Consider the following 55,103-nt stretch of genomic DNA (forward strand, 5'->3'; position numbering starts at 1 on the left):
TCCGGCACTGATCCTCTTCACGCCAACGACGACGACGCTCAGGCCCGGTCAATAACGTCACATGGCTCATGCTGTGCTGCTAACTTCGCTCGTAAGGGCGACCTTAAGAGCGCAGCCTCGCTACCGTGCCGTCCTCTCGCAAGGCGGCCTTCGCCGGAGGGTATCGCTTGGGCGAACGCCGACGAGCTTCTTCCGTTCGTCGGCGAAGCTCAGCGAGCGAGGCGAGCGAGCGCATCTATACAACCACGCATAGGGCACCAGCGAGCGCGGCTAAATCTTCGAGATCGAGCCGTCGCCGCGTTTCGGCCTAACAAGGGACGAAAGATGAAGCAATGCCTATCCCTGCTTGACTTCGAGATATGAGTTCCAGGACGCGAGCTGCGCAACAGCCAGATGTTCGGCCCGGTAGACGAGGCGGGGCTTGTCCTCCCTCAGCGCAATAAGGGAAACTTTATTGCCGTTGCGGCCCGCAACCATTCGAACAATCCAGTCCTGGGCTGTTCGATGGAACGCGATGTCGCCGGCTTCCGCATTCTCTCCCTGTCGCAGTGCCGGTACATTCCCGCGATGCGTAGCGCAGTCGTCGCTCAATCGCTGGATATCCTTTAGCCAATCCAGTTCGATTGAGGTTAGGCCTCCGATGCTCTGACGTGCTTCATCGATCACCGCTTCGTCTGAAAGGATGATCTGTGCGAGCGCAAGAATCATCGCATTCTGTTTCAGCCTCTGCTCGCCTGCTTCAGGGTTCTCCCTGAAAGGCTTCTGCAAATTCAATGTCAGTCCGCAGTCCCAAGCCAGCCAAAGCAGCAAGCCCTTGAGCCGCGCCACGTCGTCGCTATCCCGAAAATCCTCTCCAAGTGGTTCGAGGCTGAGCAGCGACGTATTGGACATTGAGGAGTCTCGTTCGAAGAGATTCAACATGACTGCCTCCAGGAGACGCAGCCGCTGATCCCGCGGAACTGTGGTTGTGCCTTTTGCGACCCAGGCGACACGCCCATCGCACGTTCGCAGTTCTCGAAGAACGGCCAGCACGCCCAACAAGCGTACCAATACTTTTGTAAGGGGTTGCGTTCCTGCGGAGAGGGCTTTCAACTGCGATACCATCCTGTTGATGATAGTGCGTACCTTCGAATGACAAATGCGAAGCAGATCAGCTTGTTTTGCGGACGTAAGATTCGTGATCTGGCCATCGGGATCGTCGTCAGCGCCAATCTGCTCTTCTTCAGTGCGGCCAAACCGATCGGTCTCTTCGTGCGACCTTTCCTCCTGCATGCGTAAGTGGAAGATCAAGGCATCGAGCAGATAGGCAAAGTCGCTAGAATGTTCCAAGCGCCGCTTTTTGCCGCGCTTCTTCATCTCGCTCACATCGATGACCAGCGTCTCAGGAACATCGGATTCGTTTGGCTCATCCGTACTGCGCGAGCCTGATTTCCTTAGCTGCTGGGTCGGGTCGGGGGCGTTCTCTTCGTCAAATATGATTTTATCAATGCACTGAATGAGTAGTGCGATGTCAGGAGTATCGCTGTCCAGGCTGAGCAGAGCTTCCTTGAAGCGCCGCTGCGTTCCGCTTCGGGCCTGCTCCTCTACCATGCCAGCATGATGGAGGATAAGTTTCAACACGACGCCGCCTGCAATGATGCCGTGGAGTGTAGTGGCCTTATCGATGTCACGGGCCGCAAAATCCAGAACCGCAAAACCGTCTTCGACGGTGAGCCTACCCGCCTGGCAGATTTCGCTCCCATCAGGAGCGTTCAACGTGAAAGCCAGGTTCTCAAGAGCCTTCAGCAGGCTTATGTCGAAGAGGACGCGCGTATCTTCGGCTAGCGCAACGCCGCTGCGAACGCCTGCGGACGAGGTGTCCTTTTCCTGCGCCTGGTTGATCTGGATGGCGTCCCAGTCCTCCGTGGTAAGCGCCGGTAGGTTGCGAATGTCCCCGCATCCGAGTGCATTTGCCGTCAGCAGAGCATCATCGCCAACGCGGGCGAGCACCAGCTCGACGTTGCCGCTGTCTTTGTCGGCGAGCCATGCGGGTCGACTGGGGTTCGCGCTACCCGATGCAAAGACGGAGGCACCGCCGGTCTGCTCTGCCAGAACGAATTTGGCGTGGAGATACCGGCTTTCCGAGTTCTCATCACAACCAAGTCCGTCAGCCCGGACAAAGGATACCCCTTCAAGATTATGAGCGCGAACGGGCATCTGCACGGTTCCGGGATCGACGGCTACAGTCATCCTTCCCGGTTGCAGCTCCTCCTTCACGCGACGGAGGAAGTTCAGCTTTTGATCGAAGAAAGCCCCGCCGATCGAAATCTGGGCAGTTTCTCCCCCCAGCAGCGCGGTGAACTGTTGCCATAGGGATTCCCCTCCCGGACGAGAGGCAAGAAGCCTCTATCAGGAAGCGCCGCCGCATTCATCCAAGGGGCGAACTCCTTCACACGTCGAGTCATAGCCCGGACATGATCGGGGATGCCATCCGTGAATGCGTCCAGCCAGTATTCGATTTCCGTCCAGACTGCTTGAGCAAGCGCTATCCCTGAACCGTCATCGTCCCCTTGGATGCGCACAAGATTTGTCATCTCGCGATTAAACCCGAAGCCGGCAAGGGTCATATTGTGACTGCCGATCAGGATCGCTCCCTTGGTCTTGCCCGTCAGAAAAACCAGCTTTGGATGAAAAGCGCCCGGAACCCTCACCGGTAGAAGGCTGTACTGACGGCCGGCAAGTCGGGGCGGGTGGACCGTCAAAGAGGCCGCATATTGCTGAGCATCCATTAGAAGGACGTTGTGCCGTACGCCGGCATTGACCAACCGGCGCAGCACCACCTCTTCATAGAAGGGCAAATACGCATTGTAGGTCGTCGTCAGCGAAGCTTCGTAACCCCCCTTCTTCAATTCCTCCATCAGCGAGATTTTAGGGAGCATCCGTAAGCTCCAGCTGCGCGCGCCCCAGCATGCTGGGCTGCCAACCCGACGCGGTTCTCTCAAGCGCGCCAATGTCCTTGAGCACCCGGACAGCCTGATTGAAACGAGGCCGTGTGTGAACAGCCGGCGGGATTGCAATGACCTCCATCCCGCGATCAGAAGGGCGTATTCTGAATGTAGATTGCGACTGGCTGCGAAGTTTTCTTAGGGCCACGCGTAGGTGCATCTCCAGGCCCCAGTTGATCAAGAGCCACCGGAGCACATCGTGAATTGTCGTTGAGGCCCAAATGCCCGTGGCATTGCGGGCAAACGACTCCAGATTAATCGGGTAATAGCGGAAGTAGTCCGGCTCAAACACCAGGTCGGCGTAATGCCGATCGGTAGGATCGGCCCTGCTTGCGAGTGCAATCAGCGTTCGCAGCGCAGCCAAAACTATCTCTCTGCGGTTCTGGGGCGACTTGCTGGCCCGTGAGAGCGACGTGATGCGCTCGGTCAGCTGCACTTCATGCATTTGCTCGTTCCAGCGCGTAAGGTCGGGCAGCCACGCCTTGCTGTCCGCGACACACTCCGAAAATGACTTCTGCGGTCCCAGAGCCTCCAACGCTTCAAGAACTTCAAATTGCTGCGTGAACCAGTCTGCGATGTCTGCGCTCGCATCGAAGCGAAGAGTCGATGCTTCGTAGGCATCTAGCAAGGCGTAAAATAGCCCCTGCACCGCAACCGAGAGCAGCTCGTTGCGAGCGTAGACCGCCCATTTCTCATGGGTACCGGATAATTCGGGAGAGATAGTCCACGGCTCGCCTCCGGGCAGGCTGCACGCATAAGTACAAGCACGAAACGCCGTCTCGGAGAGCTGTTGACCGTGGGCACAAAGAAGGTCGGCAAGCTGCAATATCAATTGCAGCGACCGGCGGCGCGGCAGCGCCTCGCTGTCGTGGAAACGATCCCTAACAAAGAACAGCTCGCCGAGGAGCTTCTGCTCACCCGGACTGTTGCAAAGCTGGCAGGGGCAGAAGCCATGTAGAGCATCCAGCTCCGACGCGGTAACCAAGTCGGCATCGACCGCTTTCATGAAAAGCGGTCGATTGACGCTGGCATCCATTCGTTCAGCGATGACAGCCCCCACTTGCCTAGTATAGCGGACCCCAGCGGACGCATCGCCGTCGATAATCGAAAGCTCTCTTAAGACTCCGAGATAATACTGTCCGAGCCCACCCAGATCACTCGCGAAATATCGCTTCTTGGCCCCCGACCGCAGTGAGAAGTCGGACAGATGGATTGTGCCGTCGGCCCCCAGCGACCGCACGACGCTTGCCAGAGTATCACTACCCACCATTGCTGCAGCATGATCGTCAGCATCGCCGCCGCATACAGCGGCATGGCGATGCGCGATAAGACAGAACAAACAGTCAGCCCGGCGAAAACGCTCGATGAAGGCGTCATTGAATTCCCGGTGGCCGGCCTTGTCGAGAGCCCATATAAGCCAAGGGTAGAAAGAATAGTATCGCGCTCTGTCCGTAACGTTAGTGATGCCAGGGAGCAGCCGTCCATATATGCTTATGCAGGGCGCCTGGACAGCTAGATGATCAAGCCCTCCAATCTGTAGTGGTGGCTTAACCCACGCCGTCTCTATCTGCATAAATCATGCCCCCCGCAATCATTGCCATATCCACCCTGATATTCAAATCAGCTTATCAATTAATCAACGCACTACAAATCCAAGAAGCGTCGCGGATTGGCAAGGGGCAAACCGCTGCCAAGAAACGATCCCTGCCGCCTGTCTGTCCATAGGCGGGGATTTTCCGGGTGGCGCGAATCCTCTGGCCGGGCAGGACCCTCTCGCTCTCGGGGATGGCCGAGTGCTGCCGCCCCATTCGTCGTCTCCAAATCAATTGCGTAACGTATCAAAAAATAATACTTTATGCATATGAAATCAGAATCGCGCCTGCATGCTCGTGATTATATTTCCCGCTTGGCCGCCGGCGGTCACTATCATTTCAGCTCTGCCGATGCCCAGTCCGCTTTGGGCGTGTCTGCCGATGCCGCCAAGCTGGCCCTGAACCGGCTTGCGAAGCAAGGCTTGATCGCTTCCCCAGCCCGGGGGTTCTACGTCATCGTTCCTCCGGAATATAACTCTCTCGGCTGTCTGCCCGCCGAGCAGTTTATTCCCGCGCTGATGAAACGGCTGGGCCTGTCTTACTATACGGGCCTACTGTCGGCTGCCCAGTTTCACGGCGCGGCCCATCACCGCCCGCAGGAATACCAGGTGATGGTGGCCAAAAGCCGCCGCCCGATCACCTGCGGCGCGGTACGCGTCGCCTTCGTCATGCGCAAGAACATCAGCGCGATTCCCCTGCAGAGCTTCAATACGCCGCGCGGCACGGTTCTCGTGTCGACGCCCGAGGCGACGGCCGTCGATCTTGTCGGCTACTACAACCATGTCGGCGGCCTTGATCAGGTCGCGACCATTCTCGGCGAACTCGCCGACAATCTTGACCCCGACAAGCTTGTAGCCGCGGCACAGACAGCGCCTGTCCCGTGGGCGCAGCGGCTGGGATATCTGCTGGAGCGGGTCGAGGCCGGCGCTCCCGTGCAGGCACTGAAATCCTATGTCCGCAAACATGCCCGGCAGGCGACGGTCCTGCTGCCTACAGCGGAGGCCAAGGGCGCTGAACGGGATGAAGACTGGAAGCTCGACATCAACGCCGACGTGGAGGCCGAGCTGTGATCCCGCGCGACTACATAACCGAGTGGCGGTCACAGGCCCCTTGGGTTCAGGACATCCAGGTCGAGCAGGACCTCGTTATCTGCCGGGCGCTGGTCGAGATATTTTCCCATCCCGTGCTATCGGAAGCGCTGGCGTTTCGCGGCGGCACAGCGCTTTACAAACTCTACCTCAAACCGGCCGCGCGCTATTCCGAGGACATCGACCTCGTGCAGATGCGTGCCGAGCCGGCGGGGCCGGTCATGGAGGCCCTCCGGTCGGTGCTTGACCCTTGGCTCGGCACGCCGCGCTGGAAGCAGACCGAAGGCCGCGTAACCTTCGTTTACCGATTTTCGTCGGAGGATGCGCCGCCGATCAAGATGAGACTGAAGGTCGAAATCAATTCGCGCGAACACTTCGCCGTTCACGGCTTCAAGCAGATGCCGTTCGGCGTCTCGTCGCGCTGGTTCGAAGGCGCGTGCGAGATACCGACCTACGAGTTGGACGAGCTTCTCGGCACCAAGCTGCGCGCGCTCTATCAGCGCAAGAAAGGCCGCGATCTGTTCGACCTGGCGGTCGCCCTTGCGCATGACGGGGTCGATCCCGGCCGCATCGTCGAGACCTTTGCGGCCTACATGGACTATGGCGGGCACACCATAACGCGCGCCCTGTTCGAGCAGAATATGCATCAGAAGCTCATTGATCCGCAGTTTACCGCCGATATCAGTCCGCTCCTCGCGACCGGATATTCCTGGGATTTACGGGCGGCGGCCGATGCCGTCGGCGCCGCGTTGATTGAGCGGCTTGCTGGTGAGCCGTGGAAGGGCGCTTCGTAACTATGCCAAGCGAGATTGGCGACAAGGAATGCATCGCCTCGGGGTGCGCCCCACGACGAGATCAACACTGTGATCGCGATGCAGAGCATATCTGCGAAAGTGCACCCTTTCGGCGCGGCACGGCCTCCCTCCTACTCGATGTTCGGAACCGACCGGACAATTACAGACATCAGTCTTTCGATAATTCCATCCGCCGTCGACGACGAGCAGGAACAATGCGTGGCTTTGGGGTGTCGTAAGCTATACCTCGGAGATCAATTTCCGCGAAGAAACCACGCCCGACTGCACTGGCTTCTACCTGTTCGTGCGCCCAGACAGATTTGCACGGTATGCGGAGATGGTCGCCAGCTCTGCCTTGGAGGAGGTGTTATTCTTTGTGGGTCGGGTGCCCGGCTTCTATTCCGATTGGTCGCCATCGACCTCAGCAAACCGGATCAAGATACTGGCCGACAAAAACGCCCAGAAGATCGAGATTCCGCCCGAGTGCGAGATCGATCCTCCGCGCCTCGGTCGAGCGCAATACGCACAGCTCAACATTCGCCATGCGGCCGATCTTTCGAAGGCGACACCGAGAACGCCGGAGGGGACAGCGGGCGAAATACACGGCACGGGCAACGCCGAGGGGCAGGCCGACGGTGGCCACGTCGCGGCTGCGGAAGACACGGAGGAGTGGACTGATAGGGATGCAAGTCCGAAAGACTTGGCTGACCCGATTGTTCAGGCTCAACCCGATCACCGACCGTCAGCCGCGGACCCTCAAACGGTTGGCCTCCCGTCCTCCATACGGATTGCAGCGTGGGTCTTTGCCGGCCTCTTGCTATTGTTACTGATCAACTTGCGGCTATAGCTCTTAGGAAATGGCACACGCTATATGGCGATTGAAGAACGCAAATATCCCGGTGAGCTGGCATCCACGCAGCAGGTTCACGAGCTGGCGGAGGAATACCGCAAGGCGGCAAACCACCTGCTTCAACTCGGCCGACCCGGAAAGCCGCTTACCAGAGCGCCGTTCCGATTGGCGGCGATCCATGCGATCGAACTCTACCTGACCGCGCTTTTGCTGCACCGTGGGCACAATGCCAATCAGGTCCGAAAACTGCAGCACGACCTGTCGAGACGCACGGAGCACGCCCTAGAAGCGGGCCTGCGCCTTCGCGCGAAAACAGCCAAGCATCTCCAGTCCCTGAGCCAGAACCGGGAATATCTCGTCACCCGCTACGGCCCGGAACTGGCCGCCACCGCCTCGCAGATAAACCGCCTCACCGCCACCCTTGAAGAGGTGGCGGCAAAGGTCACGGCATTGCTCGCGCTACCCGCCAGATCACAGCAGGCAGACCCAGCTGCCTCCGGCGAGGTTCAAGGCCAGGATTCAACGGCCTCCTCGTCTGCTGCGACAGCTAATCCAATGACATGATGCACCAGGAACACGTCGACGAGGTACGCAGCCTCGTCCCGTGAAATCGGCAACATGTCTGCGGTGATTTCATTATCGACATAAGACTCGGCATCCCAAAGGGTGCGAGTTAGCTCCTCGTTGGCCGGCTCGATCCGCTCAATAATCCTTTCGAACGCGGCATTTGCGGTCTCAATTAGCACAGCCCGGTCGGCCCCGGCGACTGGCAGGGACGCAATAACGGCATGGGTATCCATGACGAATGTTTCCTTTTTGGAATGGCGGTCTCTTGCCTCAGCACTTTCGGTCGCCATGCCGACGCTGGTTCTTGAAGGGGTGGCTCGTCGAAGCGCCAGGCGCCACCTTGTGCTCACATGCGCAGCCGCAGAATACGCGAGAATTCGGCAGATGCAATCGAAGGTTCCTGCCGAAGAATTTGCTGCCGGATGCAGATCACGGCGCATAGCCTGTACAACCACGCAGTTTGCCAGTGCACGCGGTGATTGATAATAAGACGGGAGGCACGTGAGGAGAGACCCTCAAAATGGCAGACAGGCGACTCATGAAGGCAAGCGACATTCCTGCCTTCGTAGACAGAGTGATCAAGGCCGGCTGTGACATCTGTGCCATCGGTCATTTCAACTATTGCCTAGGCGACATCGAGGAAATGGTGGCGGCGGAGGATGAACTCCAGCGCATAGGTGAAGAATTTGGCGATCGCGATTTTCTGCTGACTGAGATCGTCGCCTACTTGCGAACCATCGGGCGGTACATTGACCCCGGCTCGGGGTCTCGCATTGGTCGGAGAACGGAAGCGCCCAGTAAGCGCTTTTCGACCTTGACCTTCCCTAATCGGGCCTATGATCGCCTTCGCAGCAATGATCCCGCCAGTTTCCCGCCGAGGCGGGTCTGTAACCCAAGCCTGATCCCCGGAGCCGCCGTCGCGCGTCCCGTCAAGCGCTGGCGCGCGCAGTCCGCAAGGGCTTGAGCGGAGCGTCCCTTGAGGACGAGCACGACTGCGCTAGGGACAAAGCAGCGTCGGCCGCTCCGGGGACTTCGGGCTGGCTGATCCCTGGTGGGTCCAGAGCATCATCTTTCGTCGGCCGCTCAGGAACTGGGATCACGAACAGCGGAACTCGGCTTCGGCCACACGCGTTGTCTTGGCCGGCGGATAGATGAAGGTTTTGACTTCTGATACACAATAGAAATCTATACAGTCGAGGGGGGCGACAATGGTTGAATTGTTCCGTAAAGGGAGTGGTACACTCGAACACGAGGGGCCCGCGCTCGGTAGAATCCATGGGCAGGCAAATCACCGCAAGGCGTTGGGGTATTGGCTCGGATTCTTGAAGGGCGTGATGGCCAGCGAGCGGGTCGAGCGAGCGGAGATGCCGCCCCTCAGGGCCGAAGCTGAACAGTTCCTGTCCCTTCTTCACGACGATGATGCTGCCGAACTCATCCGCGATCTGGACATCTGGGATGACGCGCCGGAGGAGGTCTACGCCGTCCTTGAAACAATAATCGGCATACGCTCGCGGGAGTTTGCGGTCGCCAATGATAAGGACGAAGTCAACGAGTTCTACGGGTTCTGTGCCGGCATCGCCTGCGACAACTCCATCACACCGACAGAGGTCGAAAAACTGCTGACCAGGTTGGAGTCGAGTGTGGTTCTGCTGAAGGATAGCCGCGTGGCATCTCTCGGAGATGCCGCCAGAAGGTCCATCGCAGACGGTCGCATAACCGCCGAGGAGGCTGAAGACATATGCGGGTGGATTTCGCGTCTTGTCGGCGACAGCGCGACAGACACGGGGCTGGCTACCTTCGGCAACGTAGGTGTCATTGACGGCGCCTTGGAGGATGCAAGCCAGTTCGTGATTCCGAACCGGATGTTCGTCCTTACGGGAAAATTCGTAATCGGTCCTCGAAAGGTAATCGCCGGGATGATTTTCGAACGCGGTGGTGATTGGAAGGAGACCGTCTGCGGCCGGACCGACTACCTCGTCGTCGCGGCCGAAGCATCTCGGGACTGGAAGCACAGCCACGAAGGCACGAAGATCATCAAAGCTATGGAGCTTCGCCAAAAGGGAGGTCGGCCAGATCTAGTTCTAGAGCCGATGCTAGCCAAGGCGTTGGATCTCTGACCATCCTCTGGAAGCTCAATCTACACATCCATTGGACACTCGGACTCCGGATAAAGTTCGAATCCGGCCACTGACCATAAGAACAGGGGTCCTTAGTCACATCCCCCAGAGGTGGCTATGAAGCTTCTAGCCGCATTGTAGCCAATGTAACGGAAGCCTGCGCGACGCGGTGCGGGATTTCATTGCCATTCGCTTCAATTGCTTCGGCGACTGATCTGGCACGGCAAAGGCCCCAGCATCGAATGCCTCCTTCCGCAGGGGGCACGACATCATCCCGGTTGACTCTTAGCCAAGACGAGAACAAATGTAGAACATACACAGGCTTTCCGCGTTTCAAGGGTCAGATGAGTGTATCGGCGCCCCCTGCTGCCATTTCCGAGCTTCGAGAACGCATCGCGCGCCTCGAAGGTGGAAATGCACGCGCCCGCACGGTTTTGCCGTTCGGAGTGGCCGCCATTGACAGGGTCCTGCCGGGAGGGGGATTGGCTTTTGGCGGTCTGCACGAGGTCGCGGGTGGTGGCAATGGCGCCGTCGATGGCGCAGCCGCGGCACTCTTCGCAGCAGGGATTGCCGCACGCACTGTCGGAAAGGTGCTTTGGTGCGTTACCCGGCCCGATCTTTTCGCGCCTGCGATCGAACAGGCCGGCCTTCTTCCGGGGCGAGTAATCTATGTCGAAGCCGGCGACGAAAAATCCGTTCTCGCCTGTTTCGAAGAGGGTCTTCGCGGAGGTTTTGGCGCTGTCGTTGCCGAGATAGCCCGGCTTTCGATGACGGCCTCACGGCGGCTTCAACTCGCCGCCGAAAGCTCCGGCGCCATCGGCATCGCCATTCACCGCTGGCGGCGACAGACTGAAGCAACCGATTTTGGCCAGCCAACCGCCGCGGAGACACGCTGGCGGGTGTCGGTCCTGCCGTCGACACCGCTACCTGTTCAGGGAGTCGGGCGTGCGCGGTGGCAGCTCGAACTGATCCGGTGCCGCGCAGGAGAGAGTGCAGATTTTACAGTGGAGGCTCGCGATGCCAAGGGTCGTATCGCTCTTCCTTCCGATGTGGCCGACAGACCGCTTCAGAAGGAAATCGGGCGACGCCGCGCCTCCGCCTGAGACGCCGCTCGTCCTCATCGGCCGTGACGGGCGCCGCCGTGTCGTTCTGGCCGCCGATGCGGCAGCGCACGGTGCCGGCCTGCGCATCGGCATGCCGGCGAGCAAGGCGCAGGCCTTGGTTCAGGGCCTCATCGTTCATGACGCAGAACCGGAAGCAGATGTCGACGCGCTCGAGCGGTTGGCGCTGTGGGCTCTGCGCCGCTACGCGCCGATCGTCGCTGCCGATGCGCCGGACGGCATTGTGATCGATACGACCGGCGCCGATCATCTGCATGGCGGCGAGGCGGCAATGCTTGCCGAGATGGTAGATCGGCTTGCCGCTGCCCGCATTACAGCCCGGGCGGCGGTCGCCGATAGCTGGGGGGCTGCGCATGCGCTGGCGCGCTTCGGCGGACGGCAGACCGCCGCAATTCCACCCGGCGAGATTGCACAAGCGATCCTGCCTTTGCCGATCGCTGCCCTTCGCCTTCCAGCCGCGACGATCGATAGCCTGCGACGGCTCGGCTTCGAGACAATCGCTGATCTTGGCGGCACGCCGCGCGCATCGCTCGCCTTGCGTTTCGGACCGGAACCCGGCCGGCGCCTCGACCAGGCGTTCGGACGGGTGAGCGAACCGATCGAGCCGATCCGGCCGCAGGAGATCGTTGAGGTGCGCCGCAATTTTGCGGAACCGATCGGCGCGCCAGAGACGATCGCTCGCTATACCGGCAAGCTCGTGACCGAACTTTGTGCCGAACTCGAGATGCGGGGGCTTGGCGCGCGCCGGCTCGATCTTCTGTTCTTCCGCGTCGACAATCGCATCGAGGCGATCCGTGTCGGCACAGCAACGCCGGTTCGCGATACGAAACGCCTGACCCGACTTCTTACCGACAGAATAGAGATGATCAATCCGGGGTTCGGCATCGAACTGATGCGCCTTGCCGCGACTGCCGCCGAGCCGCTACACGCGAAACAGACGATCTCTTCGCTTGCCGAGGCGCCCGAGCCTGATGTCTCGGATGTGATCGACATCCTGGCCAACCGTGTCGGCGAAGACCGTCTCTATCGCTTCGCCCCGGTACAGAGCGACGTGCCCGAACGGTCGGTTCAACGCATTGCCCCAATGGCGCCCGATACCGGCGAGGGCTGGCCCTGCCATTGGCCGCGCCCATCGCGCTTACTGCCGCGACCCGAGCCGATCGAGACGGTGGCACTTCTCCCCGATCATCCGCCCGTGACCTTTACCTGGCGCGGCGTTCGCCGGCGCGTGAAGCGAGCCGACGGGCCGGAGCGCGTTTTCGGGGAATGGTGGAAGCGCGATGCCGAGCTCGCGGCGGTGAGGGACTATTTCCAGGTCGAGGATGAAAACGGCGAGCGCTACTGGGTCTATCGCGCCGGCGACGGCGAAGACGCCGCGACCGGATCGCATAAATGGTTCATGCACGGGATCTTCGGATGACTGGCGCGGCCCGATATGCCGAGCTGCAGGTCACCTCGCATTTCAGTTTCCTGCGTGGGGCGAGTAGCTGCGAAGAGCTGTTTGCGCAGGCGGCACTTCTCGGCATCGAAGCGCTCGCTGTCGTCGATCGCAATTCGCTTGCCGGCATCGTGCGCGCCCACGAAGCGGCGAAGACGACAGGCGTCCGGCTGATCGTCGGCTGCCGTCTCGATCTCGCCGACGGCATGTCGATCCTGGTCTATCCGACCGACCGGCTGGCCTATTCGCGGCTCTGCCGGCTGCTTTCGCTCGGCAAGGGCAGGGCCGGCAAGGCAAAATGCCATCTCGAATGGGATGATGTCGTCGCCTATGGCGAAGGTCTGATCGCGGTGCTGGCGCCAGACGAGGCCGATGATCTTTGTGCCGTTCATTTGCGGCGGCTGAGCGAGATCTTCGGCGATCGCGCCTATCTGGCGCTGACCTTGCGCAGACGCCCGAACGACCAGCTGCGACATTATGAGCTGGCAAATCTGGCGGCTGCGATGAGTGTGCCCACCGTCGTCACCAATGACGTGCTCTTCCACGAGCCAGCCCGCCGCATGATGCAGGATGTCGTCACCTGCATTCGCAACAACGTCACCATCGATGACGCCGGCTTCCGGCGCGAGCGTAATGCCGACCGCTATCTCAAACCGGGCGATGAAATGGCGCGGCTGTTCAGCCGTTATCCTGAGGCCCTGGCGCGCACCGTCGAAATCGCCGACCGCTGCCGGTTCTCGCTCGACGAGCTCGCCTACCAGTACCCGGAGGAAAAGACGATGCCGGGTCTCACGGCCCAGCAGGCACTGGAAAAGCTCACCTGGGAAGGCGCTGCCCGCCGCTATCCCGAGGGTCTTCCCGACAAGGTTGTCGGCATTTTGAAACACGAACTGCGGTTGATCGAAACGCTCGAATACGCGCCGTACTTTCTGACTGTGAACTCGATCGTCCGCTTCGCCCGCAGCCAGGACATCCTCTGCCAGGGCCGCGGCTCGGCCGCCAACTCCGCCGTCTGCTACGTGCTCGGCATCACCTCCATCGATCCCGAACGCAACAACCTGCTGTTTGAGAGGTTTGTGAGCCAGGAGCGGCGCGAGCCGCCTGACATCGACGTCGACTTCGAGCACGAACGGCGCGAGATTGTCATGCAGTGGGTCTATGAAACCTATGGCCGCGATCACGCAGCACTTTGCTCCACCGTCATCCGTTATCGCACCAAGGGCGCCGTCCGCGATGTCGGCAAGGCGCTCGGCCTGCCTGAGGACATGACCAAACTTCTGTCCTCGCAGGTCTGGGGCCATGGCGAGGCCGTCGACGAGCAGCGCGCCGGCGAGCTCAATCTCAATCTCGGCGATCGGCGTTTGCGCCTGACGCTAGAGCTTGCTGCGCAACTTGCCGGCACACCGCGCCATCGCTCGCAGCATCCGGGCGGTTTTGTGCTGACTCACGATCGCCTCGACGATCTCGTGCCGATCGAGCCGGCGGCGATGAAGGATCGCCAGGTCGTGGAATGGGACAAGGACGATATCGACACCCTCAAATTCATGAAGGTGGATGTCCTGGCCCTGGGCATGCTCACTTGCATGAAGCGGTCATTCGATCTCCTGTCCGAGCACAAGGGCATCGAACTCGACCTGGCGACGATACCGTCGGAGGATCCGCGCACCTACGCGATGATCAGGAAGCCCGACACGCTTGGCGTGTTTCAGATCGAATCCCGCGCGCAGATGTCGATGCTGCCGCGAATGAAGCCGCGCACCTTCTACGACCTGGTCATCGAGGTCGCGATCGTCCGTCCCGGCCCGATCCAGGGCGACATGGTCCATCCCTACCTTCGCCGGCGCGATGGCACGGAGGAGGTGACGTTTCCGACACCGGAGCTCGAGCGCGTTTTGGGCAAGACGCTCGGCGTGCCGCTGTTTCAGGAACAGGCAATGCAGGTCTCCATGGTCTGCGCCGGCTTTTCCGCTGGAGAGGCCGACCAACTGCGGCGCGCCATGGCCACGTTCAAGCACACTGGCGGCGTCTCGAAGTTCCGTGACAAACTGGTCAATGGCATGATCGCCAACGGCTACACCCCGGAGTTTGCCGAAAAGACGTTTTCGCAACTCGAAGGCTTCGGCAGCTACGGTTTTCCCGAGAGCCACGCCGCCAGCTTTGCGTTGATCGCCTACGCCTCCTCCTGGATGAAATGCTGGCATCCCGATGTCTTCTGTGCGGCGCTCTTGAACTCGCAGCCGATGGGCTTTTATCTGCCGGCCCAGATCGTGCGCGACGCACGCGATCATAGCGTCGAGGTGCGCCCCGTCTGCATCAATGCCAGCCGCTGGGATTGCACGCTTGAGCCGACTGATGACGAAGATCGCTTCGCTGTCCGGCTCGGCCTGCGCATGGTGAAGGGTCTCGCCAATGATGACGCGGCCGCGATCGTCGCGGCACGGGCCGACGAACCCTTCCTCTCAGTCGACGATCTCTGGCGCCGCGCCGGCGTGCCAGCCGCTTCACTGGTCCAGCTCGCCGAGGCCGATGCCTTTCTGCCGGATCTGAACCTTGCCCGCCGCGACGCGCTCTGGGCGATCAAGGCGCTTCGCGATGAACCTTTGCCGCTGTTTGCGGCCGCCACGTCCTGTAGGAAGAAGACGGTGCCTGAGATCCACGAGCCTGTCATCACGCTCAGGCCGATGACAGCCGGTCGCGAGGTTGTCGAGGATTACGGCCATGTCGGACTGACCTTGCGCAGCCACCCTGTTTCGTTCCTGCGTGCCGATCTTCGTCGCCGTCGTATCGTCACGTGTCAGGAAGCCATGCAGGCCCGAGACAAAGGATGGCTTGAGGCAGCCGGCCTGGTATTGGTCCGGCAAAGGCCGGGCTCGGCCAAAGGCGTCATGTTCCTCACCATGGAGGATGAGACCGGAGCTGCCAACGTCGTCGTCTGGGTCAAGGTGTTCGAGAAATTCCGGCGCGTGCTTCTCTCGTCAGCCATGCTCGGCGTGCGCGGCCGCATCCAGCGGGAAGGGGAGGTGGTGCATCTCGTCGCCCACGAGTTAATCGATCTGTCGGCCGAACTCGCCAGCGTCGGAAGCCGCGACACGCCATTTCCATTGCCACACGGCCGCGGTGACGAGGCCCATCATGGCGGATCGGGCATCGATCCGCGCGGCATGCCGAAAACGCGCGATATCGTCGATCCCTATGAGCACATCGACCGCATCAAGGTGAAGACGCGGGATTTCCGATAAAGCCGCAGCGGTCATCATGTGGTAGTCTGGCCCGCATAACGACGCTTTATCTCAATTGGCGCGGAAGACGGTGAATCCCACAAAGCCGAATAAAACGCAGCCGCCGAAATGGATCGAGCCTCAGCTGACGCGCCTGGTCGACGAAGCGCCCAACGGCCCTGATTGGCTTCACGAAATCAAGTACGACGGATACCGCATGCACGCGCGGATCGACGGCAGCGACATCCGCTTGCTCACCCGCACCGGCCTCGATTGGTCGCATCGCTATCAAGCGACGATAGCGGCGCTGCGCGCGCTCCCGGTGAAAGACGCATATGTCGACGGGGAGCTGTGCGCCGTTCGGGCCGACGGTGTCACCTCCTTCAGCCGCCTGCAGGCCGCTATGGACGAGGGCCGCACGGGCGATCTTGCCTTCTTTGCTTTCGATCTTCTGTTCCTGAACGGAGAAAGCATTGCGAAGCTGCCGCTCATTGACCGCAAGGCGCGGCTGGAAGGCCTCTTTTCGACCGACATGCCTGGCCTGCGCTTCAGCGATCACGTGATCGGCGACGGGCCTGCGTTCCGCAAGCACGCCTGCCGGCTTGCACTCGAGGGCGCTATCTCAAAGCGGATCGACAGCGCCTATGCATCCGGCAATCGCGGGCTATGGGTCAAGTCAAAGTGTCTCAACAGAGAGGAATTCATCGTCGTCGGCTGGACCGATCCGACTGGAAGCCGGCCGCATATCGGCTCGCTGCTTCTCGGCTACTACACCGATGATGGTCGTCTGATGTACGCGGGCCGCGCCGGCACGGGGATCACGGTTGCAGAGCTCAAGCGGTTGGCTGGCCGGCTTGAACCACTTCAGGCAGATCGAATGCCCCTCGACGCCCCACCGCCACATGAGAGCCGGTTCGGCTCGCCGCTTGAGCTGTCGCGCGTGCATTGGGTCAGGCCTGAAATGGTGGTCGAGGTCGCCTATCTCACCTGGACGGAAGACAATCTCCTGCGTCAGGTCTCGTATCAAGGTGAGCGGCAGGACAAGCCGGCCCGGCAGGTGGTGCGTCCCGTGCCCCATCCCTGATCGGCATCGATCGCCGATCGCTTCATTTCATCCGACTTGCTCCACCTGCAGCGTGCCGGGTGAAAGGGGCTTGATCAGCGACTTGGCCCACACCGAAGGGTCGAGCCAATCCGCCCACGCGCTGCGATCGAATAGTCGGTCTGCGTCACCGCGCCAGCCTAGTGGCGGTTACTTTGCGCTCGACGGGCGCTGGAAAGCGCGAACCGGTCACAAAACCAGGTGTAACCATAACCATCGGGGTGGGCCGCGCGGTATTCCTGCCATAACGCGCTGGAGATGACACCCGATGGCGAGCGTTTGCTCGCCTGTGCCCGGGCGATGCTTGCCCTTAACCGGGATGCTTTGGCCGATCTGGCGCAGGTGCCCTTTCACGGCAGGGTTCGCGGCGGCCTCTCGGAGGACTTCGCACAGGTCCGCATCCTTCGCGCCTTGCAGGCATTCGGCGCTGATCGCCCTGGATTGCAGGTTGAGGTGCAAGTCGGGGTTCCGGGTGCGCTCCTCTCGAAGATGAAGGAGGGCAACATCGAACTGGTGCTCGGATCGCAGTGTGAGGGTGAGGAGATGGGGCGCCTCCTGTGGCGCGAGCCTCTTGTCTGGGCATGGGCGGCGCAGACCGGCGTGGCTCTTCCGGACCCGCTGCTGTTGGCCGTGTTGCCGGAACCTTGCCCCTACAGGCAAGTTGCCCTTGAACGGCTTGCCAAGGCCGGCATCAGCCAGCGCACGGTGATGATCTGCACCAGCAACGCCAGCGTGAAGGCGGCTGCCATCTCAGGCTTTGCTGTAGCGCCGATGATCGCAAGTCAGCTGAGAAACGGCTTGGTCAGGGTACCTAAAAGCTACGGCCTGCCAGAGCTACCAGAAGCGGAGTTCAGGCTATTTGCCGCATCGAACGGTCCTCGAAGAACTGGCCGAGGCGATCACGAACGCCGTTCCTCGAGGCACGCTGGCGGGGAGTAATCCTAAACTTGCACTAACGACTGCTTTTATGGCTAGTCTCGAATATCCAGAAATGTCCGACGGCGCGGGCCGTCGATTGAACCATGCACAAACGTTCGACCTGCATTTCAATCGAGTGCTTGTTCGAGGGCGCCCGTCGAAACCACATTGGTGCCGGTGATTGGCCAACGTGAGCAAGTCTATCTAAAGATCTGATGGTCATCGAGGGTCGGCGAGAAGGTTGAGTCCGAAGACCTTCCAAACCCGCCGAGCTTTACAGCAAAAAGGAAAGTCGGCGGCCCATCTTTCAATGAGCATTGCCTGAACCCGCCGACCTGCGGATTGCCAGTGGCCCCGCGATTCGCAGCTTTGCCGGAACGAAGGGGTGCCGTCTAGCAATGTAGACGTGTACAGTTCCAGGTGCGGAAGTTTTCAAGACTCTGCCTTAAACCGCAGCGGCCGGCCGATGGTCCCAAATTTCCGTTCTGTGGCCCTGCTTCTTGCGCGATCCGAATTTCCCCCATACGAAAACGGAATAGCAATAGGAGTTGATGAATGACCGAAGAGAAGAATCGCCAGAGCGCGGAATTGATGGAATTGACTGCGGATATTGTCGCGGCGTGTCCAGTCGCGGGCGTGGTGCTGAAACCGGCAGCAGAGGACGCCCTGAACTCCATTGCTGGTGATGTTGGTCAGTATGGCAGCGAGCCTTAATGCTGCCGCCGAAGGATCAACGCAAGCGCGCCGAACAGCGCCAAGCGGAGGCAAAACCACGTGCCGACGCGGTCGCCAACGTTCCAACGATAGAAACCAGCCAGCGCCATCATGCCGGACAATCCTGCCCCATGGCGGAAACCGCCTTCGCAACCTGTACGCGCGGACTTAAAGACCGCTCAATGCAACTTAGCGTGACCCTGCAGGATCGGTTTAGCGTGTCCCTGATAGTGCGACGTGGGCAAAAGCACTGATTGTGAGACCGGATAAACATTCCAGTCCGGAAATCCCATTCCATGCCCCTCTAAGAGCCCCTTCAGTGCCCCTCGCATGGCCCAAAGCGATGCACAACACGCGCTAACGTTAGTCCTTGCCTGTGACATAGACATGGGGCAGCCCAAACGCGCCTCACTGCGGGGATCAAGAGGGGGTACCGGGGGTCTTCGCGCGAGCCAGTTATCCGATCAGGCGATCAGAAATTTCTTCAAAATATTCCGTCGCTTATTCCGTACGATTCGAACATTGATTTCTTGGAGAAGTGACCCATAAGGTGGCCGCTTGGGTTCTCGCTGAAGTGGGAGGCCTCGGATGAACGTTCTGACGAACTGCCGACCCCGCAAAGTGACTGCACATGAGCTTGTTGAACAGTTGATCTTACAAGCCCGTCGCGGCCAAATCATCTCCGTCAAAGAGACCATCGCAGCGGTGCGCCGAGACGGGCCACATCTGGTGGAAAGTGACTGCGCGCTGGTCGAGCTTATTGTCGATATTGCCCCAGCCTTTGGCCTGTCCGTCGCGTTCGACCTTCGCGAATAGCCGCTTGGCTTCAAGGACCAAATCCGCTCGCGGGAGAGTTCGGGTCCTTTATGCAGTAGGCCCGACGTGGTTGAACTCGACAAAGCAAAGCGGAAGGTTATTGCCGACGTCGTACGACGTTGGATCAGCTCGGACGCGCCGCAACTACCGACGGAAGATGCTAAATATGCCGGTAGAGCAGAAACTCCCGGATGAGCATAAGTCTTTGTTGAAAGACCTTGATCGGCGAGAGTAGCGGCTCCATTCGTACGGATTCGTACACACAATTGATCATCATGGCGGCGGTAGTATTATCAACCCCTTACAACCGGGGAGGGTTGGGTGCGCGGTGTAGATAGGATTACTCCAGTTCTTGAGCAGGCAATTGACGCAGTTCTCCGCGTAGCGGATCGGGAGACAGTGTCGATCTCAGCGGTGTTAGCCCTCCTTCGACAGAGCGCGCCCAATTTGGTAGCATCCGACACTGAGTTGGTCGAGGCCATACTCGAAGTCGCTATTGCCATGCGCCTGTCCGTGTTGTCCGATGACAACCCATTGGTTCTCCCCTCCGGTCCCCGTCAAAAGCGAACAGGGCGATCTGACACACAGCCGCCAGCAGCGCCGAGGCAGCACTCAAGGAACGCCTCAAATGGACCAAGAGAGGCCCTCAGTGGAACCTCGCGGTGCGCGTTTGCGTACGTGTGATTTCCGACGAGATGGAACCTGAGGAGGCCCGGAAGGCGTTCCTGGCTGCTGCCGAGGAGTAGGGGGTTGATGCCACGCTCGTCTGATTAGCCCCGACCCCCCGCTCAGAGATTCCCACCAAATTATTTCACTTCCTTTCGGAACCCTTTCGCAATGAAAGTGTTTCAGACCGAATGTGGGAACGACCTTATGCCGGCACGACCAACAGCAGGGACAGCCTTCCAACGGCTGATCAGCTCAGAAGATAATCGTCAGATGCTCCGCAACAGGCTTGGTCTCGAAATCGACGAGAAACTGCCGGCGTCCCTTGCTGCATTGTTGCAGGAGCTTGAGCGGCGCGAGCAGGTCGAGGCTGATTGGAGCGCCACCACTTTGGCAGCGTGGGTTTCTATGGCCTTCGACGAACCAGAAGGAAGCTTCAGTGACCCTCATGGCCATGCTGCGTAGGGAACGTGCCTTCCGAGGGATGATCAGTTCGGAAGACTACTGCCGGAAGCTACGTAGGCTCCTAAGGTTTGTAGGCGAACCAACTCTGACACCGACGCTTGCCACACTGGCGCGGGAGCTTTCAGAAGAGTCTGAGCTGCGGAAGCAAGAATCGCTCATGGGAATCCTTTGGTTCAAACCTCCAGTGCACGTCAAGACGGAGCATGACGGCTTCCGCTACGGGGTCCACAGCGTTCAGGCTGCGGCTGAGGAGCTCCTCTTGTGGACTAGGCGTGGGCCCAGGTGGGAAGAGGCAATGCGCGTTTGTGTCGATGCCATGAGCGGCAAGGTGTCCCCACAGCAGGCCCGTGACGCCTTCGAGGAGGCTGCCAAGGAGGAGGGTATGCTCTTTGCTGATTAGGAGTTCCATGTCTCGCCATTGGTTCTCCCCTCCGGTCTACGTCAGGACCGACCACCCAGGTGTCCGCGTCGCGATCAGCCACGTCGAGGGTGCGGCCGAGGAACTCATGAAGTGGACTAACCGGGGACATCGGTGGAACCTGCCGTACGTATCTGCACGGCCGCACTGGCCGATAAGGTGTCACCTCAAATGGCTGGTAAGGCATTCCTGGCTGCTGCAAAAGAGGAGGGGACGTTACTCCCCCCAAAGGTGACCAGCGCTCGCTAACCACGAGGCCCGCCGCCCTGTGAGAGAAAGGCGACGGACCCCGCACAGCGGCTGCACATCCAAGAGAAGAACCGACCGCTGCGAGTTCTAAACCCGCGAGGGCCTACATCGTTCCCTATAACCTGCGTTGGTCGGCAGGCCTGTGCCGCTCTACATTCCCCCTCATGGCAAACCATTGGTTCTCCCCTCCGGTCCCCGTGAGGACTGAGCGTGCAGGTCTGACCCGGAAACAACGTTGAGGCAGCCGGCCAGGAGCTGATGAAGTGGACCAAGCGTGGCCCTTGCTGGGACGTCGCGGTGCGCGTTTGCATGGCCGTGATATTCGACGAGATGGGAGCTGAGGAGGCCCGCAAGGCATTTCTGGCTGCTGCGGAGGAGGAGGGGGCGTTTCCTGATTAGCAGGTCGCGTGGCTCTTCGCGCGAGCCAAATTCGATCACCGGCTTAGACATGCCTTCCAAACATTTCCACCCCTCAAGTTATCCCTCATCGCAACCCATTGGTTCGTCCCTCCGGTGTTCGTCAAGACTGAAACCGGCGACAGGCATGGCTGCAACAATGCCAGCGCAGGACCTTCCGTTCTCCCCGGGGACAAATTCATTAAAGCATCGGCCTTCCGCCAGTGACCTCGTACAGGGCGCCGGTCGTATAGCTGGCGCCGTCCGAGGCCAGAAGCACATAGGTGGCCGCGAGCTCGGCCGGCTGGCCAGGGCGCTCCAGCGGTGTGTTCTTGCCGAACTCCTTCACCTTGTCGGCCGGCATCGTCGAAGGGATCAACGGCGTCCAGATCGGCCCCGGCGCCACGGCATTGACCCGGATGCCGCGGTCCGCGACGAGTCCGGCCAGCCCGGCAGTAAAATTCGCTATTGCCCCCTTGGTGGTGGCGTAGGCGAGCAACGTAGGTGAGGGGCTGGTGGCGTTGATCGACGACGTGTTGATAATGGCGGAGCCGGGTCTCATCACCTTCACCGCCTCCTGTGAGAGATAGAACATCGCATAGATGTTCGTCCTGAAGGTGAGATCCCACTCTTCGGCCGTGATATCCTCCAGTTTTTCGAATGTCGCCTGATGCGCGGCGTTGTTGACCAGGATGTCCAGCCGGCCGCATTCATGCATTGCTCGTTTGACGAGCGAGCGTGCAAAACCTTCGTCGCTGATGTCGCCGCGCGCGATCACAGCCTTGCGGCCGGCATCCTCGACCCAGCGGGCCGTTTCCATCGCGTCTTCGTCCTCCTCGAGGTAGGAGATGATCACATCCGCGCCCTCGCGCGCGAAGGCGATTGCGACCGCGCGTCCGATGCCCGAGTCCGCGCCAGTGATCAGCGCAACGCGGTCCATCAGTTTGCCGCTACCTCGATAGCTCTGCTCGCCATGGTCAGGGCGGGGATTCATGTCGTCGGTGTAGCCGGGCATATCCTGCTGCTGTTCAGGCATGGGCGGCTGAGGATATTTCTGCGGGGGATTATTCTGCATGCTCAGCTCCGCTGGCTCGAGTTTGGGTTTCGATGATTGGCATCCGTGATAGGTCCCTTGGCGGCCTTCGAACCGCCGCCCCATTCCTGAGCCTTTCGCGCCTGATCGCCGCCTTTTTGCTCGGGCGAACTGCGCTTTGCGGTACCACTTTCGGCTTTGTTCAGGTCTTTCTCGTTCTTCGTGTCCATCGACCAATTTCCTCCGGCAGTTGCACATGGGCGACCGTAGCCATCCACACCTCAATGATTTGTCCTAACCGGTTTGTAGCCGGAGTGTTCCACCCGCCGTCGTTCGGCCTTCAGAACTCACGGGGACTGGTTCGATGTCGCCAAACGGGCGCGACCTCCCGGCCGATGGCCCACAAGAAGGCGGCCATCTCGCGTGCGATCGCAGCCACGACCACCGGCGGCTTCTTGCCGGCGGCGCTGAGGCGAGGATAGCGGGCGCAGAGCTGGAACTGCCCCTTCCAGCCAATATCGCGGACGGCCTTGGGCAGCCCCCTCAGGGTCTCACTGACCCTGGCAGGACAGCGGTAGTCCATGCCGCTTCGGCCAGAGCGGCGGCGAGCGCGGCGATCGCCGGCGAGCGTAAGGCTCGACCGGCGAACCGTGTCACCGGTCGAGCGTTCCCCCGGGACAAGGCTGAGAAAGGCCATCAACTGCGGCGCCAATGTCCAATGACCGCCGTTCTGGTAGATCCGCCCGTGGCGCAGAAGGAATGAGAGCAGCTGCTGGCGTTTGCGGCGCAGGTCGTCGGCTGCGGCTTCGCGGGCTCGGACCAGATCGCGGACAGCCTCGTGGACTACGTCCGGCACCCACACCCCGATCAGTTCGCCCGCCCGATGCAGTCGCGCCAGCGTGACCGCGTCCCGCCGGTTGGTCTTGACGCGCTCGCCCGGCCGCTTCGGGATCAGGGGCCGGCGCAACCACCATGCAGTCGTGACCAAGATCGCGGACCTGCCGGCACAACCCATAGCCGATCGTCCCAGCCTCGAAGCAGACGTGCAGTCGGGCCACGACCTCAGGCTTCGGAACATGACGTCTAGGCTCGGCCGTGCGGAATTTGAACAAGCGGCATGAGCAAGCCACAGGCTTGGGTGCTTTTCAAGGCAAATTGCCATCCCTGCAACACGGCCCTCCACGCGGTCATTGCGCTTTCCGGAACGGCACGCTTGGTGAACCTGCGACGCCGTTTTCAGCCGGGTAAACGCCCTGCAACACATCGTTGAAATGGCGGGTGACCGCTGCATTACACTCACATGCGAGCGAGCGCAGCCCGACCGGATTGCTCACAGCCAGCCGGGCGCGCCGCGTCTCGATGACGCCGCGCTGCCTCAGGTCCCGGATGACTCGGCTCAGGTAGCTGCGGCCGACGCCTAGCATTGTCGCAAGCTGTTCCTGCGTCACACCCAGTTCCTGTGCCCCCGTCCGTTCTGTCGCCGCCACCAGCCATCTTGCAGTGCGCTGTTCAATCGAATGCGCTGCGCTGCAGGCGACGGATTGGAACACCTGCGCCATCAGGCAATCGGCGTAACGGGCGAACAGGTGATGCAATGTAAAGGAACGCAATTTGGCTTCTTCGAGATGGTGCAGGTCGATCCTGAAGAATACCCCTCCAAGCTGAACTTCGGCCCGCGCATACGCCGGCAGTCTGCCTTGGCTGACGATGCCGCCTACTGCTCCTTCACGACCGATCAGCGCAGTCTCTATCGCTCGCCCGTCGCTCAGCACGACAAGATAGGAGACCAGTGCCGATCCGCAAGGAAAGTAAGCGAAGCGGACCGTATCGCCTGGTTCGTGCAGCAGTGTCCCGGCGGACGCCCACCATTGTTCGAGTCCTGGGTGCAGGATCTCCCAGTCGTCCGCCCTGAGTGCCCGAAGCAGGTTGTTTCCAATCGGCTCCGATTGTTTTTGCAGGTTCTCCATCGCACTCCTCTTTTCAAATGGGACGTCTACAACGCCAAATGTGGAGAAATGTTCACAAGTGCGCAGACGAACCAGGCACAGCTATCTACAAAGACATAAGGGGCGCTGATCCAGGCCTCACCGAGCGCGAGCCGTGGTGCATCGGCTTCCAGGCAGACCGACTTCTGCTGACGGAAGAAAAATGCCGGCGACTGGATTCCGTGGCGTGGCGCCTCGTGCACGCCGAAAACTGCAACTCCCTGCAGCAAGGCGTGAACATGAGCGTCAGTGATCGGTCCAATCCAGGGGCCAACGGCCTGCTTCGACTCTATGTCGCCGGCGATGCGCCGGGCGCCCGGCGGGCGCTGGAAAGCCGTCTGAGGATAGTGGAGGAGTTGGCCGGCCGTGTCGAAATCCAGGTCGTCGACGTCCTCGCCCATCCTGAAGAGGCTGAAAGGGCCGGCATTCTGGCGACGCCGGCGCTCTCGGATGAGTCAACCACCCCTCCACGCCGGCTGATTGGCGACATCGGCAACATCGCTCAGGTCCTCGACTATTTCGGTTATCGCAAGAAGGACAGTGGCTATGACCACAGCTGAAGAGATCCTCATCGATCCTGTGCTCGAACGCGTCAGGACCGGTATCGAGGCTTTCGACGATCTTGTGATGGGCGGCCTGCCGCGCGGGCGCACCACCATCGTCGGAGGCACGCCGGGCAGTGGCAAGACTGTATTTGCAACGCAGTTTCTGGCCCATGGCATCACCGTGCTCGACGAGCCAGGCGTCTTCGTCACGTTCGAGGAATCGCCGCTCGAGATCGAGGTCAACATGGCCAGCTTCGGCTGGGACATCCGCCGTTGGCGCGAGACGAACAAGTTGGTTTTCGTCGACGCCAGCCCGCGTGACCACGACCAGATGATTATCGGCAATTTCGATTTGTCAGGCTTGCTGGCGCGTGTCCTGCACGCTGCGCGAAACGCCGCGGCGAAGCGCATTGTGCTGGATTCGGTCACCCAGCTCTTCGACCACTTCGTCGCGGAGCAGACATCGGTGCGTCGGGAGCTCCTTCGCATCGCGACAGCGCTAAAGAGGGATGGTTTGACGGTGCTGATGACCGCCGAACGCAACAGCGAGTATGGCGAGATCTCCCGCCACCGGATCGAGGAGTTCGTTGCCGACAACGTCGTAATCCTGCGCAACGCGCTCGACCGCGAGCGGCGCAGGCGCACGATCGAAGTTCTCAAGATGCGGGGCAGCCGCCACGTCGAGGGCGAGGTGCCGATCACGCTCGTGGTGAAGCAAGGCATAGTGGCAGTGCCACTGTCTTCATTGCGGCTTGAGCAGCAATCCAGCACCAAGCGGGTGACGAGCGGCAATCCGGAACTCGACAGGATGTGTGGCGGTGGATTCTTCCGCGACAGCGTCACCCTCGTCAGCGGTGCGACGGGCACCGGAAAGACGCTGCTGGTGACCAACTTTCTGGCAGGCGGCGCAGCGGCTGGCGAACGTGCCTTGCTGGTCGGCTACGAAGAGAGCCGCGGCCAGCTGTTCCGCAATGCGCGCGGCTGGGGCGTCGATTTCGAGGGCATGGAGGCGGATGGCCGGCTGAAGGTCGTTTGCATTTACCCGGAAGCGCAGAACTTGCCGGATCACCTGTTGATGATTCGCGAACTCGTTGAGGAGTTCAAACCTGACCGGATCGCTATCGACAGCCTGTCGGCATTGGAACGGATCGCACCAGAGACCGGTTTCCGGGAATTCCTGATCAGCCTCACTTCCTTCATCAAGAAACACGAGATCGCTGGCCTTTGCACAGCCACCAACAAATCGCTCGTCGGCGGCCAGAGTGCCAGCGAACAGCATATTTCAACCCTCACGGACTCGATCATCCTGTTGCGGTACATCCAGGAAGGGGATTTCATGCATCGGGGGATCATGGTGCTGAAAATGCGCGGCAGCGAGCATGACAAGCAGATTCGGCGCTTCACAATCGACAGCGCCGGGATGCATCTCGGTCAGCCCTTCGATGGCGCGCCCGACGTGTTCGGCGCTCCGCCGCGTCCTTGGCGTGAGGAGCGTTGAGATGGCGCGCGCCGCAGCCGAAATCTTCGACCAATACGGCGAGGCAAGTCTGACGGGCATCAGCCAGTTCGATTTTCGACGGCTGATCGAAACCACGGCCGACGGGGTTCTCGTCGTGGATCTGACGGGAACGGTGCTTTATGCAAATCCGGCGGCGGCCGCGATCTTCGGTTGTCCGGCTGCCGATCTCGTCCAGATTCCCCTCGGGCGACCGGTCATATCGGGTGAAACCACGGAAATCACCGTCCACAGACCCAATCGAGCACCAGCCGAAGTGGAAATGCGGACGGTCGAGCTTAGCTGGGATGGTAGGCCGGCGCTGCTTGCCAGTCTTCGCGACGTCTCCGCGCAACGCGCGCAGCAGGAGCGTCGACGTCAATCACAAAAGCTCGAGGCGATCGGCCGGCTCGCCGCCGGCATCGTTCACGACATCAACAATCTGCTCGCGGTGTTCGAATCGGGGCTACGACTGCTTCAGAAGCAGCTGCGCCAGGATCCTGCCAATCCGAACACGGCGATTCTGATTGAAGAGCTGCTGAAACGAACGCAAAACTGCGGTGCGCTCACGCAGCAATTGCTCGCGTTCTCTCGCGGACAGTCGCTGTATCCGGAGAGAATCGACCTGAATGGACGAATCAAAGCCGTCACGATGCTGCTGGAGCGGACGCTGGGGAACGGGATCGGCATTAGCCTTGAGCTGGATCCGGCACTTGGCCCTGTCCTCGTCGACGCCAATCAGCTGGACGTCGCCATCCTGAACCTGGCTGTGAATGCCAAGGACGCGATGGCCGGCAGGGGCACGCTGGCGATTGAGACCAGCGATACTCCAGGCGACATCGAAGACGTGCCCGCTCTGGCTGCCTCTTTCGTTCGGGTCACGGTCCGCGATACGGGGTGCGGGATGAGCAAGGAGGTCCTGGCCCAGGTGTTCGAGCCGTTCTTTACCACCAAGGCGGATGGCCAGGGGACCGGACTTGGGCTTAGCCAGGTTTACGGCTTCATCAAGCAGTCTGGAGGGCATGTTCGGATCGAGAGTGCAGTCGGCGAGGGAACAAGCGTTCATCTCTTTCTTCCCCGCGCGCCAAGCACGGGAAATGACGAGCTGCAGGGCGAGATCCGGCTCAATACACGTCGGTGAAAAAGCGGCCTGTGTTTCGGCTGCCGATGTGCCTGGCCGCAACGCCTGCAACGGCAGACCCCATCGAAGACGGTTGAAAAAAGCGGGCCCGGAAATCCAGGCCCGCCGGAGAGACTGGTCAGGCCGTTGAAACCGGACGGTCGCCGAAGAACCAGAGGTTTCCGGCAGCCAAGGCCGCCACGATGACGCCCACAATCACATGCGCCCACATGGCGGCAGCCAGGGCCGAAAAACCGAGGACCCAAGGCGAGATCAGCGTCCATAGCCCAACCACCAGGTTTGCCCATTCCTCATAGGCATGGAACGCAACCAGTGCACCCACGGCGATCAGGGCGATCACCGCACCGGCGATCCAGGCGTTCCAGGCCGCATGGGGTTCAGCCGCAAAGCCGAGAAACCAAGGCGACAGAACCAGCGCTATGCCGGCGATCACATTGAGGATGTCGATCACCGGACGTGTTTCAGATTTCAGCCATTTCTCCATTGTTCATCCTCCTTTCCTGACATGGTCAGTGCACCGCCCTCTGAGCGAAGGCGGGTGCGGCGGCCAGGGATTGCCCTTCGCCACCGCGAAGCTTTCTTCGTCGGCCGGGCCGAACCCGGCGATCGCGCGGAACCGAACCCGCCAGAACGAAGGGCTTGACTCGTCGGGCTGGAACCGGTTGCCGGCGATCTCACGCAGGCGAGTTCGACGGCCACAGTCACTTTGTCGGACAGGCGAGGCTCGGCGCCCCGGCTGAGTGCACGAGCCCGTCTCACCGCGGCGACAGCCAGTGCGAAACGGTTCGGCACGGTATTTTCACAATCGAACACAATGAGCGGATCCATAGCGTCACCTCACATTGCCTTCTGCTTCTGTTCAGGAATGGAGACGGTCAGGTTCGCTGCCGTCATCCAGGGTTCCAATGCGACCAGCGCCTGTTCCACTTCGTCGAGCCGCGTCGGACGCGCGTTCTCCGGCATCCCCTCGGCCGTTGCGAGATCGACCAGATACTCATTCCACGCCCAGTTGCGCAGGATGGCGCGTTTCTCGTCGGCGGTCAGAAGAGGGTCGACGACCACATCCATCGGCGATGCAAAAAGTGCCTCCGAGTCCGCCAGAGCCGCTCGATAATGCGACGCCTGCGAAACAGCGCCATAGCTGGTCTGCAGCAAAGTCAACTGGAGGCGGTTCAAGACAACGTCTGCGCCGGCCTGCAGCCGCTTGTCCGCATCAGAAGATTCGACGGACTTTTCGGCCGCCGGGCTTCCTTGAACCTCGTAGGCAAGCCCCTGCCGTTCGGCATAGTCGATGGCCGCCTGAGCCGTCGGAAAATCGAGCTCCACCTGGGTCAGCGTGTCACCACTTCCGGTGTAGCCCATCAGCGGTTCAATGACCGGCGCAGTACGCCGCTCGAACACCAGCCGCCAGACCTTCGGCCGCGCACGGCCGGAGGTCATGACTGAGCGGCAAGGCTTGTAGATCCGTGCGACCGCATCACTCGGGAACTCGGATCTGCCGAACAGCGGCGCTCGCCCGCGGTTGTCGTTTGCCAGTTCGAGATTTTCTACGACTGGTGTGACTTCTCTTTCTTGCTTCTGCATCACTCATCCCTCCCATTTTGGCGAAGGATGCGCCGGAGGCAGCGGCCTGCCGCCTCCGACTTGCTCCATGCGTCAGTGGGTGATCGGGATGCGCTTCACCTTCGACTGCGCGTTCGGGTTCTTCGGCAGCGTCAGGGTCAGGACGCCATTGGCAAAGGACGCCTTGACCTTGTCGTCCTCGACCTCGTAGCCAAGGGGTATGCGCCGCTCGAAGCGACCATAGAAGCGCTCGGAGTAGTCCTTCTCGTCGGTCTCCGACTGCTTTTCGCCACGCAGGGTCAGCACGTCTTCGTCGAGCAGAACTTCGATGTCCTTCTCTTCCATGCCGGGGACCTCGGCGGTGACGCGAAGCTCATTATCCGACTCCGAGATCTCCACCTTCGGCCAGCCGCTATCGAAAGGCGAAAGCTGCCCCGCAGCAGGCAAGCGCGTCTCGAAGCTCCTCAACATATCGTCAAAGAGCCGGTTTACCTCGCGGTGAAGCGAAAGGAACGGGTCGCCACCGCTATAGATGCTCGGGGCCTGGTTGTTGTTGCGGCCCCACGGGATAAGGTCACGCATGTTCATTGTCATTCACCTCCACGTTCAACCGCGGCACCGGACGATTGCCGGTGCCTGTCGCTTCTGGTTCACGCTGACTTCAGGCTGCGTTCTTTTCGGCCTCGATCTGCCGCGGTGCTGCCTTTGCCGTGCTGCCGGCGATGGCGATCCGGCGCGGCTTCATCTCTTCGGGAAGCTCGCGCTTGAGATCGATGTTCAGCAGCCCATTGTCCAGGCTGGCGCCAACGACCTTCACATGGTCGGCCAGTTCGAACCGACGCTCGAAGGCGGGCCCGGCTATGCCGCGATAGAGATACTGGCCGTCATCGTCGCCAGATTGCGACCCGCTCACAACCAACAGGTTAGGCTGATGAGTGATGGTCAGCTGATCCCGCGAGAAGCCGGCGACCGCCATGGTGATGCGATAGGCGTCCTCACCAGTCTTGGCGATGTCATAGGGCGGCCAATTGTCTATCGCAGTGATACGGCTCGCATTCTCCAGCATGTTGAAAATTCGGTCGAAGCCGATGCTGGACCGGAACAGGGGGGTAAAATCGAGGTTTGTCCTCATAGCCACATCCTCCTTTGAGCAACATGGATACAAGGAGACGCCAAGAGAGCCTTGACGCCTCCTGGACCTGCGCCGGCCCCATCTGGCGACCGGCGATTAATTATTTATAACAGTGCTTTACGTGTTCAAGGGGGGCTATAGGAAAATTTTCAGCCAGACGAATGGTCGCAGAAGAACACGTCTATCCCGCCCGCCGGCAGGACCTCGCCGGTGGGTGGATGCCTCGGATGAAGAGCGTGGCCGCGCTCCGCTCAAGGTCGATCGACGGATGCTGTAAAACCGGTGACCGCGATGCTGTCAATCTCACGACCCCGACCGGCGCCGGGAAGCTTCTCCAATTGATCCAGTTGGCGCAACGCGTCCATGATGGCATCGAAGCTGACCGGTTCGGTTGCTCCCGGCGGCATGCGCAGCGCCGGCACCGATTCCACTGCACAGGCATCCGATGCCCATGACGAAAGAATTGCACGCTTCTCCTGGACGTCCAGCGTCAGGTCAGTCAGCACGTCCTGAGGTCGCTCGAAATGCCGTGCTGGATGGAGCAACCGGTCAAGAAAAGCATCAGGACCCTCGGGCCCGATTGGGGGAAAACTCGTCGAAATGGCTCCTTCCATCGATGGTCCTCCGCTTTGAATAGTCTCCTCTGTTGATGTCATCTTTGGTGGCTCTCGCGATTTCTACCAGCTGAAATTTTGGAGAGTTTCGACCAAATTTCAATGGCCCCGCAACGCCACATTTCTCGCGGTTCAGCCCACCATCAACATTTTTTCGAACCGGTGAAACAATCGGCGTGAGTGTCAGTTCTTGCGTCTGGCACAACTCACGCAGCAGCGCCAGGGCGGTCGGGCAGGAGAACCAATCATGTCTTACATTTCCAGGAAGCGACTGTGCAGGGGCCTCGTCGCAGGAATCTTGATGCTCTCGGCTGGCGGCTTTGCTCCGGTTTCAGCACAGGAAATCCCGAACGACTTCAGCGCAATCGTGCGTCAGAAGCTGCCGGCCGTGGTCGCTATCACGACGAGGCAGATCATCCAGGACCAAACGATGCTCGACGATTTTCTCAATCCCTTCGATGGCCGCGGGCCAGTCCAGCCGCAGGTGCGAGAAGCTCTTGGCTCCGGCTTCGTGGTCAGCCCCGAGGGCTACATCGTCACCAACAATCATGTCGTCGCCGATTCCACCGAAATCCACGTCGTATTCTCCGATAAGGAGACTTCGCCCGCGCGACTTGTGGGCCGCGATCCAGCAACCGACATCGCGGTGCTGAAGGTCGATCCACGCCCCAACATGACGGCCACCGCCTGGGGTGACTCTGACGCAATGCAGCCGGGGGCCTGGACGATCGCGATTGGCAGTCCCTTCGGGCTCGGCGGAACCGTGACCGTCGGCGTGCTTTCCGCCCGCTCGCGCGACATCCAAGCCGGCCCTTACGACGATTTCCTCCAGACAGACGCCTCGATCAATAGAGGCAATTCCGGCGGCCCCCTGTTTAACGCGCGCGGCGAAGTGATCGGGGTCAATACGGCCATCGTCTCTCCGTCTGGCGGCAGCATAGGCATCGGTTTCGCCGTGCCGTCCCGAACCGCACGAAGCGTTGCCGATCAGCTGATCCGCACCGGCCGGATCGAGCGCGGGTTCATCGGAGTGCGTCTCCAGGAGGTGACGCCGTCGATTGCCCAGGCACTTGGCATATCGAGCACCAAGGGGGCGCTGGTCGCCTCGGTCGAGCCCGGCAGTCCGGCGGAGAAGGCCGGCTTGCAATCGGGAGATGTGATCACCCGGTTCAACGGCAAAGACATCCAGGGCGTCCATGACTTGACGCTGGCGGCAGCGAACGAAAAGCCAGGGTCGAAAGCGACGTTGACAAGGAACCGCGGCGGCTCCCAGCAGGAGGTGGAGCTGACCGTCGGTCAACGCAAGGACGAGGAGGTGCAGACCGGTGCGGTTCCTGCTCCGGAAGCGGCGGACCAACGCCTCGGGCTGTCGCTCAGCCCCATTCCCGACGAAGCGCGCCAGCAACTCGGTCTGCAGCCGGGTACCACCGGCGTGTTTGTCCAGGAAGTGGCGCCGAACAGCCCCGCCGCCGAGAACGGCCTTCGGCCTGGCGACGTCATCGTCTCGGCCAACAACCGCAACGTGACGCAGCCGTCGGATATCCAGCAAGAGTGGACGAAATCCCGCCAGCAGAAAAAGCCCATCCTGTTCCGCATCGAAAGGCAAGGACAATCGCTTTTCGTTGCAGTGGCTGCCTCCTGACGTAGCCGTCTCCGAACCGAAATATCGACGAGGCGTTCAGCAAGGCCGCGCACGAAATCGCGACAGGACACGATCACCACAGGGCGAACCTAGGGAGGAAAGGGCTCTGCTGCCGTGTGCGCCTTTCTGCGGTCAGGGAAGGCGACCACACCCTTAAGGACAGGCGACCACCATTCTGAGCAGCGCCGTCTCGCAGCAGATGCTCCATAATGGATGGTTCGGAACCACGGTATCCGATCACGACTAAGGGGCTGTCAGCCAAGAGGGGAATGAGCTTTCCGACCAGCTCCGGATCGAGCTGCTGAACTTCCTCGACGAGATTCTTGTCAGAGTATTGCTCGGCGCGCCCATGCAGCCAGACAATTTGCGCCCTGGCATAAAGGCTGACTCGTTGAGATCGCCCGACTGGCGGTTCACCTCGGCGATATGGCCGATGTGATGTCGCACGGCACCCAAAGCGGTCGGAAGGCAGGTGTCGAAGTTCGTTGTCAGGATTGTCGACACGAGGCCTTTGACGACGAGCTCTGCCAGACGGTGATAGCCTTTCCCGATTCCATTGGTCGGATGGATGAGGTCGAGGAGGAGCTGCTTACGGTACTCGCCGGCTTGAGCAGGTGCTGAACGACGAGTGGGAAATTCTCGGCAAGACGGTCGTCGCCCTTCAGATACCAGCGCTGGTCGTGCAGCCAGGTCTGCCACTCGGTTAGGCGGACCTGTTCGGGCGGGACCGCCCCGCCCAGCACCTGTTCGGCGTAAACTCGTTTCGCCAGCCTCTTGACGCTCTCGGCCGCGATCGGCACCCCGGAACTGAAGGATGCGCCGGCACCAAGCAGCAAGACTGGTCGCGCGCCGCCCGTCGCGCGAAAAATACGCGTCAGGATACGCACTGACTCTTGCTGCGACATCGGCCCTCCAGAGTCGCAAGTGGTATCCGATTCTGCGACGCATATCCCACAATAAGAGAACAACCGAGTTCTCCTGCGGCGGTTCGATCAAAGCGCCCACGCTGTCCGAACCCAAGCTACGAAAACGCTGTTGTCGGCACATCCGATGCTGGGACGTCGCCAATGCTTTTGAGTAAGGGGGCGGCGTGCAGGAAGTTTCACCGTAAACTCAAGCTCGACCCCACGGCCTTCACATAACTGAGGCGCGCAGAGATACGTCTATCTGAGACATGGATGGCTGTTTGCTATTCAAGGCAGACGCGATCTCGACCTGAGCTTTTCCGGCGATCTGACGCAGTTCGCAGTTCCCGTTAATGTCCTGACAGCTACCGCTGGGGAGCCGACAGACGCGATGGGCGACGATGTGCGCTTCAAGAACTATGGACTAGCGCCCAAGTCAGACGCCGATTTCGGCCGTCCTGCTGCACGGTTTTCATTTTCCGAAAGACGAAGGCGTGATGGCGATCATCCTGCCCCACGGCGTGCTGTTCCGAGGCGGTGCCGAAGAGCGCATTCGCACACACTGTCCGGGAATTAGCGGACCCCCTGTCCGGCTTTTGAGAAATGCGCATTCAAATCCGATTGTTGGCCGGGGCCCCCAAGTGGGCACCTTGAGAATCGCTGATTGGGAAAGCGAGCTCGCCTGAACGACCGTGACGGCGCGAAGCTGAGCCTTGGCGGCGAATTTGAACCCGATGCCCCGTCATCCTATGTTCATGATTTGTACTTGGAAAGTCGCATAATTGGCAGTCTGGAAGTTGAAAGTTCAGGACCCAAAAGGGCCTCATTTCATTCCATTGAACCCGCCTTGGCCGGATAACCCTTTGCGACGTAGCTAAGAAGGCGGCTTCAGAGCCAAGCGCGATGGCGAAGATGCGCTAGTCTAGAATGCATCTGTGAATTTTTGCATGCGCATCGCTGCCGACACCGCCTGGCATGATTGTCCTGCTCGAAAACGGCTGCGGCGATCGCGGCAAAGCGATCGATGCGGTCGTTTAGACAGAGGCCTCCGCCTGGCATCGAGCAACATGCACGGAGGTACGCAAAGCGCAAATTGCATCAAGTATTTAATGGGACGAGCCCCCCGCGCAAAAAGCTTGCGCTGCGTCCATCGTTCCGCCGAACTGGGGGGCGTGACGATCGACCACGATGGCCTATTTTTTGCAAAGTCGAATGTCCCGATTCCGAAGCCGAGGGAAAAACTCGACCACGCCGAAGAATAGTAACAACACGGGCAACGCAAGCCGCCTTGCCCAGACCAGAGAAGGTGCTTGCGGTGCTCTCACTGACACGAGATCGCAAATGGCACGTGGGTGAGCAACAGAACTGGCGACCCGCATGGTGATCAGCTTGACTCGCTGAGGAAGCACAAGGTCTCAGCGGCAGAGGCGCAAGCGACGGTCGAGGCTGGCCGCGCGGGATCTGATCGAAGCGTAGTCGGACAAGGAAGCGGTGTAGTGCCCCACCTCGATGTTCCTAGAAGCGCGCCGGCAGCCTGGGCGGGGGGCTTGGGTTAGACTGCCGGCGCACGCCACTCATGAAGAGCGGCCCCTTTTCGCGGTTCCGACACCCATAGTCAACCCGGCAGCGTCTGGATGCCCGCTGTGCTCTTTTCAGAGCGGCTCGCGATGCCGGCCATGTCGGCCGATCCTGCCTAGGATGGGGGGCCACTCTCGTCGGCCGAGTTGATGCTCCAGCCAGTATCGCCTTGCCGACCAGCATGAGTTTGCCGTGAGCAATCCGTCGTCCCCAGCGGATACTATCGTGCACGTGTCGCAGCACTCCGGGCGGCTATATCGCCTAAGACAGCATGAAGAAGCGTTCCAAGTTCTTGTTCGGCGAGCCCGTGTGCAGTTCCTGAATCGGACAGTGGACGAGAATTCTCATGGCGGTGATGCGCCAGAAGGCATTCGCGTCCAACGGTATCAAGCCTCGACTATCAGTCCCAAACTACACATCACAAGAGCGATCTTCCACCCATTTGCAGATTATCCGACTGATCAGGCGGCGTTCGATATGTCCGACTCTGCCTCAAGCATTCCCACAGGTATGGACAGCGATCTCGCTATTTGTCGCAACGTGCTTAGGTTGAAGACTTGATTCATAGTTTCTCGAAGGCGATGACAAGGACGTCACGATATGCGAACGGCATTTTCGGATTTTCGGTCACGATCGATGATACATCATGAAACGTCTTGCGGTCGTTGCAGATCACAAAATCATTTGGAAGGTTCATTTCGACATCGCCGAGGAACCGCTTTGAGGCATCTGTAATCGTGCTCATACCGCCGGTGACGTTAACCCGCCCGATCATGTGAGAAACGATGAAATCCACCCCGTCCTGATGGAGTCCCTCGGGTGCTGGTTTGCCGTTTACACCGTCGCGTGCAACAATCCGGTAGGGATGAAGCTTAATATTCCAACGATCATGTCCTGCAGTTTCACAAAAATTCTGCAGAAACCTGTCAGAATCTTGTTTAAGACAGATGATCGATAAAGGATTGTTCAAAGGGCTCAAAGTAGCGCTTGAAGCCGCCATTCAAGTGGTTGATGGCTTTCGATTGCTCGTAAGGGGCATGCGGCAGGAGCCGAAAAATTCCCTCCACTGCGTCATATTCAAACGCACCATAGCGCCGGTAGCGATAGGTCCCGCCGTCACGCATGTATTCATCGAGAAGCAGTCGATTCCAAGACCCCCTGCATCATCCGCTCCCGTTTTCGCGGCGGCACATGGGAATTCTCCGCTCTGTTGTTCAACCCCTTGTGCGACCGGTGCTCGACGTCCGGCATCACCTGTCGCTTTGCCGCTCCATACGAGCGCAGCTTGTCGGTGATCATGCGCTTCGGCGCGAGCCCCTGCTTCTTAAACAGCCGCGTCAGCAAGCGCTTGGCGGCTTTGGTGTTGCGGCGGTTTTGCACGATTTCGTCCAGCACATATCCATCCTGGTCGACGGCGCGCCACAACCAAAGCTTTTTGCCGGCGATGGTGACGACCACTTCGTTCAGGTACCAGACATCATTCCGGCACGGCGGCTTGCGGCGCAAGCAGCGAGCGTAGTCCGGCCCGAACTTGATGCCCCACCGGCGAATTGTCTCATACGAAAACACGATGCCGCGTTCCAGCAGCATTTCCTCAACCAGACGCAGGCTCAGCGGAAACCGGAAATAAAGCCAGACCGCGTAGGCCATAATAGGCGGCGGAAATCGGGGGGCGTGTAGCTGACGGCGGGCGTATTCATGCCCCCCGGCGTCTATGTCGCAAATCTTGGCGATTGGTTTGTGTGACAAGCCGCCGCAGGTCTCAACGCGTTCATATGCAGACAATGTGAAATCGCCCTATTCCGCCTTTTTTTACCGCCCCTTAAGTCCCTCGCTCGCATGCTTGTCGATGCCATTGAACTCATGGCCATCGGCCAAGGATTTGGAAAATATGTTTCCTCTCGCAGCAGAAACCGTGAGAGTCGCTGTAGGCCTAACGTTAAGGGGCTGGGAGAGAGCGGTTTGATTGGACGAAATGTGTACCGGAGTACCGAGTCATGAAGCCACGAGGTAATCTGGTCCGACTGAAGCAATTTCAGGTGAATGAGAAGCGGCGACAGTTGCAGCAGCTAGACATGATGATTGCCGATTTCGAACGCATGGCGCGAGAACTGGACTTCCAGATAAACGCCGAGGAAACGAAGGCCGGCATCTCCGATATCAATCATTTCGCTTATCCGACGTTCGCCAAGGCCGCCCGCCTACGTCGTGACAACCTCAAGAATTCGCAATCGGACCTTCTGCGGCAGAGAACCACAGCCGAGCCATGCCTCGCCGAGGCTGAAGCAGAGCTCTCCAAGGCGCAAATGCTAGAATCGCGCAGCGGCAGAGGCCACGACCTCGAACCCGGCAACCGAAGCGCCATGATCGGCTGAGCCGGACGGCTTCAGCGCGCCTCAATTCGCGACACCCGACTGGCCGTTGGCGCGTGTGTCGCCGCAGCGTGACAGCCGTCCCGGCCAGCTATCGCTGCATCAAGCCGCTGAAACTTTACAGTGCCGGGCGCGCTGCTACCTCAATTTCCTTACCGCTCAATCAATGTGACAGCACCGATTCTTCTCAACCGCGGCATGCCCTAAATCGTCACCTGCGTTCCGATCTCGACGACGCGTCCGGTCGGGATCTGGAAATACTCGGTCGCATCGGCCGCCGTGCGCGCCAGCCCGATGAACAGCTTGTCCTGCCAGACCGGCATGCCGGAATTGGGCGATGCCTTGAGCGAGCGCCGCGACAGGAAGAAGGATGTCGTCATGATGTCGAACTTCCAGCCCTGCTTGCGGCAGATCGCCAGCGCACGCGGGATATTGGGCTGCTCCATATAGCCGAAGGTCAGCGTCACCCGCATGAACAGCTCGTTGACGGTCTCCATCTTGACGCGCTCGCTGTCGGGCACGACAGGCTGCGGCGCCGTCACCACCGAAAGGATGACGTTCTGCTCGTGCAGCACCTTGTAGTGTTTGAGGCTGTGCATCAGCGCCGTCGGCGCGCTCAGCGGATCGCTGGTCAGGAACACCGCGGTGCCAGACACCAGATGCGGCTTCTTCTTCAGCAGATTGCCGGCAAGGAAATCGAGCGGGATCTCGTTCCGGCGCGTCTTGTCGAACAAATAGCGGCTGCCGCGGATCCAGGTCCACATCGCCAGCACGATGGTGAAGGCCACCGCCAGCGAAGCCCAGCCACCTTCGAACACTTTGACGATGTTCGAGGCAAAGAAACCAATGTCGATGAACGCGAATACCACTGTCAGGGAGATGGCCAGCCAGAGCTGCCATTTCCAGATGCGGGTCATGATCACGTACAGCAGCACCGTCGTCACCAGCATATTGCCGGTCACCGAAATGCCGTAGGCTGAGGCAAGCTTGCTGGATTCGCCAAAGCCGACCACCAGCAGCATCACCACCAGCGCCAGCAGCATGTTGACGCGCGGCATGTAGATCTGGCCCGACTGCCGTTCCGACGTATGGAGGATTTCCAGGCGCGGCAGCATGTTGAGCTGCACCGCTTGCCTGGTCAGCGAGAAAGCGCCGGAGATCACCGCCTGGCTGGCGATGACGGTCGCAGCGGTGGCGAGAACGACCATCGGAATAAGCGTCCAGCCTTCGTTCATCTCGAAGAAGGGATGACCGACCACTCCGTTTTTCGCCAGCACGAATGCGCCCTGCCCGGCATAGTTCAGCAGCAGGCAAGGGAACACGATGGCCAGCCAGGCGAGCACGATGGGCTTACGGCCGAAGTGGCCGAGATCGGCATAAAGCGCCTCGGCGCCGGTGACGGCGAGGAAGATGGCGCCGATCGTCACGAAGGCGACGTCGGGTGAATTGATCAGGAACGCGACGATGTAATGCGGGCTGACTGCCAGCAGGATTTCCGGATCGGCGATGATGTGGTTGAGACCGGAAAGGCCGATGGCCAGGAACCAGACTGCCGTGATCGGGCCGAAGATCAGGGCGACGCCGCCGGTTCCAAACCGCTGTGCCGAAAACAGAATCGCCAGGATGACCAGCGTCAGCGGCACCACATAGGGCTGGAACGTCGGCGTGACGACGTTCATGCCTTCGACCGCCGACAGCACCGAGATCGCCGGCGTGATGACGGCGTCACCAAAAAACAGCGAGGCACCGACGATGCCGATGCCGAGGATCACCGCCGAGCGGGTCGGGAAACTGTTGCGCGCCAGCGCCATCAGCGACAGCACACCGCCCTCGCCGCGATTGTCGGCCCTGAGCACGAACATGATGTATTTGATGGTGACGATGATCGTCAGCGACCAGATGATCAGCGACAACACGCCGAGGATGTCGCCACGGTTGGCGACTTCGCCCCCCGACGATGCCACCAATGCCTCGCGGAAAGCATAGATCGGGCTGGTGCCAATATCGCCGTAAACCACGCCGAGTGCGCCCAGCATCAGCACCTTGGTGCTGTGCTGCTCGACCTCAGAATGGCTCGATTGTTCGACGGGTTCTGCCTCGTTACCAGCATTGGTAAGGGCCATGGACGACACTCCGATAAGCGCGCGGTGCTCTACGCTTGCTGCACTGCAATATCAAGTGCCGTCACGTAATGGCTCCGTATGCGGACCGCATTTGTTGCCCCACCGGCGGATTGTCTCATACGAAACCACGATCCCGCTCCAGCGCCATTTCCTCGACCAGACACAGGCTCAAGGGGAACCTGAAGGAGAGCCAGACCGCATGGGCGATGATCTGCGGCAGGAAACGATGGCGCTGCTTGTAGCTGACGGTCGCGATGTTCAGGCCATCGGTCTATGCCGAAAGTTAAGTTGATAACGCCTTAGCATCTCTTTCTCCTGTGTGTGTCTGCCAGACGAGCGGGCGGGCACGGAAGTGGTCGCGCTCTGGCTGCCAGACATACTCGTCGAACCTGATGAAAACCTGACTTGTACACCCAGCCCAAACCGGTGCGAGGGGTCGGTCTAATACCAAAGGCTCTGAGGGCTGACTCTCTAGGGTTCCCGCCTCGATTGATCCCAAGCAGTTCGAAATGCTCGCCGCATGAGCGCCGCGTGACGATCAACCTGCCCGACCTCAGCTGGAGTTTGCGACGGAACCGGGAAATATGCCGGACCAAGCTGACTTGGTGACACACGAACGCATTATTGTCTTCCGGTCTGGCGGCAACAGTATCAGCAGGACGGCAAAGCTGACCGGCTGCAGCGAAGCGCAGGTGAAGCGCGTCTGGGCTCGACATCAGAAGGAAAGCGGGAAGCAGGAAATGTTGTCGCAAAAGTTGAGTTCTGCGACGGTGCAAAAGTCAGTTGCAAATCGTCGCGACAGAGGCTCGGCAGCTCCCCGAAGTAGCCATTTCAGATTGCTTGCAGGTGCGGATAAAGTCCTTTATGCATGGGCACATGATCAAGTCCGCGCTCATCGCTGCAATCTATTATGCGACGCTTCCATAAGGAGCGGCGCGTTTCGATCATGCCTTGAAACAAGCCGCCGTCAGGCGGCTTTGTTCATTGAGAGGACCCCCTGGCGGCAATACCAGGAGGATTCCCTATATGGCACTTCCCGATTTATCAACCGGTCATTCCGAACCATGTTCGGCGGCTTTGAAGACGCTCATTGAGCGCGGCTATGTAAATCAAGGGACCGACCTGCCGGGTGTCGATGCCGCCTTTGAAGCAGGCATCGTACCCGCTTACGGTGGTTTCGATGCGACGGCTGACAGTCTTCATGTCGGCCATCTTCTTCTGATCATGGCGCTTCGTCATCTTCAGCAGACTGGCCATAAACCCATCGTTCTCATTGGGGGTGGGACCACCCGCATCGGCGATCCCAGCTTCCGTTCGGAGGCGCGGCCGATGCTGACGGACGAGCGGATCGCCGCCAACATTGAAGGGATCAGAAAGGTCTTTGACCGTCTCCTTGTCTTCGGAGACGGCCCGACGGATGCCGTGATGGTGAACAATGCCGACTGGCTGGACAGCATTCGTTGGATCGACATGCTGAGAGACGTCGGCAGGCATTTCTCCGTCAATCGGATGCTCTCTTTCGACAGTGTGAAGTCGCGGCTGGAAAAGCAGGAGAACCTGAGCTTCTTAGAATTCAACTACATGATCCTCCAAGCGTTCGACTTCGTTGAGCTATCCCGCCGGACCGGTTGCCGTCTGCAGATGGGTGGAGCCGACCAGTGGGGGAACATCATCAATGGCATCGACTTGACACGGCGGACGGATGGAAAGGAAGTCTTCGGAGTGACTACGCCGCTTCTGACGACTTCTTCAGGTGTCAAGATGGGTAAGACGGCTGCCGGAGCTGTGTGGCTCAACGAAGATCGCCTTTCGCCATACGATTACTGGCAATTCTGGCGTAACACGGAAGACGCTGATGTCGTTCGGTTCCTGAAGCTTTTCACCGATCTGCCGATGGACGAGATCGAGCGATTTGGACAGGCTGAAGGAACCGAGCTAAACGCCGTCAAAGAACGTCTGGCCAACGAAGCTACCGCCCTGGCACATGGAACTAACGCCGCCAAACAGGCGGAGGCCACGGCTAGCCAAGCATTTGGGCAGGGCGAAGCCGCAGAGGGGCTACCGACGCTTCATCTAAATGACGCCGAGGGCTTGGCCGGAGTAGCCCTTGTGGATTTGCTGGTACGCGCCGGATTGACCTCCTCCAAAGGGGAAGCGCGAAGGGCGATCTCGGGACGAGGTGTGCGGATCAACGGCAACGTCGTCGAGGTTGATACAATGATATCGTCCCAAGACCTCCCGATCCGGCTTTCGCTCGGCCGGAAGCGCCACACTGTTGTAAAGTAGGGTTTCAGCAAATGCTGTCGCAGAAATACTGCCCGCTTAGCGGATATTGCAGACATTCGCGTCGAGTTCCCTGAGGACTGTCGAGAGACATTCCTCAGGGGGTAGTTAGAGCCGGGCAAAGGCAGCAAACTGGCCGGGTGGGTGATTGGCTACTATATTGCGTGATGCATTAACATGTAGGAGGTCGAGCAGCATTGTCACGCATCCATGCGGCAATGGGCGGGCCGTTTCCTTTGATGTGATCGGCATTGACGGCGACCGCACACAAGGTGTCCACCTATTTTGGTGACGCCTCATGCATCAGAGCACTCAACAGTAAAAGGTGCGGGGAAATTCGCGCTTACTAATTAACTGCCAAGCGACACACGTTTCGCGCGCGGATCTGCAGATCATCTTGCGGCGCGCGGCATTGATGCTCAGAAACGTCGCCGGCGTGCCGCTGGAACCGGCCACCGAGGACGCTCTCAACGCCATTGCTGCCGAAATGGAAATCGGCCGGGCGGACCTCATTCAGATCGTGCTGCGGGAATGGTTGGAAACGAACGCCTATCTGCCCGTGCGCGAAATCGATGAGGAGAATGAAACGGACGGGAGCGCGTAAATGCAAACTTCCGCGATCACGCTATGCACGGCGAAGCTGCGACTCATCTATCGCTAAGGCGCGGCGGACCTGATGGCCTATCGTATTCGTCGATGGCCATGGTTCGAGCGATAGGAACGCGGAACGCCTCCGTGGCGCCCCGAATGTCGTCATCATATACGGCTTGTACGCGTCCCCAACTGCCGCAGCTTTCATCGGCTGCGCAGTTCGCCATCCGGACTTGAGACAGTGCCGGCTCTGCTTCGGTGCAACGTCCGCGATGGCGGCTCGATTCCTGGGCGAAGACTCCATTTTCGGGCGGCAATTCCAGCACCGACCTTGACCGAGTCATGCCGCATATCTGTTGGATGTCGCATCGTCGTAGCCCCGCTAAGCCGACCAGGCCTCCCGACCGCCGGATCGATAATGATGATCGCCTCTGGAGAATTGTTCTTGTTGTCGAGCGCGATGGTCTCCACCGTCTTGCCGTGCTCTATTTCCGCTCAGTCATGAGCAACGCCAGCCAGCCTGTCGACACTTTCGACGAGGTCCCGTGCCTTATCTGCATCGTGTGAAGGCTTTGTGGGTTCGCTCGGGCCGCGCCATCCCCAGCCTATCTTCCTTCACGCCCAACAGCGAAGCATCCAATGCTAATTCGTGAAGCGTCGAGAAAACAAAATTTGACTGGCAATCAAGTTTCTGTGGCGCGACCTTTCGTGGATGCGACAGCCAAACAGCCTGACTTCCCCACTGGGAATGCTTGCTGCCTCGACCTCTCTCCGGCCGGCCGAACGCCCTTTGCGGTGCCGGCCGACACGTTCCGTGCCGGTGCCGGAGCCGAGGAGAGCCCGAGGCCTTCACCATCATCAATCCGCTATATGGGCCATGCGCTCAACAACGCGCTGCAGGACACAGGACGTGCCGTCCCACAGGGATTATTGAATCCCGTTAGGATTTAAACGCCAAATCCAATCGCAGCCATCCGCTGAACGCAGCTATCGCCGTCGACGCGAACATCGAACAGAACCGACCCTGCGGTTTTTTCCGCAGCGTCAGCCACACGATCGCAGAACGGTCGATTGAGGTAACAGGCACAGCAATAATCGTGTTGGGGAACAACGGAGAACTTAGATGCGCGTCGGTAAACGGGGACACCGCCCTTTTGGTGGCGGAATTGGCTGCGTGGAATGCGTCTCCGCTGAGTGAGTGCGCATTTCGCAAAAACGGGACAGTCGTTCCGCTAAATCGCGGACATATACTCGCCACTGAATTCGCAATCTGCCGGTTCGACTGGCAGGAAGAATGTGACTCGCGAAATCGTCCAAGAATAATTCCGAGACTCCTCATTTGGTCGCCATGAGATCGCGCTCCAGTTCCGCAATGCGCACGCACTTGCCGAGCGTCGTCCTGACGCAACGCCTTGATCCATCCTCGCCCGCGCATAAGTCTTCCTGCCAACACCCAACCGAAAAGGCATACGGATTCCTAATTTCCGGCAAGCCGAAACGCTTGTGGAAAAGAAGCGCGGCGCTCGGGAGGACGAATGAAGCGATATTACAAGGTCGTTCGTCCTATTGGCCATCTTGGGCTGTGATGTTATGGGCAATCTGTTCGAGGAGCGCTCCAACGGCTTGGGCATGCCGCGGACAAGCGAAGTAGCGCCCGCCAAGAGCGCAGTTGCGATGTAGGCATCGGGAGGGCGATTGGTGCGTGGATAGTCAGCCCTGGCCTATTGTCGATTGTGCCAGCCGGCGCGCATTTTGCAGCCATGGTGGCGCAGCATGTTGAATTGGCGTTGTTTGAGCAGTCACTCGGCAATATCGAAGGCCTGCATCGGCCGTTCTGTGATCGTGTGGCTGACGCTGCGGAGAAAACCGCAGGATCGGTTCTTTTCGATGTTCGTGTCGACGGCGATATTTGCGTTCAGCGGATGGCCGCGATTGGATATGGCGTCACCGGCACAGCAATAATCGTGATGGACAAGTACGGACAACTTAGATGCGCATCGGTAAACGGGGACACCGCCCTTTTGGTGGCAGAATTGGCTGCCTGGGATGCGTCTCCGCTGCGTGAGCAAGCGAGGGTTGACCACCGCGGAACGGCCATCATCCTGCTAGCCAAACTTCGGAGCTCTGGTCACTTCGCCCGGTTCTAGCCGGCTGAGCGCCGCTTCCTACCTTGCGGGCTAAGCAGATGGCGCGGCGGCGATGAGGCACCAGCGCGCGAATCCCCGCCAGCAGCAGCCGCTCCGCAGTGAGACCCAGCTTCGTTCCCGTCATCAAACTGCTCACGTTGAACGCCGGCGCGACTGGCTCCGGGCGGAGATCGATCCGAACTACCTTGGGGTCGTCTTCGGCCTTGCGACCGGGCTGCTGCTCGCAGAAGCAGCGTCAGTCTTCGGTGCGCGAGTAGTCGGGCTTCAAGACGGTCAAGCGCTATCGGCGTCTGCCACCGAAGACGTCCGGCGTCGTGCGTGTACGGCGGAGGCTGAAATCTCAGGGATGGAAGGACCCAGCAGCCAATGCAGGCGGTGTCCCATCAGATTCCATAGGACATGAATTGTCATCGACGTGCTTTCATGATTGCTGGGGTCGATGTCACGTCGTCGCTTGCTACCCGAAAAGAATTTCCCGGGCTACGCATACCTGCCTGGCAAACATCCGCATCCGGTTCGCGACCCGCTGGGTCACAGTTACCAAAGCGACCCGGTGACCGTTGTTGCCGTCGAGGAATCACTCAGCTCAAACGGGTTCCGATGGGGTATCGACCTGTTCAATCACGGTTATTACTGGGAAGCCCATGAGGCTTGGGAGCCTCTTTGGCACGCTGCGAAACAAGGCACTCAGCATCGCCTTTTGTTCAAGGGATTGATCCTGTTGGCGGCGGCCGGGGTGAAAATCCGCGAGGGAAAGCGGGTCGCTGCCGCGCGCCATGCGGCGAGAGCTGCAGCGCTTTTTCGTCGGGTGGCGCCTCTGCCGAGCCGGCCCTTTGAGGCCGCACTCGGAATGACACCTGCCAAGCTCGCGGTACACGCCGAAACGGCCACAACTTTCCCAGCTGTTTTGCGAGAGCCGATGCCTGGCCAGCCTGAGCCCGTTTTCGATTTCATTCTCGCCCCTAAATCCGAGTGCGTCTGATAGGCAAGTGCACTGCCGGCCCGTGTCATGGACAGTTCGACAAGGGCAGCTTCAATCCTGGTGCGGTTGACCTACGGCACAGCCCGGCGCTGGCGGAGCACCCATGGCAGGCGCCGCTTCCATCGTTCACCTCTCGGCAAAGCAACATCTTTCTGCCGCCGCTTTTTCTGGCGGGTCCGTCTGTCTTCAGTCGGTGGGTTCGATGCCTTCGGAACCGGCGCTTTCTCAACCGTCGGCTGCTTAGGAAGCGATCCGTCGGGCATGATCACCTCCTTGCCGTCGGGTACCGCTTCACCAACGGCGGCCATGGGCCGAGAACGGATATCTTCACAAGGAAAAATCGGCACTTCAGCGATCGCACCTTCAGTCTTCGCTTCCGCGATATCGTTCGCGATGGCGGCCAGGTCGATGCCGCCCCAGATTGACTGTGGCCGCTTCATGAGCCCACGCTTCTGTTTGATCTCGACGACAAAAGGTCGCTGCTGCTTCATAGTGCTCTCGGCGGATTTGGGAGCGTGCGAAATGTCGTCTAGGCCGATCGCACGCTTTCGTCCACCCGCCCACGCATTTTCCAACGGTTTTCGAAGACCGTGAAATCGTCCATGCCACGACTGAAGCGGCTCACCGCCGGAGCCTAGGTGTTTAGGCCCAGGCTCCCGATCTGTTGTCTTGCCGTCAGCATGACCGCCATAAGTAGGCCCATCGCGAAGCCGCAAAATGTTCAAGATGCAATGAAGATGGCCGCCACTTTTCCATGCTCGCATGTTCCCGAGTAAATCGGACCCGTCCAACGCATTTTTGCAATCGGCCACCTGCGACTGATTATGCTGCTGATGGTCCGCATGCGGATGTCTGGGTGGCCGGGCACAGATTGCACTCGCAAGCGCTCGGCAATCCCAAAGCTGCACTTGCTGCACATGCATCGGCTTTCCTCCACCGATCAACCCTTAGTGTGGGTTGCGAAGTCGCAAGAGGTGGCGCTGACCAGGCTTGTTCCGCAGCCCTCGTTGTCGTTGATCCAGACGCTGGGTGGTGCGGAGGAATCGCAGCAGCGATCACCCACAGAACGGGTCAGCTTTGCTGCGCTCGATTTTGTCGATGATCAGATCGGCCCCCTTCTTCGCGAGAGTGGGCGCTCTAATCAGCCTAGAACGGCCTGATCCTGGTCAATCTCACGCGCGCCAACTGCCTCGCCGGATTGTAGAGCCTCTTGCGGGTGTTTTCTACAACAACCACTAGGGTCATCAGATCAAGCAGGAAGTCGTCGATCGCTTGGGCGGTTGTCCTGACTCACCTTTGAACTGATCCAGCAAAACGCTCGCCTGATCGATCGCATCCGCGCTGGCCGGAGTGATTAACGCTTCGATCCTCTTGACGATGGCGATCGTACGAGGTGCCGGCCCCCGACTCCTCGTTGCAAGGTTCACCACGTGGTGCGTGAGTTTCGTCTGCCTTTGCGACTGCCGCTTGATCGCCGCCAGTCCACTGGCTGCACGATGCGCTTACCACGGCGTGTCGCTCCGGGCCTTGCGGTCTTTCGCATTTGCTGCGTTATACTATGAACCGGCCCGGCATGATCGCCGAACCAGAACGTTTGCGAACTTTACAAGGAATACGCATATGGCGACTGGAACCGTGAAGTGGTTCAACAGCACCAAGGGGTTTGGATTTATCCAGCCCGACAATGGTGGTCAGGACGTTTTCGTCCACATTTCCGCTGTCGAACGCGCGGGCCTCTCGACCCTCGCTGACGGCCAGAAGATCAACTATGAGATCGAACAGGACCGCCGCACTGGCAAGTCCTCTGCTGGCAGCCTCAGCAAAGCTGGCTGATTTTTCTCCTGCCCCCCGGCAAGAGCCGGAAGTACGCGGCAAGTCCGGATGTACTGACGGCCGCTCGACAAGAGCGGGCGAGAATAGGGCTCGGCGCAGCAGATTGCTGCAAGCGGACGCGCTTCTTGTGAGACAAGAATGTTTGCAGTTGAAGGCGGCTGTCCCCGCCTTCTCGTATTCCGCGCAGATGCCGACGGCAGCTGCGCGCTCCAGAACGAACCTCGAACGCTGAAATCAAGCTGCGACCTTCTTGCGGGTCCGGTTCGTCGGCGCCGGCGTTTCCGGCTCTTTCGGTTTGCGGCCGAGTCCCATCGTCTTGGCCAATGCCGAGCGCGCGGCAGCATAATTCGGCGCGACCATAGGATAATCTGCCGGCAGGCCCCATTTGGCGCGATATTCATCCGGCGTCAGGCCATGGTGGATCGACAAATGGCGCTTTAGCGATTTGAATTTCTTCCCGTCCTCAAGGGAGATGATGTAGTCCGGTGTCACCGACTTCCTGATTGGGACAGCAGGCATAAGCGCAACCGGCTTTTGTGCGGTGACGCCTGCGGCCGTGCCTTTCAGCGCCGCGTGCACTTGGCCGATCAGGGCAGGGAGATCCCCCACCGGGACCGGGTTGTTGGAGATATAGGCTGAGACGACATCGGCGGTGAGCTCGATGAGGGTGTCAATGTTTTTTGCGGCTTCTTCTGTCATGAAAATTCTCCGGGCAGCTTGAAACACAGTCGGCGAAATGTTGCTTCATAGTGGCGGTTGTCGCTGAAAGCAAATACAGCCCGGCAGGACTATCGCGATGCTCGTCGGCACCGAGGACCATAGCGCTGCATCCGCCGTCGTGCGCGTGTTGATCTGCGCGCTGTCGGCCGGGCAAAACGAAGCGCCAAAGATGCTTTGCGTAGGCTTCGGTTCTCGACTTTCGATTTGACCTGCGCCCCGGCCAGCGCGCCCTCGGCGGGCGCTACGAACTCGAATACGGTGGTTGAACCGATGCTGACCATCGCGGTAATTCAAGCACAAGGTTGCCTGTTAATCCTGTGGTCACAAACGACCTTGATGGCCAACAATGCGAAACCCGATGTGCGCGCCGCACGGTCTTGAGCTTTTTGCAATTCATCCCTAACTTGGGTCGAACCGCTCAGAAGATGCGCATATCGCCTCGAGCGGGCGCTTGCGGGTCATGATCTCGATGTTGTCTTAGCTACGAGGTTTCCCATCCGCTTGGTTAGGCTGTCGAAAAGAAACAATCGCTCTTCGATCACTTACTTCCGGAGCCCGATATCATGATGAAATATCCAGACGTTAAACCAGGTCTTAAAGAAGAAGTGCCCTGGTCTGACAGCCTGACCAGCTACGACCGTCAGCACTTCACGACCTACCTGAGGCTCCTGGATGCAGGTGCCGACGAGGCAAGCTATGAGGAGATGGCGCAGGTCATCCTCGGCATCGATCCGGTGCAAGAGCCGGAGCGGGCCCGGAAAACTGTGCGAAGCCATCTCGATCGGGCGAACTGGATGGTGACGACCGGTTACAAGGAATTGTTCGTCGGATGAGGGCGAACAGGCGGCGACACGCTCCGCTTGTCAGATGTGGTTACGGCGTCCGCGACAAGAGGGGTCTGACGGTCGGGGCTGCAGGAATTAGGTTCAAATTGAAAGACCTCAGTTCTTGCTCCATCATGACGATCGACAGATGGCCGGCGACCGGTGCGAGCACCAGACCCGCCACGCTGGACGACAGCAACACGAGGTCAACCACGCCCGACCGGACGAAGGCGAATGCGACACACTGCTCCTGATCGATCCGGATCACTTCTCCTAATCAACGACAAAACACGGATATTCCAAAGGTGACCAGGCTTTGGTTCGAATTGCAAAGGCGATCGTGTATCTAACACGCCCAGGAGACTCGACCGGCCGTCTTGGCGGACAAGAGTTTGGGGTCTTGTTACGCGACGTGCGCATAGAGCAGGCAGGTACAATTGCGGAAAACATACGCCGTCTTGTCGAGGCGAGTCCCATGGCGAAAGGGTAACAGGACGGCGTGAAAGTGACTGTCAGCATTGGAGGCGCGGAAATCTCTCCAATGCAGATGCTCAGGACGTCCTTCGCACTGCCGGACGGTGCCTTTTTGAAGCGAAACAACATGGACGAAATCGTGTTTCGTTCGACTATGAAGCCGCCATGTTGCGGGTCGTGACGCCTAACCTACCCTTGGCCCAGCCCTGACGCTGGCAGAGTATCGCGTGAATGGGACCTGCCTTCCAACCGATCGCGGATGCACCAACAACCCGGCCACGCTCCACGTGTCACAGCCTGCGGCCCATTTTTCAGGTAACCGGCAATTCGTTGGAGTCCGTTCCCCTAAGTGACGCAAAAAGGCCCGCCCCATTGTCTGGAGCAGGCCCTTTGACTTGCGCGGTACTCAGAACCTTGCCGCTTCGCGAAAGATAATATCGAATGGTAAACATCGACTGAACGTCCGTGCCGCTTCGGTGGCCTTGGGTTAGGTGCGGCCCTTGTCCTGTTGCTTGGCGAGATCGGGGCGGCTGATGCCGGCTCAGTGCGACGCGGACTTCGTGCAAATCCCAACAATGCTGCCCCCGCATCGATCACCGCAAGCAGATTGGCCAACTAAATGTCATCCACTGCAGCGCAAATTGGTTGCTCGCCGGCCGACAAATGCTGGGAGGCACTGCATGCGCGCGCTCGCGCGGACCTGTGGTGAAAGAATTGGCGCCCGGCCGCGATTGGTCAAAGTTGGGCCTGCGGACCGAGTGTCACCGCTTGCGATCGTAACATTGATGCGATCCGAATTTACTCTTTGGCTCGCGCCCAAGCTGGACGCTCAAGGATGCCGCGTCTTCGCCGATATCCTGACGCTTCAGCCCGGCGATCGGTGGCGCAGGGAAACCTCACGAACGCGAGCCGGATCGCGAGCCAGATCGATGAGCTTTCCACCCCTGCATGGTACCGGAGTAGGAAGATGGGGATCGTCCACAGATGGCCGCCGATGAACTGGTAGGCTTGGGTCATCTCACCTTCGATCAAACCGGTGTCGTGACACCCATTCCGAGAACAGGCGAGCCGCGCGTCGGTCCATATGCCGCGAAGGACAGACGAGCCAACATCCCGAAACTTGCGCATCTGAACAGGAGGCCGGTGGTCAATCAGTACCGGGCAGGATGTGCAGATTGACAGGCATTAGGGAAGCCCAGGTTCTCAGTCCACAACGCTGCACAATCGTTAGGCCGGGGTGACGAGCGCGACAACCGCGGCGGGGTTAGCCAGCTCACAGTTCAAGTCGATGGCTCAACCGTTGCATGGGGAGAGCTCTTGCTTCTCATTCGCTCCAAATGCGGACGCGGCGCACGAGCTCGGAAGTTGAGATCCCGTAGCGATCGTGAAGCGTCGGCAGCGCGCCAGCGTCGAGGAACTCGTCGGGCAGGGCGATCTGCCGAAAGACTGGGGCCACTCCCTCCCGCATCAGCAGCGCGGCGACACCTTCGCCCAGCCCACCGATGATGGTGTGGTTCTCCGCCGCCACCACCAGCCGTCCCGAACGGCGCGCGGCAGCGAGTATCGCCTCCGTATCCAGAGGTTTGATCGTCGGAACATGCAGAACGGCGCAGCCGATCCTGTCGGCTTCAAGCGCCTTCGCCGCCTCCAGCGCGCGCATGGTCATCAGGCCGCTTGAAATGAACAGCACATCCTCACCCTCGCGCAGCATTCGCGCCTTGCCGATTTCAAATGTATAGTCGTCTTCGTCGAGCACGACAGGAACCTTACCGCGCGAAAGCCGCATGTAGACCGGCCCGTTGTAGTCCGCGATCGCCTCCGTGGCCTGTTCGATGTCGAGCGCGTCGCAAGGGTCGATGATCGTCAGGTTCGGCATCCCGCGGAAGATCGCGATGTCCTCCGTCGCCTGGTGGCTGGGGCCGTAGCCGGTCGTCAGCCCCGGTAAGGCGCAGACGATCTTCACATTGAGTTTCTCCTCGGCGATCGCCATGCAGATGAAATCGTAGGCACGTCGCGATGCGAAGACGGCGTAGGTGGTGGCGAAGGGCGTAAAACCCTCCCGCGCCAGGCCGGCGGCGGCGCTCATCAGCACCTGCTCCGCCATGCCCATCTGATAGAAGCGGTCCGGATGCTCCTGTGCGAAGACATGGAGATCGGTGTATTTCGCGAGGTCCGCCGTCAGGCCAACTATCCCGGGCCGCTGGTGCGCCAGTCTGGCCAGTGTGTGCCCGAACGGCGCATTGCGTGTCGGTACGCCATCGGGCGCGATCGACGCGATCATCGCCGATGTGGTCTTGCGCTCACCGGCATTGGCGGCGTGGCGCGGCGCGAACTTTGACAACCTCAACGCGGACGTCCCTTTTCCAAAGCTTCGAGCGCTAACGTCCATTCGTGCGGTTCGACGCGGATGAAATGCGTGATGTCGCGGGTTTCCAGGAATGGCACACCCTTGGCCATGCGCGTATCGCAAACGATCACACGCGGACGAGGTTCCTTCAGGCCGCGCGCCATGTCGAAGGCCTTGCGGACCGCCTCGATGTCGTTGCCGTCGACGCGCTGCGCATGCCAGCCGAACGCCTCGAACTTGTCGGTCACCGGTTCGGAGGAGAGCATGGCCGTCGACGGACCATCGGCCTGCTGATTGTTGAAGTCGACAATGGCAATGAGATTGTCGAGCTTGTGGTGGGCGGCCGACATCGCGGCTTCCCAGGTCGAGCCCTCACCGAGCTCGCCGTCGGACAAAAGATTGTAGACGAAACTGTCGCTTCGCTTGCGCGTCAGCCCCATGCACATGCCAACGGCAATGCCAAGGCCGTGACCGAGCGAGCCGCCGGTGATCTCCATGCCGGGCGTGTATGGCGCCATGCCGGACATCGGCATACGGCTTTCATCGCTGCCATAGGTTTCGAGCTCTTCCTCCGGCAGCACGCCCGCTTCGATCAGAGCCGCGTAGAGCGCGATCGCATAGTGTCCGATCGACAGCAGGAAGCGGTCGCGTCCCTCCCACAACGTGTCCTCCGGCCGGTAACGAAGCGCATGGAAATAGGCGACGGCAAGCACGTCGGCGACACCCAGCGCCTGTCCGACATAACCTTGGCCCTGGACTTGACCCATCCGCACGGCGTGTCGGCGGATACGATAGGCTCGTTCGGCCAGGCTGACATTGCTGCCAGCGCGAGGCATCTCAAGCTCCGTTGTCCACTCAGCCATGGATTAGCATCCCACCGTTGACATCGATCACGGCGCCGGTGATGTAGCTGGCCAGATCGGAAGCCAGGAAGAGATAGGCGCCGGCTACGTCGCGCGCCTCGCCCAGCCGGCTGAGCGGGATTCCCTTGATGATGTCGGCGCGCATGGCGTTGGTCAGTTTGCCGCCGGTGATGTCGGTCTGGATCAGGCCCGGTGTGATGCAGTTGACGCGGATGCCTTCGGGACCGAATTCGCGCGCCATGGCCTTGGCAAGCCCCAGAACACCCGCCTTGGCAGCCGAATAGTGCGGGCCACCGAAGATGCCGCCGCCGCGCTGGGCCGAAACTGACGACATGCAGATGATCGAGCCGCCGCCATTTTCGCGCATGTTCGGGATGAATGCCTGGCTGAGATAGAGCACGCCGCGTAGGTTGACATCGAGGATGCGGTCCCAGTCAGCCGGGCCGATATCCAGTGTCTTTGCGGGCTGCGTGATCCCGGCAATGTTGCACAGCACGTCGACCTTGCCGAAGGCTTCGGCCACTTCGGCAGCAGCCCTCTTGCACGCATCGAGGTCGGCGACGTTACAGGCGAGGCCAATGTGCTCGGGCCCAAGCGACTCGGCGGCGTCACGGGCCTGTTGCTCATCGAGGTCAAGAATAGCAATGCGCGCGCCTTGCTCCGCCATCAGCGTTGCCGTGGAGCGGCCTATCCCCCGAGGGCTCGCGGCCCCTGAAATCACCACGGCCTTGCCCTTCAGCAACATGTCAAAGTCTCCTGCTATTTCAACTGGCGGGTAATCTAGAGCCGGTAGTAGCTGGCGGCGTTGTCGTGGAACAACGCGAGCCGCTCCTGGTGCGTGTAGCCTCGCGTGATCTCCTTGAAGGCGTTCACGATGGCGTCGAAGCTCGAGAACAGCTTGTCGACCGGAAAGTTCGTCGCGAACATGCAGCGGCCGACGCCGAAGGCCGCGATAGCCTCTTCGACATTGGGACGGATCGACGCGACGGTCCATTTCCAGTCGCCCATGCCGAGGCCCGAGATCTTGCAGGCGACGTTCGGCGCTTGCGCCAACTGGTGCATGCCCTTTTTCCAGGCGCCAAAATGCTCGGGGCCGTCGACCTGCATGCCGGTGTGGTTGAGAATGATCTGGACGTCGGGAAAGTCGCGCGCGAGCTCGAGGAACTCGCCCATTTGTGGGTAGTAGAGCTGCAGGTCGAAACTCAGCCGTCGCTTCGCCAGTTCCCGGAAGCCACGCCGCCATTCGGGTGTCCGGCTGACCTCCGGCCGCGCCTGATAGGTCTTGGCGGCGTCGGGATGGTAGTTCATCGACTGCCGAATGCCGCGGAAGTTCGGATATTCCATGTGGCCGTCGAGGAGCTCGCCAACATCGGGTTTGGACAGGTCGGCATAGCCGACGATGCCGTGGGGAAAACCCCGCTTGTCGGCGATCTCCTGCAGCCAGCGCGTCTCCCCAACCGGATCGCTGGGATCGAACCCCACATCCAGGTGCACCGATTTTATGAGGTTCTGGTTTTGGGCGTCCTCAAGATAGTCATCGAGAAGGTAACTTTTTCGGATCGCCTCGTAGTCACCGAAAGCCGACGGCTTAACCCCGTCGGTCAGCCACGGATAGTAATTGGTTTCCAGGTCCCAAAGATGATGGTGCGGATCGATGAACGGCAGCTCGGCCACGGTCGGGATTCCTTGCTCGAGGTCTGGACCCGCCGGCCTGGCCAGCGGGTCCATTGGGTGGCGGTCAGTTGCTCGGGGGAAAGACGCGGGCGATGACCTTCTTGGCCTCGGGACTGTCAACCTTGTCGGCCGTAACAAGAGGCATGACCAAGGCCAGGTCCTGGGTTACCGGCGCGCCCGTCAGTGCGTTGTAGACCTGTTGGGTTCCGTCGATGCCTTGGCCCACCGCCTCCTGGAAAAAGATGCCCTGGATCGCTCCCTTCTTGAGCAGCGCAATCGTGGTTGGCGAGCCGTCGGCGACGGTAATGCCAATCTTGCCGGTCAGGCCGCGGGTCTCGACCACCTTGGCAGCACCAGTGCCGGCTTCGTCATACATGCCGTAAATGGCCTTGATGTCGGGATTGGCCGTCAAGAGGTCATTTGCCTGGGTGACGGCTTCGCTGATCGTCAGGCCGCGCGTCTCCAGCATCTGGACGAGGTCACAGCCTGCGGTCGCGAACGCCTCCTTGGCGCCCTTGAGGTACTTCTGCGCATTCTCACGATCCTGCGGCAAGGACAGCATGCCGACCTTGTTGCCGCCACGCTCCTTGGCGAGCTCGCAGGTGAACTTCCCCTGCGCCTTGCCGGTCTCATAGTTGTTCGCGGTGACCGAGGACGTATAGTTCGTAAGGCCGGGCTGCGGCCCGATGCCTGCAAAGGCGATCGGCACTTTCTGCTTCGCCAG

56 protein-coding genes and 6 pseudogenes (1 of these 62 running past the window's edge) are annotated in these 55,103 nt (G+C 60.0%); 34 read left to right on the forward strand and 28 right to left on the reverse strand.

Features of this window, described 5'->3' with window-relative positions; all coding sequences use genetic code 11:
- Positions 1-336 precede the first annotated feature (336 nt).
- The 3 genes from NKJ12_RS27550 to NKJ12_RS27560 are packed head-to-tail and all read right to left on the reverse strand — an operon-like array spanning position 337 to position 4,323.
- Positions 337-2,229, reverse strand: a complete 1,893-nt coding sequence (locus NKJ12_RS27550; protein WP_352706387.1) for a phospholipase D-like domain-containing protein — start codon at positions 2,227-2,229, stop codon at positions 337-339.
- A gap of 41 nt (positions 2,230-2,270) precedes the next feature.
- Positions 2,271-2,918 (reverse strand): phospholipase D-like domain-containing protein, encoded by a 648-nt coding sequence (locus NKJ12_RS27555; protein ID WP_352706389.1) that lies wholly within the window; start codon positions 2,916-2,918, stop codon positions 2,271-2,273.
- Complete coding sequence (locus tag NKJ12_RS27560) at positions 2,908-4,323, reverse strand: hypothetical protein (RefSeq protein ID WP_352706391.1); 1,416 nt, start codon at positions 4,321-4,323, stop codon at positions 2,908-2,910. The genes NKJ12_RS27555 and NKJ12_RS27560 overlap by 11 nt, the downstream gene beginning before the upstream one ends.
- Positions 4,324-4,890: 567 nt before the next feature.
- On the opposite strand from NKJ12_RS27560, the gene NKJ12_RS27565 reads away from it, so the two are divergent.
- The 4 genes from NKJ12_RS27565 to NKJ12_RS27580 all read left to right on the forward strand — a co-directional run bounded on the left by NKJ12_RS27565 (position 4,891) and on the right by NKJ12_RS27580 (position 7,872).
- Complete coding sequence (locus NKJ12_RS27565) at positions 4,891-5,646, forward strand: type IV toxin-antitoxin system AbiEi family antitoxin (RefSeq protein ID WP_352706394.1); 756 nt, start codon at positions 4,891-4,893, stop codon at positions 5,644-5,646.
- The gene (locus NKJ12_RS27570) at positions 5,643-6,458 is read left to right on the forward strand and encodes a nucleotidyl transferase AbiEii/AbiGii toxin family protein (RefSeq protein ID WP_352706396.1); all 816 of its coding nucleotides are present in this window, start codon (positions 5,643-5,645) and stop codon (positions 6,456-6,458) included. Before NKJ12_RS27565 ends, NKJ12_RS27570 begins: the two co-directional genes overlap by 4 nt.
- A gap of 337 nt (positions 6,459-6,795) precedes the next feature.
- The gene (locus tag NKJ12_RS27575) at positions 6,796-7,305 is read left to right on the forward strand and encodes a hypothetical protein (protein WP_352706398.1); all 510 of its coding nucleotides are present in this window, start codon (positions 6,796-6,798) and stop codon (positions 7,303-7,305) included.
- Positions 7,306-7,329: 24 nt separating this feature from the next.
- A complete protein-coding gene (locus NKJ12_RS27580) occupies positions 7,330-7,872 on the forward strand; it encodes a HEPN domain-containing protein (RefSeq protein WP_352706400.1) in 543 nt (180 codons plus the stop codon).
- Here NKJ12_RS27580 and NKJ12_RS27585 read toward each other — a convergent pair.
- A complete protein-coding gene (locus NKJ12_RS27585; RefSeq protein WP_352706402.1) occupies positions 7,815-8,315 on the reverse strand; it encodes a hypothetical protein in 501 nt (166 codons plus the stop codon). The two genes, NKJ12_RS27580 and NKJ12_RS27585, sit on opposite strands and share 58 nt — an antisense overlap.
- An 80-nt stretch (positions 8,316-8,395) precedes the next feature.
- Between NKJ12_RS27585 and NKJ12_RS27590 the strand changes: the two genes are divergently transcribed.
- From NKJ12_RS27590 to ligD, 6 genes are all read left to right on the forward strand, one after another.
- Positions 8,396-8,839 (forward strand): Y4lK-related protein, encoded by a 444-nt coding sequence (locus NKJ12_RS27590; protein ID WP_352706404.1) that lies wholly within the window; start codon positions 8,396-8,398, stop codon positions 8,837-8,839.
- Between the two features lie 244 nt (positions 8,840-9,083).
- On the forward strand, positions 9,084-9,992 hold the full coding sequence (locus NKJ12_RS27595) for a BRCT domain-containing protein (RefSeq protein ID WP_352706406.1): 909 nt from the start codon (positions 9,084-9,086) through the stop codon (positions 9,990-9,992).
- Positions 9,993-10,336: 344 nt separating this feature from the next.
- The gene (locus NKJ12_RS27600; protein ID WP_352706489.1) at positions 10,337-11,095 is read left to right on the forward strand and encodes an ImuA family protein; all 759 of its coding nucleotides are present in this window, start codon (positions 10,337-10,339) and stop codon (positions 11,093-11,095) included.
- Positions 11,010-12,533: a Y-family DNA polymerase gene (locus tag NKJ12_RS27605; RefSeq protein ID WP_352706408.1), complete on the forward strand. Its 1,524-nt coding sequence runs from the start codon at positions 11,010-11,012 to the stop codon at positions 12,531-12,533. Before NKJ12_RS27600 ends, NKJ12_RS27605 begins: the two co-directional genes overlap by 86 nt.
- Positions 12,530-15,790, forward strand: coding sequence for an error-prone DNA polymerase (locus NKJ12_RS27610; protein ID WP_352706410.1), 3,261 nt, complete (start codon positions 12,530-12,532; stop codon positions 15,788-15,790). The genes NKJ12_RS27605 and NKJ12_RS27610 overlap by 4 nt, the downstream gene beginning before the upstream one ends.
- A gap of 55 nt (positions 15,791-15,845) precedes the next feature.
- A complete protein-coding gene (gene ligD, locus NKJ12_RS27615; RefSeq protein ID WP_352706413.1) occupies positions 15,846-16,853 on the forward strand; it encodes a non-homologous end-joining DNA ligase in 1,008 nt (335 codons plus the stop codon).
- A gap of 27 nt (positions 16,854-16,880) precedes the next feature.
- On the opposite strand, the pseudogene NKJ12_RS27620 reads toward ligD, so the two are convergent.
- Positions 16,881-16,979 (reverse strand): annotated as a pseudogene (locus NKJ12_RS27620) (SOS response-associated peptidase); the annotation flags it as partial.
- A gap of 216 nt (positions 16,980-17,195) precedes the next feature.
- On the opposite strand from NKJ12_RS27620, the gene NKJ12_RS27625 reads away from it, so the two are divergent.
- The 8 genes and pseudogenes from NKJ12_RS27625 (at position 17,196) to NKJ12_RS27660 (ending at position 21,516) form a co-directional block, all read left to right on the forward strand.
- A complete protein-coding gene (locus tag NKJ12_RS27625) occupies positions 17,196-17,810 on the forward strand; it encodes a LysR substrate-binding domain-containing protein (protein WP_352706415.1) in 615 nt (204 codons plus the stop codon).
- A 534-nt stretch (positions 17,811-18,344) separates the two neighbouring features.
- Complete coding sequence (locus NKJ12_RS27630; protein WP_352706417.1) at positions 18,345-18,503, forward strand: hypothetical protein; 159 nt, start codon at positions 18,345-18,347, stop codon at positions 18,501-18,503.
- A 588-nt stretch (positions 18,504-19,091) separates the two neighbouring features.
- Complete coding sequence (locus NKJ12_RS27635) at positions 19,092-19,319, forward strand: hypothetical protein (RefSeq protein WP_352706419.1); 228 nt, start codon at positions 19,092-19,094, stop codon at positions 19,317-19,319.
- 638 nt (positions 19,320-19,957) lie between these two features.
- A pseudogene (locus NKJ12_RS27640) lies at positions 19,958-20,065 on the forward strand (DUF982 domain-containing protein); the annotation flags it as partial.
- Positions 20,066-20,156: 91 nt separating this feature from the next.
- On the forward strand, positions 20,157-20,450 hold the full coding sequence (locus NKJ12_RS27645; RefSeq protein WP_352706421.1) for a hypothetical protein: 294 nt from the start codon (positions 20,157-20,159) through the stop codon (positions 20,448-20,450).
- Positions 20,434-20,850: a DUF982 domain-containing protein gene (locus tag NKJ12_RS27650; protein ID WP_352706491.1), complete on the forward strand. Its 417-nt coding sequence runs from the start codon at positions 20,434-20,436 to the stop codon at positions 20,848-20,850. The genes NKJ12_RS27645 and NKJ12_RS27650 overlap by 17 nt, the downstream gene beginning before the upstream one ends.
- A 132-nt stretch (positions 20,851-20,982) precedes the next feature.
- Complete coding sequence (locus tag NKJ12_RS27655) at positions 20,983-21,117, forward strand: DUF982 domain-containing protein (protein ID WP_352706423.1); 135 nt, start codon at positions 20,983-20,985, stop codon at positions 21,115-21,117.
- A gap of 258 nt (positions 21,118-21,375) precedes the next feature.
- Positions 21,376-21,516 (forward strand): DUF982 domain-containing protein, encoded by a 141-nt coding sequence (locus tag NKJ12_RS27660; RefSeq protein WP_352706425.1) that lies wholly within the window; start codon positions 21,376-21,378, stop codon positions 21,514-21,516.
- Positions 21,517-21,715: 199 nt separating this feature from the next.
- Here NKJ12_RS27660 and NKJ12_RS27665 read toward each other — a convergent pair whose 3' ends face one another.
- The 4 genes and pseudogenes from NKJ12_RS27665 to NKJ12_RS27680 form a co-directional block, all read right to left on the reverse strand.
- Entirely contained in the window at positions 21,716-22,528 is an 813-nt protein-coding gene (locus NKJ12_RS27665) for an SDR family oxidoreductase (protein WP_352706427.1), read from the reverse strand.
- Positions 22,529-22,590: 62 nt separating this feature from the next.
- Positions 22,591-22,776, reverse strand: a complete 186-nt coding sequence (locus NKJ12_RS27670) for a hypothetical protein (RefSeq protein ID WP_352706430.1) — start codon at positions 22,774-22,776, stop codon at positions 22,591-22,593.
- Positions 22,777-22,886: 110 nt separating this feature from the next.
- A pseudogene (locus NKJ12_RS27675) lies at positions 22,887-23,598 on the reverse strand (IS110 family transposase); the annotation flags it as partial.
- Between the two features lie 135 nt (positions 23,599-23,733).
- Entirely contained in the window at positions 23,734-24,513 is a 780-nt protein-coding gene (locus NKJ12_RS27680) for a Crp/Fnr family transcriptional regulator (protein ID WP_352706432.1), read from the reverse strand.
- A gap of 257 nt (positions 24,514-24,770) precedes the next feature.
- Between NKJ12_RS27680 and NKJ12_RS27685 the strand changes: the two genes are divergently transcribed.
- The 3 genes from NKJ12_RS27685 to NKJ12_RS27695 are packed head-to-tail and all read left to right on the forward strand — an operon-like array spanning position 24,771 to position 27,712.
- Positions 24,771-25,091: a circadian clock KaiB family protein gene (locus NKJ12_RS27685; RefSeq protein WP_352706434.1), complete on the forward strand. Its 321-nt coding sequence runs from the start codon at positions 24,771-24,773 to the stop codon at positions 25,089-25,091.
- The gene (kaiC, locus tag NKJ12_RS27690; RefSeq protein ID WP_352706436.1) at positions 25,078-26,574 is read left to right on the forward strand and encodes a circadian clock protein KaiC; all 1,497 of its coding nucleotides are present in this window, start codon (positions 25,078-25,080) and stop codon (positions 26,572-26,574) included. The genes NKJ12_RS27685 and kaiC overlap by 14 nt, the downstream gene beginning before the upstream one ends.
- Position 26,575: 1 nt before the next feature.
- A complete protein-coding gene (locus NKJ12_RS27695) occupies positions 26,576-27,712 on the forward strand; it encodes a two-component system sensor histidine kinase NtrB (RefSeq protein ID WP_352706439.1) in 1,137 nt (378 codons plus the stop codon).
- A 118-nt stretch (positions 27,713-27,830) separates the two neighbouring features.
- On the opposite strand, the gene NKJ12_RS27700 is transcribed toward NKJ12_RS27695, so the two are convergent.
- The 6 genes from NKJ12_RS27700 to NKJ12_RS27725 form a co-directional block, all read right to left on the reverse strand.
- Positions 27,831-28,196 (reverse strand): SPW repeat protein, encoded by a 366-nt coding sequence (locus tag NKJ12_RS27700; RefSeq protein WP_352706440.1) that lies wholly within the window; start codon positions 28,194-28,196, stop codon positions 27,831-27,833.
- Positions 28,181-28,540: a DNA-directed RNA polymerase subunit omega gene (rpoZ, locus tag NKJ12_RS27705; RefSeq protein WP_352706441.1), complete on the reverse strand. Its 360-nt coding sequence runs from the start codon at positions 28,538-28,540 to the stop codon at positions 28,181-28,183. The genes NKJ12_RS27700 and rpoZ overlap by 16 nt, the downstream gene beginning before the upstream one ends.
- Before the next feature lie 9 nt (positions 28,541-28,549).
- A complete protein-coding gene (locus NKJ12_RS27710; RefSeq protein ID WP_352706444.1) occupies positions 28,550-29,296 on the reverse strand; it encodes an ETC complex I subunit in 747 nt (248 codons plus the stop codon).
- A gap of 72 nt (positions 29,297-29,368) precedes the next feature.
- On the reverse strand, positions 29,369-29,863 hold the full coding sequence (locus tag NKJ12_RS27715; protein ID WP_352517318.1) for an Hsp20/alpha crystallin family protein: 495 nt from the start codon (positions 29,861-29,863) through the stop codon (positions 29,369-29,371).
- A 73-nt stretch (positions 29,864-29,936) separates the two neighbouring features.
- Positions 29,937-30,407, reverse strand: a complete 471-nt coding sequence (locus NKJ12_RS27720; protein ID WP_352706446.1) for an Hsp20 family protein — start codon at positions 30,405-30,407, stop codon at positions 29,937-29,939.
- A 251-nt stretch (positions 30,408-30,658) separates the two neighbouring features.
- Positions 30,659-31,021: a hypothetical protein gene (locus NKJ12_RS27725; protein WP_352706449.1), complete on the reverse strand. Its 363-nt coding sequence runs from the start codon at positions 31,019-31,021 to the stop codon at positions 30,659-30,661.
- 247 nt (positions 31,022-31,268) lie between these two features.
- Here NKJ12_RS27725 and NKJ12_RS27730 point away from each other — a divergent pair, with 247 nt between their 5' ends.
- A complete protein-coding gene (locus NKJ12_RS27730; protein WP_352706451.1) occupies positions 31,269-32,663 on the forward strand; it encodes a Do family serine endopeptidase in 1,395 nt (464 codons plus the stop codon).
- A 488-nt stretch (positions 32,664-33,151) separates the two neighbouring features.
- Here the strand turns inward: NKJ12_RS27730 and NKJ12_RS27735 are convergent, their stop codons facing one another.
- A complete protein-coding gene (locus NKJ12_RS27735; protein ID WP_352706453.1) occupies positions 33,152-33,568 on the reverse strand; it encodes a hypothetical protein in 417 nt (138 codons plus the stop codon).
- Between the two features lie 497 nt (positions 33,569-34,065).
- Between NKJ12_RS27735 and NKJ12_RS27740 the strand changes: the two genes are divergently transcribed.
- The gene (locus NKJ12_RS27740) at positions 34,066-34,254 is read left to right on the forward strand and encodes a hypothetical protein (RefSeq protein WP_352706456.1); all 189 of its coding nucleotides are present in this window, start codon (positions 34,066-34,068) and stop codon (positions 34,252-34,254) included.
- Positions 34,255-35,708: 1,454 nt separating this feature from the next.
- On the opposite strand, the gene NKJ12_RS27745 is transcribed toward NKJ12_RS27740, so the two are convergent.
- The 3 genes and pseudogenes from NKJ12_RS27745 to NKJ12_RS27755 all read right to left on the reverse strand — a co-directional run.
- Entirely contained in the window at positions 35,709-36,146 is a 438-nt protein-coding gene (locus NKJ12_RS27745) for a 2OG-Fe dioxygenase family protein (protein ID WP_352509854.1), read from the reverse strand.
- A complete protein-coding gene (locus NKJ12_RS27750; RefSeq protein ID WP_352706459.1) occupies positions 36,085-36,270 on the reverse strand; it encodes a 2OG-Fe dioxygenase family protein in 186 nt (61 codons plus the stop codon). The genes NKJ12_RS27745 and NKJ12_RS27750 overlap by 62 nt, the downstream gene beginning before the upstream one ends.
- 34 nt (positions 36,271-36,304) lie before the next feature.
- A pseudogene (locus NKJ12_RS27755) lies at positions 36,305-36,846 on the reverse strand (IS6 family transposase); the annotation flags it as partial.
- A gap of 297 nt (positions 36,847-37,143) precedes the next feature.
- Between NKJ12_RS27755 and NKJ12_RS27760 the strand changes: the two are divergent.
- Positions 37,144-37,521 (forward strand): flagellar export protein FliJ, encoded by a 378-nt coding sequence (locus tag NKJ12_RS27760; protein WP_352451800.1) that lies wholly within the window; start codon positions 37,144-37,146, stop codon positions 37,519-37,521.
- A gap of 200 nt (positions 37,522-37,721) precedes the next feature.
- On the opposite strand, the gene NKJ12_RS27765 is transcribed toward NKJ12_RS27760, so the two are convergent.
- The gene (locus NKJ12_RS27765; RefSeq protein ID WP_352706461.1) at positions 37,722-39,641 is read right to left on the reverse strand and encodes a potassium transporter Kup; all 1,920 of its coding nucleotides are present in this window, start codon (positions 39,639-39,641) and stop codon (positions 37,722-37,724) included.
- A gap of 84 nt (positions 39,642-39,725) precedes the next feature.
- Positions 39,726-39,868 (reverse strand): annotated as a pseudogene (locus NKJ12_RS27770) (IS6 family transposase); the annotation flags it as partial.
- A 799-nt stretch (positions 39,869-40,667) separates the two neighbouring features.
- Between NKJ12_RS27770 and tyrS the strand changes: the two are divergent.
- The 4 genes from tyrS to NKJ12_RS27790 all read left to right on the forward strand — a co-directional run bounded on the left by tyrS (position 40,668) and on the right by NKJ12_RS27790 (position 45,644).
- Positions 40,668-41,927 (forward strand): tyrosine--tRNA ligase, encoded by a 1,260-nt coding sequence (gene tyrS / locus NKJ12_RS27775; protein ID WP_352706464.1) that lies wholly within the window; start codon positions 40,668-40,670, stop codon positions 41,925-41,927.
- Positions 41,928-42,249: 322 nt separating this feature from the next.
- Positions 42,250-42,528, forward strand: coding sequence for a hypothetical protein (locus NKJ12_RS27780; protein WP_352451797.1), 279 nt, complete (start codon positions 42,250-42,252; stop codon positions 42,526-42,528).
- A gap of 1,747 nt (positions 42,529-44,275) precedes the next feature.
- The gene (locus NKJ12_RS27785) at positions 44,276-44,662 is read left to right on the forward strand and encodes a hypothetical protein (protein WP_352451796.1); all 387 of its coding nucleotides are present in this window, start codon (positions 44,276-44,278) and stop codon (positions 44,660-44,662) included.
- Between the two features lie 439 nt (positions 44,663-45,101).
- Positions 45,102-45,644: a DUF309 domain-containing protein gene (locus NKJ12_RS27790; RefSeq protein WP_352706466.1), complete on the forward strand. Its 543-nt coding sequence runs from the start codon at positions 45,102-45,104 to the stop codon at positions 45,642-45,644.
- A 71-nt stretch (positions 45,645-45,715) separates the two neighbouring features.
- Here the strand turns inward: NKJ12_RS27790 and NKJ12_RS27795 are convergent, their stop codons facing one another.
- A complete protein-coding gene (locus tag NKJ12_RS27795; protein WP_352517673.1) occupies positions 45,716-46,135 on the reverse strand; it encodes a hypothetical protein in 420 nt (139 codons plus the stop codon).
- Between the two features lie 333 nt (positions 46,136-46,468).
- Here NKJ12_RS27795 and NKJ12_RS27800 point away from each other — a divergent pair, with 333 nt between their 5' ends.
- Both NKJ12_RS27800 and NKJ12_RS27805 read left to right on the forward strand, forming a co-directional pair.
- Positions 46,469-46,804: a hypothetical protein gene (locus NKJ12_RS27800; protein ID WP_352706468.1), complete on the forward strand. Its 336-nt coding sequence runs from the start codon at positions 46,469-46,471 to the stop codon at positions 46,802-46,804.
- A 460-nt stretch (positions 46,805-47,264) separates the two neighbouring features.
- Positions 47,265-47,477, forward strand: a complete 213-nt coding sequence (locus NKJ12_RS27805) for a cold-shock protein (protein ID WP_023749661.1) — start codon at positions 47,265-47,267, stop codon at positions 47,475-47,477.
- Positions 47,478-47,711: 234 nt separating this feature from the next.
- Here NKJ12_RS27805 and NKJ12_RS27810 read toward each other — a convergent pair whose 3' ends face one another.
- Positions 47,712-48,176, reverse strand: coding sequence for a Ros/MucR family transcriptional regulator (locus tag NKJ12_RS27810; RefSeq protein WP_352706470.1), 465 nt, complete (start codon positions 48,174-48,176; stop codon positions 47,712-47,714).
- 97 nt (positions 48,177-48,273) lie between these two features.
- Here NKJ12_RS27810 and NKJ12_RS27815 point away from each other — a divergent pair, with 97 nt between their 5' ends.
- From NKJ12_RS27815 to NKJ12_RS27830, 4 genes and pseudogenes are all read left to right on the forward strand, one after another.
- The gene (locus NKJ12_RS27815) at positions 48,274-48,405 is read left to right on the forward strand and encodes a hypothetical protein (RefSeq protein ID WP_352706472.1); all 132 of its coding nucleotides are present in this window, start codon (positions 48,274-48,276) and stop codon (positions 48,403-48,405) included.
- A gap of 358 nt (positions 48,406-48,763) precedes the next feature.
- Positions 48,764-49,030: a DNA -binding domain-containing protein gene (locus NKJ12_RS27820; protein ID WP_352706493.1), complete on the forward strand. Its 267-nt coding sequence runs from the start codon at positions 48,764-48,766 to the stop codon at positions 49,028-49,030.
- A gap of 289 nt (positions 49,031-49,319) precedes the next feature.
- Positions 49,320-49,511 (forward strand): annotated as a pseudogene (locus NKJ12_RS27825) (diguanylate cyclase domain-containing protein); the annotation flags it as partial.
- A 968-nt stretch (positions 49,512-50,479) separates the two neighbouring features.
- Positions 50,480-50,674: a hypothetical protein gene (locus NKJ12_RS27830; RefSeq protein WP_352706473.1), complete on the forward strand. Its 195-nt coding sequence runs from the start codon at positions 50,480-50,482 to the stop codon at positions 50,672-50,674.
- Between the two features lie 145 nt (positions 50,675-50,819).
- Here NKJ12_RS27830 and NKJ12_RS27835 read toward each other — a convergent pair whose 3' ends face one another.
- From NKJ12_RS27835 to NKJ12_RS27855, 5 genes are all read right to left on the reverse strand, one after another.
- The gene (locus NKJ12_RS27835) at positions 50,820-51,842 is read right to left on the reverse strand and encodes a transketolase family protein (protein WP_502905741.1); all 1,023 of its coding nucleotides are present in this window, start codon (positions 51,840-51,842) and stop codon (positions 50,820-50,822) included.
- Complete coding sequence (locus tag NKJ12_RS27840; protein ID WP_352453734.1) at positions 51,839-52,678, reverse strand: transketolase; 840 nt, start codon at positions 52,676-52,678, stop codon at positions 51,839-51,841. The genes NKJ12_RS27835 and NKJ12_RS27840 overlap by 4 nt, the downstream gene beginning before the upstream one ends.
- 19 nt (positions 52,679-52,697) lie before the next feature.
- Positions 52,698-53,450 carry an SDR family NAD(P)-dependent oxidoreductase gene (locus tag NKJ12_RS27845; protein ID WP_352706476.1) on the reverse strand — a complete coding sequence of 251 codons (753 nt, stop codon included), beginning with the start codon at positions 53,448-53,450 and terminating at the stop codon, positions 52,698-52,700.
- 35 nt (positions 53,451-53,485) lie between these two features.
- Positions 53,486-54,379 carry an amidohydrolase family protein gene (locus NKJ12_RS27850; protein ID WP_352706478.1) on the reverse strand — a complete coding sequence of 298 codons (894 nt, stop codon included), beginning with the start codon at positions 54,377-54,379 and terminating at the stop codon, positions 53,486-53,488.
- A gap of 64 nt (positions 54,380-54,443) precedes the next feature.
- A protein-coding gene (locus tag NKJ12_RS27855; protein WP_352706480.1) for a substrate-binding domain-containing protein crosses the window boundary here: on the reverse strand, positions 54,444-55,103 show its 3' portion. Its footprint extends 303 nt past the window's final position; the window shows 660 of its 963 coding nt (coding positions 304-963); its start codon lies beyond the right edge, outside the window — the gene reads right to left on this strand; its stop codon occupies positions 54,444-54,446.

This window comes from Mesorhizobium sp. M0195, from assembly GCF_040322115.1.
GTDB lineage: Bacteria > Pseudomonadota > Alphaproteobacteria > Rhizobiales > Rhizobiaceae > Mesorhizobium.

What these genes read in the sequence shown, in the direction of transcription:
- NKJ12_RS27590 (WP_352706404.1), top strand. Translation starts at nt 8,396, where the DNA reads ATGGCAGACAGGCGACTCATGAAGGCAAGCGACATTCCTGCCTTCGTA.
- NKJ12_RS27670 (WP_352706430.1), bottom strand. Translation starts at nt 22,776, where the DNA reads ATGGACACGAAGAACGAGAAAGACCTGAACAAAGCCGAAAGTGGTACC.
- NKJ12_RS27765 (WP_352706461.1), bottom strand. Translation starts at nt 39,641, where the DNA reads ATGGCCCTTACCAATGCTGGTAACGAGGCAGAACCCGTCGAACAATCG.
- NKJ12_RS27810 (WP_352706470.1), bottom strand. Translation starts at nt 48,176, where the DNA reads ATGACAGAAGAAGCCGCAAAAAACATTGACACCCTCATCGAGCTCACC.
- NKJ12_RS27785 (WP_352451796.1), top strand. Translation starts at nt 44,276, where the DNA reads ATGGTGGCGCAGCATGTTGAATTGGCGTTGTTTGAGCAGTCACTCGGC.
- NKJ12_RS27815 (WP_352706472.1), top strand. Translation starts at nt 48,274, where the DNA reads ATGCTCGTCGGCACCGAGGACCATAGCGCTGCATCCGCCGTCGTGCGC.
- NKJ12_RS27650 (WP_352706491.1), top strand. Translation starts at nt 20,434, where the DNA reads ATGGCCATGCTGCGTAGGGAACGTGCCTTCCGAGGGATGATCAGTTCG.
- NKJ12_RS27830 (WP_352706473.1), top strand. Translation starts at nt 50,480, where the DNA reads ATGGCCGCCGATGAACTGGTAGGCTTGGGTCATCTCACCTTCGATCAA.
- kaiC (WP_352706436.1), top strand. Translation starts at nt 25,078, where the DNA reads ATGACCACAGCTGAAGAGATCCTCATCGATCCTGTGCTCGAACGCGTC.
- NKJ12_RS27700 (WP_352706440.1), bottom strand. Translation starts at nt 28,196, where the DNA reads ATGGAGAAATGGCTGAAATCTGAAACACGTCCGGTGATCGACATCCTC.
- NKJ12_RS27595 (WP_352706406.1), top strand. Translation starts at nt 9,084, where the DNA reads ATGGTTGAATTGTTCCGTAAAGGGAGTGGTACACTCGAACACGAGGGG.
- NKJ12_RS27840 (WP_352453734.1), bottom strand. Translation starts at nt 52,678, where the DNA reads ATGCCTCGCGCTGGCAGCAATGTCAGCCTGGCCGAACGAGCCTATCGT.
- NKJ12_RS27600 (WP_352706489.1), top strand. Translation starts at nt 10,337, where the DNA reads ATGAGTGTATCGGCGCCCCCTGCTGCCATTTCCGAGCTTCGAGAACGC.
- NKJ12_RS27730 (WP_352706451.1), top strand. Translation starts at nt 31,269, where the DNA reads ATGTCTTACATTTCCAGGAAGCGACTGTGCAGGGGCCTCGTCGCAGGA.
- NKJ12_RS27725 (WP_352706449.1), bottom strand. Translation starts at nt 31,021, where the DNA reads ATGGAAGGAGCCATTTCGACGAGTTTTCCCCCAATCGGGCCCGAGGGT.
- NKJ12_RS27795 (WP_352517673.1), bottom strand. Translation starts at nt 46,135, where the DNA reads ATGAAGCAGCAGCGACCTTTTGTCGTCGAGATCAAACAGAAGCGTGGG.
- NKJ12_RS27820 (WP_352706493.1), top strand. Translation starts at nt 48,764, where the DNA reads ATGAAATATCCAGACGTTAAACCAGGTCTTAAAGAAGAAGTGCCCTGG.
- NKJ12_RS27715 (WP_352517318.1), bottom strand. Translation starts at nt 29,863, where the DNA reads ATGAACATGCGTGACCTTATCCCGTGGGGCCGCAACAACAACCAGGCC.
- NKJ12_RS27555 (WP_352706389.1), bottom strand. Translation starts at nt 2,918, where the DNA reads ATGCTCCCTAAAATCTCGCTGATGGAGGAATTGAAGAAGGGGGGTTAC.
- NKJ12_RS27720 (WP_352706446.1), bottom strand. Translation starts at nt 30,407, where the DNA reads ATGAGGACAAACCTCGATTTTACCCCCCTGTTCCGGTCCAGCATCGGC.
- NKJ12_RS27695 (WP_352706439.1), top strand. Translation starts at nt 26,576, where the DNA reads ATGGCGCGCGCCGCAGCCGAAATCTTCGACCAATACGGCGAGGCAAGT.
- NKJ12_RS27550 (WP_352706387.1), bottom strand. Translation starts at nt 2,229, where the DNA reads ATGACTGTAGCCGTCGATCCCGGAACCGTGCAGATGCCCGTTCGCGCT.
- NKJ12_RS27645 (WP_352706421.1), top strand. Translation starts at nt 20,157, where the DNA reads ATGAAAGTGTTTCAGACCGAATGTGGGAACGACCTTATGCCGGCACGA.
- NKJ12_RS27685 (WP_352706434.1), top strand. Translation starts at nt 24,771, where the DNA reads ATGAGCGTCAGTGATCGGTCCAATCCAGGGGCCAACGGCCTGCTTCGA.
- NKJ12_RS27760 (WP_352451800.1), top strand. Translation starts at nt 37,144, where the DNA reads ATGAAGCCACGAGGTAATCTGGTCCGACTGAAGCAATTTCAGGTGAAT.
- NKJ12_RS27575 (WP_352706398.1), top strand. Translation starts at nt 6,796, where the DNA reads ATGGTCGCCAGCTCTGCCTTGGAGGAGGTGTTATTCTTTGTGGGTCGG.
- NKJ12_RS27750 (WP_352706459.1), bottom strand. Translation starts at nt 36,270, where the DNA reads ATGCGTGACGGCGGGACCTATCGCTACCGGCGCTATGGTGCGTTTGAA.
- NKJ12_RS27585 (WP_352706402.1), bottom strand. Translation starts at nt 8,315, where the DNA reads ATGCGCCGTGATCTGCATCCGGCAGCAAATTCTTCGGCAGGAACCTTC.
- NKJ12_RS27680 (WP_352706432.1), bottom strand. Translation starts at nt 24,513, where the DNA reads ATGGAGAACCTGCAAAAACAATCGGAGCCGATTGGAAACAACCTGCTT.
- NKJ12_RS27660 (WP_352706425.1), top strand. Translation starts at nt 21,376, where the DNA reads ATGAAGTGGACCAAGCGTGGCCCTTGCTGGGACGTCGCGGTGCGCGTT.
- NKJ12_RS27790 (WP_352706466.1), top strand. Translation starts at nt 45,102, where the DNA reads ATGTCACGTCGTCGCTTGCTACCCGAAAAGAATTTCCCGGGCTACGCA.
- NKJ12_RS27735 (WP_352706453.1), bottom strand. Translation starts at nt 33,568, where the DNA reads ATGTCGCAGCAAGAGTCAGTGCGTATCCTGACGCGTATTTTTCGCGCG.
- NKJ12_RS27635 (WP_352706419.1), top strand. Translation starts at nt 19,092, where the DNA reads ATGAACGTTCTGACGAACTGCCGACCCCGCAAAGTGACTGCACATGAG.
- NKJ12_RS27710 (WP_352706444.1), bottom strand. Translation starts at nt 29,296, where the DNA reads ATGCAGAAGCAAGAAAGAGAAGTCACACCAGTCGTAGAAAATCTCGAA.
- NKJ12_RS27845 (WP_352706476.1), bottom strand. Translation starts at nt 53,450, where the DNA reads ATGTTGCTGAAGGGCAAGGCCGTGGTGATTTCAGGGGCCGCGAGCCCT.
- NKJ12_RS27745 (WP_352509854.1), bottom strand. Translation starts at nt 36,146, where the DNA reads ATGGCGGCTTCAAGCGCTACTTTGAGCCCTTTGAACAATCCTTTATCG.
- NKJ12_RS27800 (WP_352706468.1), top strand. Translation starts at nt 46,469, where the DNA reads ATGCTGCTGATGGTCCGCATGCGGATGTCTGGGTGGCCGGGCACAGAT.
- NKJ12_RS27580 (WP_352706400.1), top strand. Translation starts at nt 7,330, where the DNA reads ATGGCGATTGAAGAACGCAAATATCCCGGTGAGCTGGCATCCACGCAG.
- NKJ12_RS27605 (WP_352706408.1), top strand. Translation starts at nt 11,010, where the DNA reads ATGCCAAGGGTCGTATCGCTCTTCCTTCCGATGTGGCCGACAGACCGC.
- NKJ12_RS27665 (WP_352706427.1), bottom strand. Translation starts at nt 22,528, where the DNA reads ATGCCCGGCTACACCGACGACATGAATCCCCGCCCTGACCATGGCGAG.
- NKJ12_RS27740 (WP_352706456.1), top strand. Translation starts at nt 34,066, where the DNA reads ATGGCGATCATCCTGCCCCACGGCGTGCTGTTCCGAGGCGGTGCCGAA.
- NKJ12_RS27630 (WP_352706417.1), top strand. Translation starts at nt 18,345, where the DNA reads ATGACCGAAGAGAAGAATCGCCAGAGCGCGGAATTGATGGAATTGACT.
- NKJ12_RS27610 (WP_352706410.1), top strand. Translation starts at nt 12,530, where the DNA reads ATGACTGGCGCGGCCCGATATGCCGAGCTGCAGGTCACCTCGCATTTC.
- rpoZ (WP_352706441.1), bottom strand. Translation starts at nt 28,540, where the DNA reads ATGGATCCGCTCATTGTGTTCGATTGTGAAAATACCGTGCCGAACCGT.
- NKJ12_RS27805 (WP_023749661.1), top strand. Translation starts at nt 47,265, where the DNA reads ATGGCGACTGGAACCGTGAAGTGGTTCAACAGCACCAAGGGGTTTGGA.
- tyrS (WP_352706464.1), top strand. Translation starts at nt 40,668, where the DNA reads ATGGCACTTCCCGATTTATCAACCGGTCATTCCGAACCATGTTCGGCG.